The 56192-nt window shown below is 70.7% G+C and carries 51 protein-coding genes and 1 pseudogene; 32 read left to right on the top strand and 20 right to left on the bottom strand.

Annotated features, from left to right (window positions below):
- The first annotated feature begins 3 nt into the window (after nucleotides 1-3).
- The 10 genes from BLW82_RS13695 to BLW82_RS13650 all read left to right on the top strand — a co-directional run bounded on the left by BLW82_RS13695 (nucleotide 4) and on the right by BLW82_RS13650 (nucleotide 8390).
- Nucleotides 4-435, top strand: a complete 432-nt coding sequence (locus BLW82_RS13695; RefSeq protein ID WP_093499062.1) for a Cg1360 family ATP-synthase-associated protein — start codon at nucleotides 4-6, stop codon at nucleotides 433-435.
- A 210-nt stretch (nucleotides 436-645) separates the two neighbouring features.
- On the top strand, nucleotides 646-1482 hold the full coding sequence (gene atpB, locus BLW82_RS13690) for a F0F1 ATP synthase subunit A (RefSeq protein WP_093499061.1): 837 nt from the start codon (nucleotides 646-648) through the stop codon (nucleotides 1480-1482).
- A 71-nt stretch (nucleotides 1483-1553) separates the two neighbouring features.
- On the top strand, nucleotides 1554-1805 hold the full coding sequence (gene atpE / locus BLW82_RS13685; RefSeq protein WP_093499060.1) for an ATP synthase F0 subunit C: 252 nt from the start codon (nucleotides 1554-1556) through the stop codon (nucleotides 1803-1805).
- 37 nt (nucleotides 1806-1842) lie between these two features.
- The gene (locus BLW82_RS13680; protein ID WP_093499059.1) at nucleotides 1843-2388 is read left to right on the top strand and encodes a F0F1 ATP synthase subunit B; all 546 of its coding nucleotides are present in this window, start codon (nucleotides 1843-1845) and stop codon (nucleotides 2386-2388) included.
- Nucleotides 2385-3200 (top strand): F0F1 ATP synthase subunit delta, encoded by an 816-nt coding sequence (locus BLW82_RS13675; RefSeq protein ID WP_093499058.1) that lies wholly within the window; start codon nucleotides 2385-2387, stop codon nucleotides 3198-3200. The genes BLW82_RS13680 and BLW82_RS13675 overlap by 4 nt, the downstream gene beginning before the upstream one ends.
- 133 nt (nucleotides 3201-3333) lie before the next feature.
- Complete coding sequence (gene atpA, locus BLW82_RS13670; RefSeq protein WP_093499057.1) at nucleotides 3334-4926, top strand: F0F1 ATP synthase subunit alpha; 1593 nt, start codon at nucleotides 3334-3336, stop codon at nucleotides 4924-4926.
- Between the two features lie 21 nt (nucleotides 4927-4947).
- On the top strand, nucleotides 4948-5868 hold the full coding sequence (locus tag BLW82_RS13665; RefSeq protein WP_093499056.1) for a F0F1 ATP synthase subunit gamma: 921 nt from the start codon (nucleotides 4948-4950) through the stop codon (nucleotides 5866-5868).
- Nucleotides 5868-7304, top strand: a complete 1437-nt coding sequence (gene atpD, locus BLW82_RS13660; RefSeq protein ID WP_093499055.1) for a F0F1 ATP synthase subunit beta — start codon at nucleotides 5868-5870, stop codon at nucleotides 7302-7304. The genes BLW82_RS13665 and atpD overlap by 1 nt, the downstream gene beginning before the upstream one ends.
- A gap of 134 nt (nucleotides 7305-7438) precedes the next feature.
- A complete protein-coding gene (locus BLW82_RS13655; RefSeq protein WP_093499054.1) occupies nucleotides 7439-7813 on the top strand; it encodes a F0F1 ATP synthase subunit epsilon in 375 nt (124 codons plus the stop codon).
- 130 nt (nucleotides 7814-7943) lie between these two features.
- A complete protein-coding gene (locus BLW82_RS13650; protein WP_093499053.1) occupies nucleotides 7944-8390 on the top strand; it encodes a DUF2550 domain-containing protein in 447 nt (148 codons plus the stop codon).
- A 73-nt stretch (nucleotides 8391-8463) separates the two neighbouring features.
- Here BLW82_RS13650 and BLW82_RS13645 read toward each other — a convergent pair whose 3' ends face one another.
- Both BLW82_RS13645 and BLW82_RS13640 read right to left on the bottom strand, forming a co-directional pair.
- Nucleotides 8464-10290, bottom strand: coding sequence for a glycoside hydrolase family 18 chitinase (locus tag BLW82_RS13645; protein ID WP_093499052.1), 1827 nt, complete (start codon nucleotides 10288-10290; stop codon nucleotides 8464-8466).
- Between the two features lie 359 nt (nucleotides 10291-10649).
- Complete coding sequence (locus tag BLW82_RS13640; protein ID WP_093499051.1) at nucleotides 10650-11222, bottom strand: cob(I)yrinic acid a,c-diamide adenosyltransferase; 573 nt, start codon at nucleotides 11220-11222, stop codon at nucleotides 10650-10652.
- A 209-nt stretch (nucleotides 11223-11431) separates the two neighbouring features.
- Here BLW82_RS13640 and BLW82_RS13635 point away from each other — a divergent pair, with 209 nt between their 5' ends.
- The 3 genes from BLW82_RS13635 to BLW82_RS13625 all read left to right on the top strand — a co-directional run bounded on the left by BLW82_RS13635 (nucleotide 11432) and on the right by BLW82_RS13625 (nucleotide 15748).
- Nucleotides 11432-12280: a 3-hydroxyacyl-CoA dehydrogenase family protein gene (locus BLW82_RS13635; protein ID WP_093499050.1), complete on the top strand. Its 849-nt coding sequence runs from the start codon at nucleotides 11432-11434 to the stop codon at nucleotides 12278-12280.
- Nucleotides 12281-12465: 185 nt separating this feature from the next.
- Complete coding sequence (locus BLW82_RS13630; protein WP_093499049.1) at nucleotides 12466-12789, top strand: STAS domain-containing protein; 324 nt, start codon at nucleotides 12466-12468, stop codon at nucleotides 12787-12789.
- Between the two features lie 412 nt (nucleotides 12790-13201).
- Complete coding sequence (locus BLW82_RS13625; RefSeq protein ID WP_093499048.1) at nucleotides 13202-15748, top strand: ATP-binding protein; 2547 nt, start codon at nucleotides 13202-13204, stop codon at nucleotides 15746-15748.
- 530 nt (nucleotides 15749-16278) lie between these two features.
- Here the strand turns inward: BLW82_RS13625 and nucS are convergent.
- The gene (gene nucS, locus BLW82_RS13620; protein WP_093499047.1) at nucleotides 16279-16950 is read right to left on the bottom strand and encodes an endonuclease NucS; all 672 of its coding nucleotides are present in this window, start codon (nucleotides 16948-16950) and stop codon (nucleotides 16279-16281) included.
- Nucleotides 16951-17276: 326 nt separating this feature from the next.
- On the opposite strand from nucS, the gene BLW82_RS13615 reads away from it, so the two are divergent.
- Complete coding sequence (locus BLW82_RS13615; RefSeq protein WP_093499046.1) at nucleotides 17277-17669, top strand: SCO5389 family protein; 393 nt, start codon at nucleotides 17277-17279, stop codon at nucleotides 17667-17669.
- A gap of 103 nt (nucleotides 17670-17772) precedes the next feature.
- Here BLW82_RS13615 and BLW82_RS13610 read toward each other — a convergent pair whose 3' ends face one another.
- Nucleotides 17773-18801 (bottom strand): LLM class flavin-dependent oxidoreductase, encoded by a 1029-nt coding sequence (locus BLW82_RS13610; RefSeq protein WP_093499045.1) that lies wholly within the window; start codon nucleotides 18799-18801, stop codon nucleotides 17773-17775.
- A 223-nt stretch (nucleotides 18802-19024) separates the two neighbouring features.
- Between BLW82_RS13610 and BLW82_RS13605 the strand changes: the two genes are divergently transcribed.
- Nucleotides 19025-19366, top strand: a complete 342-nt coding sequence (locus BLW82_RS13605; protein ID WP_093499044.1) for an ATP/GTP-binding protein — start codon at nucleotides 19025-19027, stop codon at nucleotides 19364-19366.
- Nucleotides 19367-19373: 7 nt separating this feature from the next.
- On the opposite strand, the gene BLW82_RS13600 is transcribed toward BLW82_RS13605, so the two are convergent.
- From BLW82_RS13600 to mce, 7 genes are all read right to left on the bottom strand, one after another.
- On the bottom strand, nucleotides 19374-20255 hold the full coding sequence (locus tag BLW82_RS13600; protein WP_093499043.1) for an ABC transporter permease: 882 nt from the start codon (nucleotides 20253-20255) through the stop codon (nucleotides 19374-19376).
- The gene (locus BLW82_RS13595; protein ID WP_093499042.1) at nucleotides 20252-21511 is read right to left on the bottom strand and encodes an ABC transporter ATP-binding protein; all 1260 of its coding nucleotides are present in this window, start codon (nucleotides 21509-21511) and stop codon (nucleotides 20252-20254) included. Before BLW82_RS13595 ends, BLW82_RS13600 begins: the two co-directional genes overlap by 4 nt.
- A 122-nt stretch (nucleotides 21512-21633) precedes the next feature.
- Entirely contained in the window at nucleotides 21634-22410 is a 777-nt protein-coding gene (locus BLW82_RS13590) for an ABC transporter permease (RefSeq protein ID WP_093499041.1), read from the bottom strand.
- A gap of 1 nt (nucleotide 22411) precedes the next feature.
- Nucleotides 22412-23368 (bottom strand): ABC transporter ATP-binding protein, encoded by a 957-nt coding sequence (locus tag BLW82_RS13585; protein WP_093499040.1) that lies wholly within the window; start codon nucleotides 23366-23368, stop codon nucleotides 22412-22414.
- Nucleotides 23369-23646: 278 nt separating this feature from the next.
- A complete protein-coding gene (locus BLW82_RS13580; protein WP_093499039.1) occupies nucleotides 23647-24582 on the bottom strand; it encodes a coiled-coil domain-containing protein in 936 nt (311 codons plus the stop codon).
- 195 nt (nucleotides 24583-24777) lie between these two features.
- Nucleotides 24778-28626 carry a polarized growth protein Scy gene (gene scy / locus BLW82_RS13575; RefSeq protein WP_093499038.1) on the bottom strand — a complete coding sequence of 1283 codons (3849 nt, stop codon included), beginning with the start codon at nucleotides 28624-28626 and terminating at the stop codon, nucleotides 24778-24780.
- A 222-nt stretch (nucleotides 28627-28848) separates the two neighbouring features.
- On the bottom strand, nucleotides 28849-29289 hold the full coding sequence (gene mce, locus BLW82_RS13570; RefSeq protein WP_093499037.1) for a methylmalonyl-CoA epimerase: 441 nt from the start codon (nucleotides 29287-29289) through the stop codon (nucleotides 28849-28851).
- A gap of 149 nt (nucleotides 29290-29438) precedes the next feature.
- Between mce and BLW82_RS13565 the strand changes: the two genes are divergently transcribed.
- From BLW82_RS13565 to BLW82_RS13555, 3 genes are all read left to right on the top strand, one after another.
- Complete coding sequence (locus BLW82_RS13565; protein WP_093499036.1) at nucleotides 29439-30644, top strand: acetyl-CoA C-acetyltransferase; 1206 nt, start codon at nucleotides 29439-29441, stop codon at nucleotides 30642-30644.
- Between the two features lie 58 nt (nucleotides 30645-30702).
- Nucleotides 30703-31659 carry a methylmalonyl Co-A mutase-associated GTPase MeaB gene (gene meaB / locus BLW82_RS13560; protein WP_093499035.1) on the top strand — a complete coding sequence of 319 codons (957 nt, stop codon included), beginning with the start codon at nucleotides 30703-30705 and terminating at the stop codon, nucleotides 31657-31659.
- 406 nt (nucleotides 31660-32065) lie between these two features.
- Entirely contained in the window at nucleotides 32066-33307 is a 1242-nt protein-coding gene (locus BLW82_RS13555) for an MFS transporter (RefSeq protein WP_093499034.1), read from the top strand.
- An 89-nt stretch (nucleotides 33308-33396) separates the two neighbouring features.
- Here the strand turns inward: BLW82_RS13555 and BLW82_RS13550 are convergent, their stop codons facing one another.
- From BLW82_RS13550 to BLW82_RS13535, 4 genes are all read right to left on the bottom strand, one after another.
- Nucleotides 33397-33873, bottom strand: a complete 477-nt coding sequence (locus BLW82_RS13550) for a MarR family winged helix-turn-helix transcriptional regulator (protein ID WP_093499033.1) — start codon at nucleotides 33871-33873, stop codon at nucleotides 33397-33399.
- Nucleotides 33874-33965: 92 nt separating this feature from the next.
- Nucleotides 33966-34772, bottom strand: coding sequence for an AIM24 family protein (locus tag BLW82_RS13545; protein WP_093499032.1), 807 nt, complete (start codon nucleotides 34770-34772; stop codon nucleotides 33966-33968).
- Nucleotides 34769-35419 (bottom strand): AIM24 family protein, encoded by a 651-nt coding sequence (locus tag BLW82_RS13540; protein ID WP_093499031.1) that lies wholly within the window; start codon nucleotides 35417-35419, stop codon nucleotides 34769-34771. Before BLW82_RS13540 ends, BLW82_RS13545 begins: the two co-directional genes overlap by 4 nt.
- Before the next feature lies 1 nt (nucleotide 35420).
- Nucleotides 35421-36053 (bottom strand): AIM24 family protein, encoded by a 633-nt coding sequence (locus tag BLW82_RS13535; protein ID WP_093499030.1) that lies wholly within the window; start codon nucleotides 36051-36053, stop codon nucleotides 35421-35423.
- A gap of 206 nt (nucleotides 36054-36259) precedes the next feature.
- Between BLW82_RS13535 and BLW82_RS13530 the strand changes: the two genes are divergently transcribed.
- The 5 genes from BLW82_RS13530 (at nucleotide 36260) to BLW82_RS13510 (ending at nucleotide 39163) form a co-directional block, all read left to right on the top strand.
- A complete protein-coding gene (locus BLW82_RS13530) occupies nucleotides 36260-36604 on the top strand; it encodes a DUF3817 domain-containing protein (RefSeq protein ID WP_093499029.1) in 345 nt (114 codons plus the stop codon).
- Nucleotides 36601-36894 (top strand): MTH1187 family thiamine-binding protein, encoded by a 294-nt coding sequence (locus BLW82_RS13525; RefSeq protein WP_093499028.1) that lies wholly within the window; start codon nucleotides 36601-36603, stop codon nucleotides 36892-36894. Before BLW82_RS13530 ends, BLW82_RS13525 begins: the two co-directional genes overlap by 4 nt.
- A 201-nt stretch (nucleotides 36895-37095) precedes the next feature.
- Nucleotides 37096-37839 carry a hypothetical protein gene (locus tag BLW82_RS13520; RefSeq protein WP_093499027.1) on the top strand — a complete coding sequence of 248 codons (744 nt, stop codon included), beginning with the start codon at nucleotides 37096-37098 and terminating at the stop codon, nucleotides 37837-37839.
- On the top strand, nucleotides 37836-38516 hold the full coding sequence (locus BLW82_RS13515; protein ID WP_093499026.1) for a DUF4166 domain-containing protein: 681 nt from the start codon (nucleotides 37836-37838) through the stop codon (nucleotides 38514-38516). The genes BLW82_RS13520 and BLW82_RS13515 overlap by 4 nt, the downstream gene beginning before the upstream one ends.
- Nucleotides 38513-39163: a TetR/AcrR family transcriptional regulator gene (locus BLW82_RS13510; RefSeq protein ID WP_093499025.1), complete on the top strand. Its 651-nt coding sequence runs from the start codon at nucleotides 38513-38515 to the stop codon at nucleotides 39161-39163. The genes BLW82_RS13515 and BLW82_RS13510 overlap by 4 nt, the downstream gene beginning before the upstream one ends.
- A gap of 152 nt (nucleotides 39164-39315) precedes the next feature.
- Here BLW82_RS13510 and BLW82_RS13505 read toward each other — a convergent pair whose 3' ends face one another.
- Nucleotides 39316-40308, bottom strand: coding sequence for an ArsR/SmtB family transcription factor (locus BLW82_RS13505; protein WP_093499024.1), 993 nt, complete (start codon nucleotides 40306-40308; stop codon nucleotides 39316-39318).
- Nucleotides 40309-40404: 96 nt separating this feature from the next.
- Here BLW82_RS13505 and BLW82_RS13500 point away from each other — a divergent pair, with 96 nt between their 5' ends.
- The 4 genes from BLW82_RS13500 (at nucleotide 40405) to BLW82_RS13485 (ending at nucleotide 44394) form a co-directional block, all read left to right on the top strand.
- Nucleotides 40405-41628, top strand: a complete 1224-nt coding sequence (locus BLW82_RS13500) for an MFS transporter (protein WP_093508029.1) — start codon at nucleotides 40405-40407, stop codon at nucleotides 41626-41628.
- Between the two features lie 54 nt (nucleotides 41629-41682).
- A complete protein-coding gene (locus tag BLW82_RS13495) occupies nucleotides 41683-42192 on the top strand; it encodes a MarR family winged helix-turn-helix transcriptional regulator (protein ID WP_093499023.1) in 510 nt (169 codons plus the stop codon).
- A gap of 66 nt (nucleotides 42193-42258) precedes the next feature.
- Complete coding sequence (locus BLW82_RS13490) at nucleotides 42259-42603, top strand: DUF3817 domain-containing protein (protein WP_093499022.1); 345 nt, start codon at nucleotides 42259-42261, stop codon at nucleotides 42601-42603.
- Between the two features lie 90 nt (nucleotides 42604-42693).
- Entirely contained in the window at nucleotides 42694-44394 is a 1701-nt protein-coding gene (locus BLW82_RS13485; RefSeq protein WP_093499021.1) for a coenzyme B12-dependent isobutyryl-CoA mutase large subunit, read from the top strand.
- A gap of 259 nt (nucleotides 44395-44653) precedes the next feature.
- Here BLW82_RS13485 and BLW82_RS13480 read toward each other — a convergent pair.
- Nucleotides 44654-45286 (bottom strand): annotated as a pseudogene (locus BLW82_RS13480) (TetR/AcrR family transcriptional regulator); the annotation flags it as partial.
- 232 nt (nucleotides 45287-45518) lie between these two features.
- On the opposite strand from BLW82_RS13480, the gene BLW82_RS13475 reads away from it, so the two are divergent.
- From BLW82_RS13475 to BLW82_RS13455, 4 genes are all read left to right on the top strand, one after another.
- Complete coding sequence (locus BLW82_RS13475; RefSeq protein WP_093499020.1) at nucleotides 45519-46490, top strand: tetratricopeptide repeat protein; 972 nt, start codon at nucleotides 45519-45521, stop codon at nucleotides 46488-46490.
- A gap of 644 nt (nucleotides 46491-47134) precedes the next feature.
- Nucleotides 47135-47782 carry a DUF6230 family protein gene (locus BLW82_RS13465; protein WP_093499019.1) on the top strand — a complete coding sequence of 216 codons (648 nt, stop codon included), beginning with the start codon at nucleotides 47135-47137 and terminating at the stop codon, nucleotides 47780-47782.
- A gap of 141 nt (nucleotides 47783-47923) precedes the next feature.
- The gene (locus BLW82_RS13460; protein WP_093499018.1) at nucleotides 47924-48508 is read left to right on the top strand and encodes a DUF6114 domain-containing protein; all 585 of its coding nucleotides are present in this window, start codon (nucleotides 47924-47926) and stop codon (nucleotides 48506-48508) included.
- Nucleotides 48498-49853: a hypothetical protein gene (locus BLW82_RS13455; RefSeq protein ID WP_177232936.1), complete on the top strand. Its 1356-nt coding sequence runs from the start codon at nucleotides 48498-48500 to the stop codon at nucleotides 49851-49853. Before BLW82_RS13460 ends, BLW82_RS13455 begins: the two co-directional genes overlap by 11 nt.
- 212 nt (nucleotides 49854-50065) lie before the next feature.
- Here the strand turns inward: BLW82_RS13455 and pyk are convergent, their stop codons facing one another.
- From pyk to pta, 3 genes are all read right to left on the bottom strand, one after another.
- A complete protein-coding gene (gene pyk, locus BLW82_RS13450) occupies nucleotides 50066-51493 on the bottom strand; it encodes a pyruvate kinase (RefSeq protein WP_093499016.1) in 1428 nt (475 codons plus the stop codon).
- 74 nt (nucleotides 51494-51567) lie between these two features.
- On the bottom strand, nucleotides 51568-52803 hold the full coding sequence (locus tag BLW82_RS13445) for an acetate kinase (RefSeq protein WP_093499015.1): 1236 nt from the start codon (nucleotides 52801-52803) through the stop codon (nucleotides 51568-51570).
- The gene (pta, locus tag BLW82_RS13440) at nucleotides 52800-54935 is read right to left on the bottom strand and encodes a phosphate acetyltransferase (protein ID WP_093499014.1); all 2136 of its coding nucleotides are present in this window, start codon (nucleotides 54933-54935) and stop codon (nucleotides 52800-52802) included. The genes BLW82_RS13445 and pta overlap by 4 nt, the downstream gene beginning before the upstream one ends.
- A gap of 186 nt (nucleotides 54936-55121) precedes the next feature.
- Here pta and BLW82_RS13435 point away from each other — a divergent pair, with 186 nt between their 5' ends.
- Nucleotides 55122-56147, top strand: coding sequence for an ATP-dependent 6-phosphofructokinase (locus BLW82_RS13435; protein ID WP_093499013.1), 1026 nt, complete (start codon nucleotides 55122-55124; stop codon nucleotides 56145-56147).
- The last annotated feature ends 45 nt before the right edge of the window (nucleotides 56148-56192 follow it).

Genomic DNA, 56192 nt, shown 5'->3' with positions numbered 1-56192 from the left:
GCCATGCCGTCCAATGACGCCCGGAACCTGGCCCAGGCCGCCGTACCCACGGCCGCCGTCGGCGTACTCGCCGCCGTCGTCAGTGGGGTGGTCGCGGGCGGCAAGGGGGCGATCGGGGCGCTCGTCGCGACGGTGATCGTGATCCTCTTCATGGGGATCGGTCTCTACGTCCTGCAGCGCACCGCGAAGTCGTACCCCCAGCTGTTCCAGATGATGGGCCTGATGCTCTACGCGGCCCAGCTGCTGCTGCTGATCATCTTCATGGCCGTGTTCAAGAACACGACGCTGTTCAATCCCCGGGCCTTCGCCATCGTGCTGGTGGTCGCCACGCTCACGTGGATCACCGCACAGACCCGTGCCCACATGAAGGCCAAGATCCTCTACGTCGAACCCGAGAAGTCTGAAAAGTCTGAGAAGACCGGACAGTCGTCGTGAGAGGTAGGGCCGGGATAAAGGCGCACGAGAGATGCTGCTATCGTCCGGTGCCAACTGCGGCATCGCGGGCGCGGGCATCTGAGCTGACGCCTGCTCAATCGCGAGGCGAGATGCCCCCCAGCCGCCCCCACATCCGTAACACCAGTCCCGTGCCGAACCGCGGCCCTGCGCCGCGCCGACACAACGAGGTTGCCGTACCCATGCGCCACGATGAAGGAGCCCGCGGTGAGTGCTGACCCGACGCAGACGCTCGCTTTCGACACGAGCTGTCACCTGTTCGACGGGTGTGGCTTCCCGGCTCCGGGCCTCCACTCGTTCCTGTTCAAGCCGCTCTTCGGCGACGCGGACAGCAACCTGTACTTCAACAAGACGATGCTGCTGGCGCTGCTCGGGTCGATCGTCATCGTGGGCTTCTTCTGGGCCGCCTTCGCCAAGCCGAAGGTCGTCCCGGGCAAGCTCCAGATGATTGCCGAGACCGGCTACGACTTCGTCCGGCGCGGAGTGGTCTACGAGACCATCGGCAAGAAGGAGGGCGAGAAGTACGTTCCGTTCGTCGTCTCGCTGTTCTTCTTCATCTGGATGATGAACCTCTGGTCGATCATCCCGGTCGCCCAGTTCCCGGTCACCGCGATCATCTCGTACCCCGCGGCACTGGCCGGCATCGTGTACATCACGTGGGTCGCGCTCACCTTCAAGCGCCAGGGCTTCGTCGGCTTCTTCAAGAACGTCACCGGCTACGACAAGACGCTCGGCGCGGTGCTGCCGCTGTCCATGACGATCGAGTTCTTCTCGAACCTCATCGTCCGGCCGTTCACCCACGCCGTCCGACTCTTCGCGAACATGTTCGCCGGGCACACCCTGCTGCTGCTCTTCACGATCGCCAGCTGGTACATGCTGAACGGCATCGGCATCGCCTACTCCGGTGTCTCGTTCGTCATGGTCCTCGTGATGACCGCCTTCGAGCTCTTCATCCAGGCTGTCCAGGCGTACGTCTTCGTACTGCTGACCTGCAGCTACATCCAGGGCGCGCTCGCCGAGCACCACTGAGCCGTCCCACCACCACCCCGTCATCCGGTGGCCAACCCCCACCGGTCCTTGAAAGAGAAGGAAGAACCGGCATGTCCGCTCTTGCGCAGGCCACCCTCGCCGCCACCCAGATCAAGGGCAACCTCGGCTCGATCGGTTACGGCCTCGCCGCGATCGGCCCGGGCGTCGGCATCGGCATCATCTTCGGCAACGGCACGCAGGCGCTCGCCCGTCAGCCCGAGGCTGCCGGCCTGATCCGCGCCAACCAGATCCTCGGCTTCGCCTTCTGTGAGGCGCTCGCCCTGATCGGTCTGGTCATGCCGTTCGTCTACCCGACCTCCTGACCCGACCGTCGCGCACCATTAGACGAAAGGCACTGATATGAGCCTCTTGGTTCAGCTGGCGGCGGAGAAGCCCGAAAACCCTCTCATCCCGCCGGTCCCAGAGCTCGTCATCGGCCTCATCGCCTTCGTCATCGTCTTCGGCTTCCTCGCCAAGAAGCTCCTTCCGAACATCAACAAGGTTCTGGAGCAGCGCCGCGAGGCGATCGAGGGCGGTATCGAGAAGGCCGAGGCCGCGCAGACCGAGGCCCAGAGCGTCCTTGAGCAGTACAAGGCGCAGCTGGCCGAGGCCCGGCACGAGGCCGCGCGCCTGCGCCAGGAGGCTCAGGAACAGGGCGCCGCGCTCATCGCCGAGATGCGCGCCGAGGGCCAGCGGCAGCGCGAGGAGATCGTCGCCGCCGGTCACGCGCAGATCGAGGCCGACCGCAAGTCCGCCGCGCAGGCGCTCCGTCAGGACGTCGGCCACCTGGCCACCGACCTGGCCGGCAAGCTCGTCGGCGAGTCCCTGGAGGACTACGCCCGGCAGAGCCGCGTGATCGACCGCTTCCTCGACGAGCTTGAGGAGAAGGCCGAGGCCGCGCGATGAACGGAGCGAGCCGCGATGCCCTGGCAGCCGCACGTGAGCGTCTCGACGCGCTGACGGACTCCACGTCCGTGGACGCGACGCAGCTCGCCGACGAGCTGGCGGCCGTCACCGCGCTGCTCGACCGCGAGGGCGGCCTGCGCCGGGTCCTCACCGACCCGGCACAGGCCGGCGAGGCCAAGGCCGAGCTGGTCCGGCGCCTGATCGGCGGCCAGGTCTCCGAGGCCACCGCCGACCTGGTGTCCGGCATGGTCCGGTCCCGCTGGTCGCAGCCCCGCGACCTGGTGGACGCGCTGGAGGAGCTGGCGAACATCGCCGACCTCACGGCCGCGGAGAAGTCCGGCACGCTGGACGACGCCGAGGACGAGCTGTTCCGGTTCGCCCGGATCATCTCCTCCAACACCGAGCTGCGCGCCGCGCTCACCGACCGCAAGGCCGGCGCCGCCGCGAAGACCGAGCTGCTGCACCGGCTGCTCGGCGGCCGCGCCAAGCCGGTCACCGAGCGTCTGGTCGCGCGTCTTGTGACCGCGCCGCGGGGACGTAGCCTGGAAGCGGGCCTGGAGGCCCTGTCGAAGCTGGCCGCGGAGCGCCGTAACCGCGTCGTCGCCGTCGTCACCTCGGCGGTTCCGCTGAGCGAGCCGCAGAAGCAGCGCCTGGGCGCCGCCCTCGCGAAGCTCTACGGCCGCACGATGCACCTCAACCTCGACGTCGACCCCACGGTCGTCGGCGGGATCCGGGTGCAGGTCGGTGACGAGGTCATCAACGGTTCCATCGCGGACCGGCTGGAGGACGCGGCCCGCCGCATGGCGAGCTAGCACCCGGTAGTCGAGAACAAGCAGTACGTACTCACGACGGCCCTGGTTGGGCCGTACAAGAAGAATCCCTGGGGGTCGCCCCCAGACCCCCCAAGTGAAACTTCGGGCCCAACAAGGAGAGCAGGGAACCCAGATGGCGGAGCTCACGATCCGGCCGGAGGAGATCCGGGACGCGCTGGAGAACTTCGTCCAGTCGTACAAGCCGGACGCGGCCTCGCGCGAGGAGGTCGGTACGGTCACCCTTGCCGGCGACGGCATCGCGAAGGTCGAGGGTCTTCCCTCGGCCATGGCCAACGAACTGCTGAAGTTCGAGGACGGCACCCTCGGCCTCGCGCTGAACCTGGAAGAGCGCGAGATCGGCGCCATCGTCCTCGGTGAGTTCAGCGGCATCGAGGAGGGTCAGCCGGTGCAGCGCACCGGTGAGGTCCTCTCCGTCGCGGTCGGCGAGGGCTACCTCGGCCGCGTCGTCGACCCGCTCGGCAACCCGATCGACGGCCTCGGCGAGATCGAGACCGACGGCCGCCGCGCCCTCGAGCTGCAGGCCCCCACGGTCATGCAGCGCAAGTCGGTGCACGAGCCGATGGAGACCGGCTACAAGGCCGTCGACGCCATGACCCCGGTCGGCCGCGGCCAGCGTCAGCTGATCATCGGCGACCGCCAGACCGGCAAGACCGCCCTGGCCGTCGACACCATCATCAACCAGCGCGACAACTGGCGCTCGGGTGACCCGAAGAAGCAGGTCCGCTGCATCTACGTCGCCATCGGCCAGAAGGGCTCCACCATCGCGTCGGTCCGCCGCGCGCTGGAGGAGAACGGCGCGCTGGAGTACACGACCATCGTCGCCGCCCCGGCGTCCGACCCGGCCGGCTTCAAGTACCTGGCGCCCTACACCGGTTCGGCCATCGGCCAGCACTGGATGTACGCCGGCAAGCACGTCCTGATCATCTTCGACGACCTGTCGAAGCAGGCCGACGCCTACCGCGCCGTGTCGCTGCTGCTGCGCCGCCCGCCGGGCCGTGAGGCCTACCCGGGTGACGTCTTCTACCTGCACTCCCGTCTGCTGGAGCGCTGCGCGAAGCTCTCCGACGACATGGGTGCCGGCTCGATGACCGGTCTGCCGATCGTCGAGACCAAGGCCAACGACGTCTCGGCGTTCATCCCGACCAACGTCATCTCCATCACCGACGGCCAGTGCTTCCTGGAGTCGGACCTCTTCAACGCCGGTCAGCGCCCCGCGCTGAACGTCGGTATCTCCGTCTCCCGAGTCGGTGGTTCCGCGCAGCACAAGGCGATGAAGCAGGTCTCCGGCCGCCTCCGCGTCGACCTCGCCCAGTTCCGTGAGCTGGAGGCGTTCGCCGCCTTCGGTTCCGACCTGGACGCCGCGTCGAAGTCGCAGCTGGAGCGCGGCAGCCGCATGGTCGAGCTGCTCAAGCAGGACCAGTACCAGCCGATGGCCACCGAGGACCAGGTCGTCTCCGTCTGGGCCGGCACCACCGGCAAGATGGACGACGTTCCGGTCGCCGACATCCGCCGCTTCGAGCGCGAGCTCCTCGACTACCTGCACCGCAAGGAGTCGGGCCTGCTGGCCTCCATCCGCGAGGGCGGCAAGATGTCCGACGACACCCTCACGGCCGTCGCGGACGCGATCGCGGAGTTCAAGAAGCAGTTCGAGACGAGCGACGGCAAGCTGCTCGGCGAGGACACTCCGGCCGCAGCCGCCAAGTGACGTAAGGAAGGGACCTGACTCATGGGAGCCCAGCTCCGGGTCTACAAGCGTCGCATCCGATCCGTCAGCGCGACCAAGAAGATCACCAAGGCGATGGAGATGATCGCCGCCTCGCGCGTCGTCAAGGCGCAGCGCAAGGTGGCGGCCTCCACGCCGTACGCGACCGAGCTCACCCGCGCGGTCACGGCGGTCGGTACCGGGTCGAACACCAAGCACCCGCTCACCACGGAGGCGGAGAACCCGGTCCGTGCCGCGGTCCTGCTCCTCACGAGCGACCGCGGTCTGGCCGGTGCCTTCAACTCCAACGCCATCAAGGCGGCGGAGCAGCTGACCGAGCGCCTGGAGCGCGAGGGCAGGCAGGTCGACACGTACATCGTCGGCCGCCGTGGTGTCGCTCACTACAACTTCCGTGAGCGCAGGATCGCGGAGTCGTTCACGGGCTTCACCGACGAGCCGTCGTACGCGGACGCCAAGAAGGTCGCGGCGCCGCTGATCGAGGCCATCGAGACGCCGACCGAGGACGGCGGTGTGGACGAGCTCCACATCGTCTACACCGAGTTCGTGTCGATGATGACCCAGACCGCGCTCGGCGACCGGCTGCTGCCGCTGAGCCTCGAAGAGGTCGCGGAGGAGAGCGCCCGCAAGGGCGACGAGATCCTCCCGCTGTACGACTTCGAGCCCTCGGCGGAGGACGTCCTCGACGCCCTGCTGCCGCGCTACGTGGAGAGCCGCATCTACAACGCGCTGCTCCAGTCGGCCGCTTCGAAGCACGCCGCCACGCGGCGCGCGATGAAGTCGGCCACCGACAACGCGGGCGAGCTGATCAACACGCTCTCCCGTCTTGCCAACGCGGCCCGCCAGGCCGAAATCACCCAGGAAATCAGCGAGATCGTCGGTGGCGCCAGCGCCCTGGCCGACGCGACCGCGGGGAGTGACCGATAATGACCACCACTGTTGAGACCGCGACGGCTACGGGCCGCGTCGCCCGGGTCATCGGCCCGGTCGTCGACGTGGAGTTCCCCGTCGACGCGATGCCGGAGATCTACAACGCCCTTCACGTCGAGGTGGCCGACCCGGCCAACGCCGGCGAGAAGAAGACGCTGACCCTGGAGGTCGCCCAGCACCTGGGTGACGGCCTGGTCCGCACCATCTCCATGCAGCCGACCGACGGCCTGGTCCGCCAGGCCCCGGTCACCGACACCGGCGACGCCATCACGGTGCCGGTCGGCGACTTCACCAAGGGCAAGGTGTTCAACACCCTCGGTGAGGTCCTGAACGTCGACGAGACCTACGACGGCGAGCGCTGGGGCATCCACCGCAAGGCCCCGAACTTCGACGAGCTCGAGTCGAAGACCGAGATGTTCGAGACCGGCGTCAAGGTCATCGACCTGCTGACCCCGTACGTCAAGGGCGGCAAGATCGGCCTGTTCGGCGGCGCCGGCGTCGGCAAGACGGTGCTCATCCAGGAGATGATCTACCGTGTCGCCAACAACCACGACGGTGTCTCCGTGTTCGCCGGTGTCGGCGAGCGCACCCGTGAGGGCAACGACCTCATCGAGGAGATGACCGACTCGGGCGTCATCGACAAGACCGCCCTTGTCTTCGGCCAGATGGACGAGCCCCCGGGCACGCGTCTGCGCGTCGCGCTGGCCGGCCTCACCATGGCCGAGTACTTCCGTGACGTCCAGAAGCAGGACGTGCTGTTCTTCATCGACAACATCTTCCGCTTCACGCAGGCCGGTTCCGAGGTCTCGACCCTGCTCGGCCGCATGCCCTCCGCGGTGGGCTACCAGCCGAACCTGGCCGACGAGATGGGTCTCCTCCAGGAGCGCATCACCTCGACCCGTGGTCACTCGATCACCTCGATGCAGGCGATCTACGTCCCCGCGGACGACCTGACCGACCCGGCCCCGGCCACCACCTTCGCCCACCTCGACGCGACGACGGTGCTCTCCCGTCCGATCTCCGAGAAGGGCATCTACCCGGCCGTGGACCCGCTGGACTCCACGTCCCGGATCCTGGACCCCCGCTACATCGCGGCGGACCACTACAACGCGGCCATGCGCGTGAAGACGATCCTGCAGAAGTACAAGGACCTGCAGGACATCATCGCGATCCTCGGTATCGACGAGCTCGGCGAGGAGGACAAGCTCGTCGTCCACCGTGCCCGTCGCGTGGAGCGCTTCCTGTCCCAGAACACCCACGTCGCCAAGCAGTTCACCGGCGTCGACGGGTCGGACGTCCCGCTTGAGGAGTCGATCGCGGCCTTCAACGCGATCTGCGACGGCGAGTACGACCACTTCCCGGAGCAGGCGTTCTTCATGTGCGGTGGCCTGGAGGACCTCAAGGCCAACGCCAAGGAGCTGGGCGTCTCCTGAACACCCTGAGTTCCCCGGAACTCCTCGTGTTCTTCGTGTGAGGGGGCGGGCGCGTCCCGCCCCCTCACGCACGCCTACTAGAATTGACCCCAACACCCGGCACCCCTGCCGGGTGGTGACCCGAGGAGCCACCCTTGGCTGCTGAGCTGCACGTCGAGCTCGTCGCCGCGGACCGCCAGGTCTGGTCCGGCGAGGCCACCCTGGTCGTCGCGCGCACCACGTCCGGCGACATCGGCGTCATGCCCGGTCACCAGCCGCTGCTCGGTGTGCTGGAGTCGGGCCCGGTGACCATCCGTACGAGTGATGGTGGAACGGTCGTCGCCGCGGTGCACGGCGGTTTCATCTCGTTCGCGGACAACAAGCTCTCGCTGCTGGCCGAGACCGCCGAGCTGTCGGACGAGATCGACGTCCAGCGCGAGGAGCGCGAGCTGGAGCGGGCGAAGGCGGCAGGTGACGCCACCGCCGAGCGACGCGCCGACGTCCGTCTGCGGGCGGCGACCGGGCGCTGACAGACTGCGTTCATGCGTTGACGTAACTCAGCCGCGGCTGGGACCGGAGGCATTCCGGTCCCAGCCGCGGCTGAGGTAGATCTGGGTCTTTTTACGTTCCATTACCTAGGAGACGGGGAGGTCGGTGCCGATGGTCCTCGCTCTGACTGTGGCCGGAATCGTGGTCGTGCTGGTGGTGGTGGGACTCTTCCTGTTCGGCCTGCGCCGCAGACTGATCCAGCGCTCCGGCGGCACCTTCGACTGTTCCCTGCGCTGGGACGTCCCCGAGAAGACGGACACCAGCGGCAAGGGCTGGAGCTACGGCGTCGCCCGCTACAACGGCGACAGCGTCGAGTGGTACCGCGTCTTCTCCTACGCCTACCGCCCCCGCCGGGTCCTGGAGCGCGACCGGATCGAGGTGGCCGGCCGCCGCCTCCCCGAGGGCGAGGAGGAACTGGCCCTGCTCTCCGACGCCGTCATCCTCGCCTGTACCCACCGCGGCACCCGTCTCGAACTCGCGATGAGCGAAGACGCGTTGACCGGTTTCCTCGCGTGGCTGGAGGCAGCCCCGCCCGGTCAGCGAGTGAATGTGGCGTAGCCACATTCACTCGCTGGGTGGGGGTCCCCCGGACGAAGTCTGGGGGAGCGTCAACGTCGCCCAGCCGTCCCTTTTACGACAGTCCGGAGCTGATGGCGCTCACCAGCTCACCGTTGCTGGTGTCGCCGCTGAACTCCCAGAAGAAGGCGCCGCCGAGGCCCTGGGACTTGGCCCAGCTCATCTTGCCCGCGATCGTCGACGGGGTGTCGTAGGACCACCAGTTGCTGCCGCAGTGGGCGTACGCGGTGCCCGCGACGGTGCCGGTGACCGGGCAGGACGTCTTGAGGACCTTGTAGTCCTCGATGCCCGCTTCGTAGGTCCCGGTCGCCGCGCCCGTGGCCGTGCCGCCCGGCGCGTCCTGGGTGACGCCGGTCCAGCCTCTGCCGTAGAAGCCGATGCCGATGAGCAGCTTGCTCGCCGGTACGCCCTGCGCCTTGAACTTGGCCATCGCGTCGGCCGTGTCGAAGCCGGCGGTCGGGATGCCCGAGTACGAGGTGAGCGGGGAGTGCGGGGCGGTCGGGCCGGTGGTCGCCCAGGCGCCGAAGAAGTCGTACGACATCACGTTGTACCAGTTCACGTACTGGGAGGCGCCCGCGTAGTCGGTGGCGTCGATCTTGCCGCCGGCGGAACCGTCGGCCGTGGTGGCCGCGGTGACCAGGGCGGAGGAGCCGAACTTGGCGCGCAGCGCGGCCATCAGGTTCTTGAAGGCCGCCGAGCCGCTGGTGTCGCAGGTCAGCCCGCAGGCGTTCGGGTACTCCCAGTCGATGTCGATGCCGTCGAAGACATCGGCCCAGCGCGGGTCCTCGACCAGGTTGTAGCAGGAGTTCGCGAACGCGGTCGGGTTGGCCGCCGCCTGGGCGAAGCCGCCGGACCAGGTCCAGCCGCCGAAGGACCACAGGATCTTGATGTTCGGGTACTTCGCCTTCAGCTCGCGCAGCTGGTTGAAGTTGCCGGCGAGCGGCTGGTCCCAGGTGTCGGCGACGCCGCTGACCGACTGGTCGGCGGTGTAGGTCTTCTGGTAGTCCGCGTAGGCGTCGCCGATCGCGCACTGGCCGTTGGTCACGTTGCCGAAGGCGTAGTTGATGTGCGTGATCTTCGCCGCGGACCCGGACGTCACCAGGTTCTTGACCTGGTAGTTGCGGCCGTAGATGCCCCACTCGGTGAAGTAGCCGAGCTTGACCTTGGAACCGGTGGTCGGGGGAGTGGTCGTACCGCCGGTGGTGTGGACGGCGACCGCGCCGCTGACCGGTCCGGTCTGGTTCGCGGTGTCGCGGGCCTGGACCGTGTACGAGTAGTCGGTGCCGGCCGTGAGGCCCGAGTCGGTGTACGACGTGGAGGTCACCGTGGAGACCACCTTGCCGTCACGCAGCACGTCGTAGTTCTTGACGCCCTTGTCATCGGTGGCGGCGGACCAGTTCAGGGTCACCGAGGTGTCGGTGACGCCGGACGCGGTCGGGGTGCCGGGCGCGGACGGCGCCGCGTCACCGGGGACGGTGGTGCCGCCGTCGCAACTGGCGCCGTTGAGCAGACAGTTGCTCGGCGATCCCGAACCCGCTCCGTTGAAGCCGAAGGAGACGGAGGCGCCGGGGGCGATGGAGCCGTTGTAGGACTTGTTCTTGGCGGTCCAGTGGGTGCCGGAGGAGGTGACGTCCGCGTCCCACGCGGAGGTGACCGAGGTTCCGGAGGGGTAGTCCCACTCGACGGTCCACGAACTGATGGCCGTGGTGCCGGTGTTCTTGACGGTCCACTGGCCGCCGAAGCCGGTACCCCAGTCCTGGGTCTTGGTGTAGGTGGCGGTGGCGGACGTCGCGGCCTGGGCGGGGCTCGCGATGCCGACCAGACCGGCCAGGGGGAGCACCAGCGTCGCAAGCCCTGCCGCGACCCTGTGTCTGAAGCGCATGTTGCGCCTCCCTCTTGATCGGGGGTGACGTGGGCATGACTGAGCCTTCATGCCCATGGTGCGGCGAGAATAGAAAGGTCTGGACCACCGGTCAATAGGTCTGGACCACTTTGCGCGCAGTTCTGTATACGGCCCGTCAGATTCCCAACTCCCGCGTCGGCACGCCCGCTTGCACCCGGCTGCGCAGCTCCGGTTGCGCCGGCAACCGGCCGCCACGCCCTCCGGCGCACCTTCCGGCTACCCGGAGACGCAGCAGAAGACGGACGCGGCCGAGCCTGCGCGAGCGCCGGCGGACCAGGACCCGGCCCAGGGCGACACGGGCCGCCGAGACGGGGGAGCGGGCGGGGGTGCCGGGCGGGTCAGCGCTCTCCGCCCGGCACCCACAGCACGTCCCCGACCTCCTTGTTGGCCGTCCGGGCCAGGATGAACAGCAGGTCCGACAGCCGGTTGAGGTAGGTCGCCGTCAGCGGGTTCATCACCTCGCCGTGCACCTCGAGCGCCGCCCACGTCGACCGCTCGGCCCGCCGGACCACCGTGCAGGCCTGGTGGAGCAGGGCCGCGCCCGGGGTGCCGCCCGGCAGGATGAAGGAGCGGAGCTTCTCCAGCCGCTCGTTGAAGCGGTCGCAGTCCGCCTCCAGCTTGTCGACGTAGAACTGCTCGACGCGCAGGGGCGGGAACTCGGGGTTCTCCGCCACGGGGGTCGACAGGTCCGCGCCGACGTCGAAGAGGTCGTTCTGCACCCGGGTGAGCACCTTGACGACCTCCTCCGGCAGGCCGCCCAGCGCGATCGCCGTCCCGATCACCGCGTTCGCCTCGTTGGCGTCGGCGTAGGCGGAGATCCGCAGATCGGTCTTGGCGACCCGGCTCATGTCCCCGAGCGCGGTGGTGCCCTGGTCGCCGGTCCTGGTGTAGATGCGCGTCAGATTGACCATGCGGCCAGCGTAAGGGTGTCCCCGCCGGCGGTTGACCGCGCCGTACCTGGCGCGAAACGGATGCCGCCGCCGGGACCGCCTGACGGGACGTGACGGTTGTCTCACGTCCTGAGACCGTGACACGCATTACTTACCGGGTTTCCCGGCCCCCGACGAGCGCTAGGGTCCCGCCCAAGAGGCATACCTCAACAGCGTGTAAGGGGAGCGGAGTGGCACGGAAGCTTGCCGTCATCGGGGCCGGCCTGATGGGTTCGGGCATCGCCCAGGTCGCCGCGCAGGCCGGCTGGGACGTGGTCCTGCGAGACGTCACCGACGAGGCACTGGACCGTGCCGTGGGCGGGATCCGGACCTCATACGGCAAGTTCGTCAGCAAGGGGAAGCTGGAGGCGCACGACGCCGACGCGGCCCTGGCCCGCATCACCACGACCACCGACCTGGAGGCGGTCGCCGACGCGGACCTCGTGGTCGAGGCCGTCTTCGAGAACCTGGAGGTCAAGCACGAGATCTTCCGCGCCCTCGACAAGATCGTGCGCCCGGACGCCGTGCTCGCCTCCAACACCTCCGCCATCCCGATCACCAAGATCGCGGCCGCCACCGAGCACCCGGAACGGGTCGTCGGCGTCCACTTCTTCTCGCCGGTGCCGATGATGCAGCTCGTCGAGCTGGTCCGCGGCTACAAGACCAGCGACGCAGCCCTCGCCACCGCGCGGGAGTTCGCCGAGTCCACCGGCAAGACCTGCATCGTCGTCAACCGGGACGTCGCCGGCTTCGTGACCACCCGGCTGATCTCGGCGCTCGTCGTCGAGGCCGCCAAGCTGTACGAGTCGGGCGTCGCCACCGCCGAGGACATCGACCTGGCCTGCAAGCTGGGCTTCGGTCACGCCATGGGCCCGCTGGCCACGGCCGACCTCACCGGCGTCGACATCCTGCTGCACGCCACCAGCAACATCTACACCGAGTCGCAGGACGAGAAGTTCGCCCCGCCGGAGCTGATGCGCCGGATGGTTGACGCCGGTGACATCGGGCGCAAGAGCGGGCAGGGCTTCTACACGTACTGAAACATCAGTACGTAGACCCTCTGACCGCCTGTCAAAACGCACAAACCCCGGAGGTTTCACCCTCTGGGGTGAATTCGGTATCGGTTCGCTTACAGATGGCAACCTCTGACCGGCGAACGCAGTCAGACGTTGCAATACCGGACAACACTTTCACGGAGTAGGACACGCACTCGCGGGGAGCGCATATGTACATCAGGGGCGACCACGCCGAGCTGGTCGTCGGGGGCCGCCTCGACGTCCGCAGCGCGGCGGACGCCCGTACGGTCCTGCACTCGGCCGTCGACGACGGAGTCGGCGATCTGGTGCTGGACCTGTCCGAGCTGGACTCCTGGGACGCCACCGGACTCGGGGTGATCATGGGGGCCCACCGGCGGGCCGGCCGCTGCGGCCGCCGTCTGGTGCTGCGCGGTGTGCCGCCGCAGATGCAGCGCCTGCTGGTGGCCACCAGGCTGCACCGGATCCTGGCGATCGAGGGGGGCATCGGAGCGGAGTCGCTGCCGCGGGTGTGACACCGGGACCGGCGGCCGGCCGTCGTGCCACGGTGACCGGGGGGCCGCTGTGCCACGGTGACCGGCGGGCGGCTGACCCACGTTGACCGGCGGGCCACTGTGCCAGGCCGGTCGGCTGTGCGGTGGCGAAGCGTCGGGACACCGCGATCCGGTGTGAACCGGGCGACGGGGGTGACCCGGTCGGACGGCGCGCATGCGCACGTCAGACGCAATCCTCACGAGACCGTGATGTCTCGGACGGCACGGTACCCCGGACTGTCGTAGATACTGTGCGAAGGTTTAAGGTTCGGTCGCCCGCCGCCCTTGCCACCCTTCGAGCGCGGGCCCGGACCAGAAGCGACAGCGCGGTGTGCAACAGGCCGGGAGGGGCCGGTATTCACGGCACACGACGCTTTTGGGGGGCTAGGAACCTATGGACCCGATCAACCCGGGACCCGAGGGGTACGGCCAGGACGGCGACGGCAGCACGCCGCGCCAGCGCCCGCCCAGGGATTCCCTCACCACCGACTTCGGTCAGAGCACGCCGGCCACGGCCCGCACCACGCGGCTGGTCACCGGCGACTTCCTGCTGACCGTCAATCCCGTCGACGGCAGCGAGATAGAACCCTGCCCGCCGGCCGAGCGCCCCGCGCGGCCGGAGAAGCGCACCGCCGCCGAGCGCGCCGAGCACGAGCGCGCCGTCCGGCCGCCGGTTCCGCCCGGCCCCACCCGGCCCGATCTGCCGCTCCTGGAACGCCAGGACGACCGCGAGCGGCTCGTCCGGCTCCTCGCCCGCGGCCGCTCGGTGCGCCTCACCGGCCCCGCGGGCTCCGGCCGCACCGCCCTGCTCGACCTGGTCGCCGACGACTGCTCCGACCTCGCCCCCGACGGCGTGGTCCACCTCAACGGCTTCCACCGCTCGCACGAGGACCTGCTCCACGACCTCTTCCACGCCGTCTACAAGGCGCCCGAACACCGCCCCGACCACGACGAGCTCCTCGAACTGGTCCGGGACATCGGCGCGGTCGTCGTCCTCGACGACATCGAGTTCGGCGGCACCGGGCTCGACGAGCTGATCGACGCCACCCCCGAGTGCGCCTTCCTGATCGGCGCCACCCCGGAGGTGCCGGCGCCCTCCGCCGACTCCGCCGTCGAGGAGGTCTTCCTCGACGGCCTGGACCGGGCCGGCGGCGTCGACATCCTGGAACGCGCGGTCGGCCGCGTCCTCACCGAGGAGGAGGCCAACTGGGCCGGCGACCTCTGGTTCGAGTCCGAGGGCCTGCCGCTGCGGTTCGTCCAGGCGGGCGCGCTGCTGCGCCAGCGCGACCAGGTGCGGGCCAGCACCGGCGCCGTGGACGAGTACGGCGTCTTCGCGTCCGACCTGCCCGAGCTGTCCGACATCGCCGCGCTCTCCGACCATCCGGCCGAGGCGTCCTTCGACCCCGAGGCGAGCGACGAGGTCCCGCTCCCGTCCCTCGGCGAGGCCGCCGCGCCCGCCCCGCTGCTCGCCTCCCGGCTCAGCGCGTCCGCCCGGGCCACCCTGCGCTTCGCGGTCGCCCTCGGCGGCGAGGTGCCGCACCAGGCGCACCTGCCGGCCCTCGTCGGCGACACCCACGCGGACGCGGCCCTCGGTGAGCTGGCGGCCTGCGGACTGGTCTCCCCGGTGGGCTCCCGCTACCGGCTCGCCGCGGGCGTCCTGCAGCAGCTGGAGGCCGCCGGATACGCCGACGACGCGGTCACCCAGGCACTCACCGCCGCCCAGCACTACGGCTGGTGGGCCGGGCACCCCTCGGTCACCCCGGAGCGGGTCTGCGCCGAGTCCGACGCGATCCTCGCCGCCCTGGCGGTGGTCGTCCCCGAGACGGTGCCGCCGGCGGAGGACGAGGAGAGCACACCGGTACGACTGGCCCGCACGGCCGCGCCCGCGTTCGCGGCGGGTCTGCACTGGAGCGCCTGGGAACGCGCCCTGCGGGCCGGCGCGGAGGCCTCCCGCCTCGCCGGTGAGGTCGGCGAACAGGCCTACTTCCACCACGAGCTCGGCATATTCGCGCTGTGCGGCGGCTGGCTGGACCGGGCGCGGGCCGAGCTGGAGGCGTCGATCGGGCTGCGCGGGGCGCTCTCGGACAAGCGGGGTACGACGGCCGGCCGACGGGCCCTCGCCCTGGTGGCCGACCGCTCGGGCGAGGTGATCCCGGTCGCCGCGATGGCGGGCGACGAGGTTCCCGACGCCCGCCACGAGGAGTCCATATCCCCGGCCGGCGGCGTCACCACGCCCTTCCCCGCGGTGCACTCGCCGGTCTCCGACACGGTGGTGACCCACAGGGTCCCGGGGCAGCAGACGGCGTCCCAGGACGGCGGGGGCGGCCTGGTCCGCATGGCCCGCCGCAACCTGGTCGCGGTGGGCGCGGGCGTGCTCCTGACGGCCGTCCTGGGCACCGTGGTCACCCTCGGCATGACCTCCAACAACAACGCCGACAACCCGTCGAACAACGTGAGCGTCAACCCCTCGGCGAGCGAGGACACCGGCGACGGCAGCCTGGGCGCCGACCCCGGCCAGAGCCCGGGCACGGGCAACAACGCCTCGAGGACGCCCAAGCCGACCGACCCGGGCCCCGACGGCACCCTGGGCACGTCCGACGACCCGAAACCCCCGTCCGACACGCAGACGCCTTCGGCATCGGCCTCGGGAACGAGGGGGTCTTCCGGGGGCGGTACGACGACCAAGCCGACGAAGCCGACGACGAGCAAGCCGCCGACCTCCCCGTCGTCCTCGGGAGCATCGCCGAGCCAGCCGACCGGAGGGTCTTCATCGCCCGCTCCGACCGGGAGTTCGTCGTCCTCCAGCGGACCCTCGGACTCTGCCACGCCGTCCGACGCGACGAACTCGGCCAGCGGCCCCGCGTCCGACTCTCCGAGCGTCACGACATCAGGCGCATCGGAGAGCGGCAGCACCGGAACATCGACCGGCACGCTGATCTGATCCCCTGGGCGTCCCACGCGCCGCGCCCAGGACGCCCAGGACCCCTTCCCACCCCGCCGCGACGGCGCTCAGCCACGACGACACGACCCGGCGCTGCCGAGCCTGCCTCAGGCGGGTTCCGCACCGCCGGTGACCGCCGTGTTGGTTGAGCGCCGTTGCGGCGGTTTTGGGAGTCGGGCGGCGCTATTGAGGGTTTTGCCGCGTAAGGGAGATGGTGCGGCGCCTGTGGGGTGCTGCGGAGGCCATGGGGGGTGCGGCGCATGTGGGGTTGTGCGGCGCATGTGGGGTGGTGCGGTGCCATGAGGGGTGATGCAAATTTGTCGGGGCCGTGATGCCGTCGCTCCCTCGTCCCCGCCGCGACGGCGCTCGGCCACGACGACGCGATCCGGCGGTGCCGAGCCTGCCTCAGGCGGGTTCGGCACCGCCGGTGACCGTCGTGTCGGTTGAGCGCCGTTGCGGCGGTTTTGGGGGGTGGGGCGGCGCGGAGTTGTCGGGGGCGGGTGGACAGGCCTGGTGTGTCGGCCTCGGGATCAGAACAGGCGGAGTTTGTCGTCCTCGATGCCGCGGAGGGCGTCGTAGTCGAGGATGGTGCAGCCGATGCCGCGGTCGGTGGCGAGGACCTTGGCCTGGGGCTTGATCTCCTGGGCGGCGAAGATGCCGCGGACGGGGGCGAGATGGGGGTCGCGGTTCAGGAGTTCCAGGTAGCGGGTGAGCTGTTCGACGCCGTCGATCTCGCCACGCCGCTTGATCTCGATCGCCACGGTCTGGCCCTCGGCGTCGCGGCACAGGATGTCCACCGGCCCGATCGCCGTCATGTACTCGCGCCGGATGAGCGTGTAGCCGTCGCCGAGCGTCTCGATCCGGTCGGCCAGCAACTCCTGCAGGTGCGCTTCCACGCCGTCCTTGATCAGGCCCGGGTCGACGCCCAGTTCGTGCGAGGAGTCGTGCAGGACTTCCTCCATCGTGATGATGAGCTTCTCGCCCGCCTTGTTGATGACGGTCCAGACGCCGGTCTCGTCACCCGTCCCCTCCTTGAGGGTGCACGGCGGCGACATCCAGTTGAGGGGCTTGTAGGCCCGGTCGTCCGCGTGGATCGAGACACTGCCGTCCGCCTTGACGAGGATCAGACGGGGAGCGGAGGGAAGGTGGGCGGTGAGCCGGCCGGCGTAGTCGACGGAGCACCGGGCGATGACGAGACGCATGGTCGGCAACGCTACTCGACGCGCCGCCCTCCACGCGATTCGCCCGGATCCGAGCGGCATCCGGGCGGCATGCGGGCCGCATCAGAGCGGCCTCGGAGCCGCCCCGCGACCGGTCCTGGAGAGTCGTCTGCACACGCCTGTTCAAACCTGGCCGATTGTGCGCCTAAAGGGACCGTCGCATATACGCATTCTCCTGGTGAGGTCACCGCCCGTTGCCTAACGTAGTAAACGGGAGGTCGCGGATTGTGTACTCAGCGTGTTCGGTATCGCGAACTCCCTTACCTGTCCGCCAACCCCTGCTGTCCGGGGGTGCGAGAGGAGTACCCATGTCGCTCGACGTCTCACCGGCCCTACTCGAACAGGCCGAGCGAGGCGAGGTCGACGAAGCAGATTTCGTCGACTGCGTCCGGACCTCCCTGCCTTACGCATGGGAGATGATCAGCTCCCTGGTGGCCCAGCTGAAGGTGGACGGCGGAGAGTTCGCCGACAACCAGACGCCCCCGCCGGACGAGCAGGCACGCGGTCAGCTGCTGCGTGCGCTCGCGAGTGACGCCATACGCGGCGCCCTGCAGCGGCACTTCGGTGTGCGGCTGGCCTTCCAGAACTGCCACCGTGTGGCGGTGTTCCCGCTGGACGCCTCGGTCGACGAGACGCTGGCCCGCTTCACCTCTGTGCGCAACCAGCTGTTGAACCAGTCCCCGGAACTACGGGACTGCTGACGCCGTGCGTCGGTCCTGCTGACGCAGTGAGCCGCTTGCTTGCCGCTCCACACGCGGGAGGTGCATCAGTCACTGGGGCGGCAAGCTCCCCGCGGCGGTGAGGTCACCGGAGGTGCGGCAGTACCTCGGCACCCAGCCGTCGTACGTTCTCCTCCGTGGCCGCCAGATCTCCCGAGCCCTCGGTCAGCAGGGCGAAACGGGAGATGCCGGTCCGCTCGGAGGTAGCGGCGAGCCGGTCGGCGCACAGCCGCGGGGTACCCACCGGGTGGAGTCCACAGAGCAGTTCGGTGTACGCGAGCGGATCCCGCATGGAGCGGAACCGGCCGTCCACCGTCACGTGCGCCTCCAGGCCCTGTTTCAGCCAGCCCGGCATCGCCTTGGTCAGGGTCTCCGCGGCGTCGGCGCGGCTGTCCGCGATCTGGCAGACGCCGGCCGAGACGTGGGCCGCCCCGGCGATCTCGTCGCCGGGCCGCCCGGCCGCCCGCGCGTGCTGCCGCCACAACGCGACCATCTCGGCCTTCTCCTCGTCGCCGACGTGCATCCCGAGCAGCATCGGCAGCCCCCGCTCGGCGGCCAGCCGGATGCTCGCCGCGGAGGTGCAGGCGACCACCACCTCCGGCCCCGGTGCCTCCGTCAGTGCCTCCGACGGGCGTGGTACGACGGGGACTTCACGGAACGAGAAGCGCGGCCCGGAGGCCGACACGGCCGGCTCGCGCAGCCAGCGCATCAGCAGATCGAGTGATTCGGGGAAGCCCTGCTCGTACGCCTCCAGGCCCGATCCGAAGACCTCCAGATCCACCCAGGGGCCGCCCCGCCCCACGCCGAGCGTGAAGCGGCCGCCGCTCGTCACGTGCAGCAGCGCGGCCTGCTCGCCGAGGGCGACGGGGTGGACGGTCGGCAGTACGCTCACCGCCGTACCGACCCGCAGCCGCCGGGTGCGGCCCAGCAGTAGAGCGGCCAGCGTGACCGCCGACGGGCAGGTGCCGTACGGCACGAAGTGGTGCTCGGCCAGCCAGACCGCGTCCAGACCGGACTCCTCGGCCACCTCCGCCGTGCGCACCGCCCGGTGCAGGGCTTCCCCCTGCCCCTGGCCCGGGAACTGGGCGGCCAGCACAAAACTACCTACGCGCATCGTTTCTTCCTGCTTTCCTGGCTCCGACCCGGAGCTCCCCCACCGGGCATAACCGTCTGACACGTGCCGAGGACACGGCCTGGCGAAGAGATTTGCGGATTGTCTGGAGAATAGGTCGCCCTGGAGGGGGACTTGTGCGGGTTCGTGCCCTACGCGTACCCCCGTGCGCGCGTCGTAGGCTGGACACAGCCCGTGCTTCCTGTATAGCCCCGAGAGGTGTCCCGTGTCCCCGCGTCGCAACCGACCCAAGGGCCCGAACGGAGCGGCCTCGTCCGGCCGGAGCGCCGAGGACGACCGCGCGGACCGCTACGGCGGCTGGCAGTCCACCGAGAGCTGGCTGGGCGAGGAGTGGAGCGTGCGGCACGTGGCCGGCGCCAGCGCGGTCGGCAAGACGTACCGCTGCCCGGGCTGCGACCAGGTGATCCCCTCTGGCGTCCCGCACGTGGTGGCCTGGCCGGAGCACTCGGGCGTGGACGAGCGCCGGCACTGGCACAAGGCCTGCTGGAACGCGAAGGACCGCCGCACCACGCGGGTGCAGCGGTCCAGGAACGCGCCGAGGTTCTAGAGCGGGCTCAGACGTCCCGCTTCTCCAGCAGGAAGTACGCGCCCGCGAACGCGACGGCCGTCACACCCAGGATGATCCACAGCGGGTCCCAGCCCGTGGGGCCGGAATCGCTGAGGGAGTTGGAGTAGAAGATGCTCAGCTGGTTCGGGATCGAGTACTCGAACAAGGCCGTGCGGACCTTCTCCAGCGACGACGAGAACATGAACAGCGCGATCACCAGCGGGGCGAGCACCGCGCCGATCATGATGGTGATGGCACCCGCCGAGTGCCGGATGATCGAGCCGATGATCAGCGAGAGCAGCCCGAGCAGCGCGATGTAGAGGCTGACGCCGACGGTTCCCTTCAGCCATTCCCCGCCGGTCGGCGTCCGGGCGACGTCGCTCAGCATCGACACCTGCGTCATGGCCACGAACGCGCTGGCCGCGAGGGTGATCACGAACGCGACCGCGAAGAAGACGATCGCCTTCGCCGCGAGCACGCGGGCGCGCGAGGGGCAGGCCACCATCGTCGTACGGATCATGCCCGTGCCGTACTCCGAGGCGGTCGTCAGCACGCCGAGCGTGATGATGCACATGCTGCCGAGCAGCAGCCCGAAGAAGCCGAGCGACAGCGCGTTGTTGCCGGTGAGGTCGTCGGACGAGGAGGAGTTGCTGACCACCGCGCCGGCCAGCAGGCCGATGCCGACCACCAGCAGGACGAAGACGCCGAGCGTCCAGATCGTCGAACGCACCGACCTGATCTTCGTCCACTCGGAGGCGATCGCGTGCCCGAGGCGGGTGCGCACCACCGGGATCGGCGAGACGTAGCCGGGGTACGGACCGCCGGGCGCGGGCTGCCGGTCGGGCGCGGACGGGGCGGCCTGCGGCAGCGGAGGCTGGTGGGTGCTCATCGGGCGTCCTCGGGCTTGGTCAGGTCGGCGGGGGCGGCGGTCGGGGCGGGGGCAGGCGGGGCGGCAGGGGCCGGGGCGGGCGGAGCGGCCGCCGAAGCCGGCGTCGGCTGCGCGTAGGGGTTCGGAGCGGCCTGCGGAGGCCCGTAGGGGCCCTGCGGGGCGCCGTACCCGCTCCCGGGCGCGGCGGGCGCCCCCGGCGCTCCGAACGGCCCCGCGAACGGCCGGCCGCCCTGCTGGGGCGGCGGCGGTGCGTACCAGCCCGGCTGGCCCTGCCCGGGCACCGGCATCGGCGGCTGGGCGCCCGGCGGCAACGGCTGCTGGAAACCCTCCCTCTGGTCGACCGAGGACCGGTAGTCGACGGCGCCCTGCGTCATCCGCATGTACGCCTCCTCCAACGACGCCTGGTGCGGGGAGAGCTCCCACAGCCGTACGTCCGCCTCGTGCGCGAGGTCGCTGATCCGGGGCAGCGGCAGCCCGGTCACCCGGAGCGCCCCGTCCTGCTCCGGCAGCACGTGCCCGCCGGCCTCGGTCAGCGCCGAGCTGAGCTTTTCGCGCAGTTGCGGCTCGGTGTCCGGGGTGCGGACCCGCGCGAAGTCGGCGGAGTTGGCCGAAATGAAGTCCGTCACACTCATGTCGGCGAGCAGCTGGCCCCGGCCGATGACGATGAGGTGGTCGGCGGTCAGCGCCATCTCGCTCATCAGGTGCGAGGAGACGAAGACCGTACGGCCCTCGGCGGCGAGGGACTTCATCAGGTTCCGCACCCACAGGATGCCCTCGGGGTCGAGGCCGTTGACCGGCTCGTCGAAGAGCAGTACCTGGGGGTCGCCGAGCAGGGCGGCGGCGATGCCGAGCCGCTGGCCCATGCCGAGAGAGAAGCCCTTGGAGCGCTTTCCGGCCACGTCCTGGAGGCCCACCACGCCGAGCACCTCGTCCACCCGGCGGGCCGGGATGGCGGACAACTGGGCCAGCGAGAGCAGGTGGTTGCGGGCGGACCGGCCGCCGTGCACCGCCTTGGCGTCGAGCAGCGCGCCGACCTGGCGGGCGGCGTTCGGAAGCTTGCGGTAGGGGAAGCCGCCGATCGTCACCGAGCCGGCGGTCGGGTTGTCCAGGCCCAGGATCATCCGCATGGTCGTCGACTTGCCCGAGCCGTTCGGCCCGAGGAAGCCGGTGACGGCTCCGGGTCGTACCTGGAAGGAAAGGTTGTACACGGCGGTCTTGTCGCCGTAGCGCTTGGTCAGGCCTACAGCCTCGATCATGCTCCGCACCCATCGAAAGGATCAGGACAGCGGGGCAGACGCCCCCCGTAAGGGTTAGGAGGATATCGGGGAGCTGACGGTTCCGCCCAAGAGCGTGCAAAGACTTCCGGTGACAGGGCCGGTCACTGGGCGTCGCGCCGCTTCAGCAGGACGTACCCGCCGACCAGCGCCGCGATCACCCACAGCCCCATGATCCCGAGCCCGCCCCAGGGCCCGTACGGGGCGTCGTCGCCGGCCCTCGGCACCACCCGCATGATATGGCTGCCCGCCTGGTCCGGCAGGAACCGGCCGATCTTCTTGGTCGCGTCGACGTTGCCGAGGATGTTGGAGATCAGGAAGAAGAACGGCATCAGGATGCCCAGCGACAGCATCGGCGAGCGCAGCATCGCGGCCACGCCCATGGAGAACATCGCGATCAGCGTCATGTAGAGCCCGCCGCCGACGACCGCGCGCAGCACACCGGGGTCGCCGAGCTGGGCCCGGTGCGAGCCGAGCATGGCCTGCCCCAGGAAGAAGGCGGCGAAGCTGGTCACCATGCCGACCACCAGCACCAGGCCGGCCGCCACCGCGATCTTGCTGAACAGGAAGGTGGCCCGCTGCGGGACCGCGGCCAGCGAGACCCTGATCATCCCGGTGCTGTACTCGTTCGACACGACGAGCACCCCGAACACGATCATCGCCAGCTGACCGAGGGTCATCCCGGCGAAGCTGATGTTCGTCGGGTCGAAGGAGAGCCGTTCACGGGCGGGCATCTTGGAGAACTGGCTGTTCGCGAGCGCGGACAGCAGCATCCCGAGGGCCACGGTGACCACCACGGCCAGCGACAGCGTCCACACCGTCGAGGCGACGGAGCGGATCTTGGTCCACTCGGACCGTACGACCTGGGTGACGACGGCCATCTCACGCTCCCTTGTCCCAGCCGGTGCCCCAGGCCTCTGGCACCGGGGGCGAGTCGGCGTGCGCGTGGTACTCCACGGACTCCGCCGTCAGTTGCATGAACGCCTCCTCCAGGGAGGCCTGCTGGATGCTCAGCTCGTGCAGCACGATCCCGTTCTGCGCGGCCAGCTCCCCGATCGGCTCGGCCTTCCCGCCCTCCACCTCCAGGGCTCCGGTCCCCGTCTCGACGACGGTGATCCCGGCCCCGTGCAGCACGTCGAGCAGCCGCTCGCGCTGCGGGGAGCGGACCCGGACGTACGACCGCGAGTTCGCCCGGATGAAGTCGGCCATGGAGGTGTCGGCGAGCAGCCGCCCCTGGCCGATGACGACCAGATGGTCGGCGGTCAGCGCCATCTCGCTCATCAGGTGCGAGGAGACGAACACGGTCCGGCCCTGGGCGGCCAGCGTCTTCATCAGGTTCCGGATCCAGTGGATGCCCTCGGGGTCCAGCCCGTTGACCGGTTCGTCGAACATCAGGATCCGCGGGTCGCCGAGCAGCGCCCCCGCGATCCCGAGCCGCTGCCCCATCCCGAGCGAGAACCCCTTGGCCTTCTTCCTCGCCACCGCCGTCAGCCCGACGGTGTCGAGGACCTCGGCCACCCGCGCCCGCGGGATCCCGTTGCTCTGCGCGAGGCAGAGCAGGTGGTTGAAGGCGCTGCGCCCGCCGTGCACGGCCTTCGCGTCGAGCAGCGCCCCGACGTACGTCAGCGGGTCCTTGAGCTGCTCGTACCGCTTGCCGTCGATCCGCACCCGGCCGGCCGTGGGACGGTCGAGCCCGAGGATCATCCGCATGGTGGTGGACTTCCCGGCACCGTTGGGTCCCAGGAACCCGGTCACGCTGCCGGGTCTGACGGTGAACGTGAGGTCGTCGACCGCCGTCTTGTCGCCGTAGCGCTTGGTCAGTCCCACCAACTCGATCATGCGGCCACGCTAAGACCGGGGTTCGGGGGCTGCCACTTGAGTGCGGTGGCCGGGTGCGGGGCGGTGGGGGCCGCCCGCGCAGTTCCCCGCGCCCCTGAGGGGCCGCCAGCCACAGTGTCCTTCTTTCGGGGGCGCGGGGGAACTGCGCGAGCAACCACGCACGGCCCGCACCCGTACGACGAAGGCCCGCACCTCCGGGGAAGACGAAGGCCCGCACCTCCGGGGAAGACGAAGGCCCGCACCCCCGGGGAAAGGGAGTGCGGGCCTTGCGGTGTCGCTTACCGGGACTGCTGCGCCGGGACCCCGCGGGAGATCGGCTCGTCCTCGGCCGGCGAGCTGGCGGCAGCCACCGCCGCACCCGTCAGCGTCGCCAGCATCTCGCGGACGTTGGTCAGCTGGGCGTTGATGCTGTCGCGGCGGTTGGTCAGCGCGGCCAGCTCGCGCTCGGATTCCGAGCGGATCCGGTCGGCCTTGGCGTTCGCGTCCGCAACGATGTCCTCGGCCTGGCGCTGCGCCGTCTCGACGGTCTGGCGGGCACGGCGCTCGGCGTCGGTGCGCAGCTTCTCGGCCTCCAGGCGCAGCTGCTCCGCGCGGTGCTCGATCTCCGCGAGACGCTTCTCGGCCTTCTGCTGGCGGGACGCCAGGTCACGCTCGGACTGCTCGCGGCGCTTGGCGAGGTTCGTCTCGAAGTCGGCGGCGGCCTGAGCGGCCTTCGCGCGGGTCTCCTCGAAGAGGGCGTCCGCCTCCTCGCGCTTGGACTGCGCGTCCTTCTGGGCCTCGGCGCGCAGCTGCGAGGCGTCACTCTTGGCCTTCTCGACGATCCGGACGCCCTCGTCCTCGGCCTTGGACTTGCGCTCCGCAGCGAACGATTCTGCGTCGTTGCGCACCTGCTGGGCCGCCGACTCGGCGAGCTCGCGGTGCTGCTCGGCCGCGCGCCGGGCCTCCTCGCGCAGGTCCTTCGCCTCCTCCTCGGCGAGGCGGAGGATCTTCTCGACACGCGCGCCGAGGCCGGCGTACGACGGCTCCGCGTCGGTTACCTGAGCCTGGGCGTTCTGCGTCTCGAGGTGGAGCTCCTCGATGCGCTTTTCCAGAGCGGTGATGCGGGCGAGAGCGCTGTCACGGTCGGAGACGAGCTTGGAGATCCGTTCGTCCACCTGAGCGCGGTCGTACCCACGCCGCACTAGCTCGAAGCCGTAGGGGGAAGTGTCGCTCATGGGGTTCCTGTCGAAAGAGACCGGTGAGGTGATAGGGGGAATCCTAGGGGCCGAAGCGGTGTGTCATCGAGCGGATACGTGTTTGATCTGGAGAATGACACCCCTTTTGGGTGGCTCGCTGTGAGATCGCTTGCCAAAGCCTCTGCCGCAGATTTAATCAAAAGCCCCAGAACGCTACAGAACCGACCCCGGTCTCTAGCCTTCTGACGCCTTGCCACCCGATCGGGGCGCACCCACCGTACTGCCCGCCTTGACCCCGCCGTCCTTGCCGGCCGACGGAGCCTCGAAGGACTCCAACGCCTCCAGGACGTCCTGGACACGCGAGATCTCGCCGTTGATGTTCTCCCGCCGGCGCTCCAGGATCTCCAGTTCGCGCTTTCCCTCCTCGACCGTGCGGCGGGCCTCGCGGACCGCCTCGGCCTTGAGCTCCTCGGCCTCCCGGACCAGCGTGGCCTTCTTCTGCTCGGCCTCCTTGAGCAGTCCCTCGGCCTTCTTGACGGCGGCGATCCGGACCTTGCCGGCCTCCGAGTTGGCCTCCGAGACCAGGTCCTTCGCCTTGGCCTGGGCCTTGGCGAGCTGCTCCTCGGCGGCCTTGATGAGCGCGTCGCAGCGGTCGCCGGTCGACTTCATGGTCTCGGCGGCCTCGCGGCGGGCCCGCTCGTGCAGCTCCTCGATCTCGGCGGTGATGCGCTCGCGCAGCTCCTCCGCCCGCTCCCGGATGGCGGTGGCGTCCCGGCGGGCGCCGACCAGCAGCTCGTCCGCGTCCGTGCGGGCCTTCTCCACCCGCGTGTTGCCCTCGATCGTGGCCTCGGACACCAGCCGGTCGGCCTCCTTGCGGGCCGCGCCCACCATGGTGTCGGCCTGAGACTCGGCGTCCGCGGTGGTCTTCATCGCCTGCTGCTGCGCCTCGGTGAGCAGCTTGTCGGCCTCGGCGGTCGTCTCGTTGATGAGCGTGTCGACCTGCTCGGCCACGTCCTGACGGCGCTTGTTGGCGTCCTTGCGGGCCTCGTCGAGGGTGCGGTCGGCCTCCTCGCGGGCGGCGTTCAGCATCCGCTCGGCCTCGGCCTCCGCGTCCGCCTTGAGCCGCTCGGCGTCGGCCCGGGTCCGGTCGGCGTGCAGCTGGGCGGAGCCGACCGTCTCGGCGGCCTCGGCCCGCAGCCGCTCCGCGTCGCCGGTGGCGTCCGAGATCAGCTTCTCCGCCTTGGCGATGGCGTCGGCGCGGACCCGGTCGGCCTCGGCGATGGTCTCGCTCTGGAGCCGCTCGGCCTCGTTGCGCGCCTCGGTGATGAGGGTGTCGGCCTGGGTCGCCGCGTCCGAACGCATCCGGTTGGCGTCCTCGCGCGCCTCGGCACGCGTGCGCGCGGCGTCCTGGTCCGCCTGGGCGATGCTGTCGGAGACCTCGGTGCGCACCTGCTGGGCGTGCGCCGCCGCCTCGGACCGCAGCCGCTCCGACTCGGTCATCGCGTCGGCGACGGTCCGCTCGGCGAGCGCCTTCGCCGCCTCGGACGCCTCGTTGGCCTCGCGCCGGATCCGGGTCGCGTCCTCGCTGGCCCGCTCCCGCTCGGCATAGGCGTCGGCGCGGACCCGGTCGGCCTCCTCCTCGGCCTCCCGCCGGGTACGGTCCGCGGCGTGCTCGGCCGCCGAGCGCAGCCCGGTGATCTCCTCCTGCGCCTGCTCGTGCAGCCCGGCGACCGAATCCCGCACCTGCTGCGCGTGGAGTTCGGCGGCCGACACCATCTCGGTGGCCCGCCGGTCCGCCTCCTCGACCAGCCGCACGGCCTCGGCCTGCGCCTCCTCGACCCGGTTGCGGGCCTGGGCCAGCAGGTCCTCGCTCTGCTCGCGGGCCCGCTCACGCTCCTGGTCGGCCTCCTGGCGGGCCGAACCGAGGAGCTCCTCGGCCTCCCGGCGGCGCCGGGCGGCCTCCTCCTGGGCGGCGGCCAGCGTCTCGGACGCCTCGGTGGACAGCCGCTCGGCGGCCGCCTGCGCCTCGGTCCGGACCCGGTCGGCGGTGTCCTGGGCCTCCTGCTTGAGCCGCTCCGCCTCGGCCGCGGCCTCGGACCGCAGCCGTACGGCGACGGACTCGCCCTCCGCACGGGACGCCGACGCGTCGGCGGCGGCCTCGTCGCGCAGCCGCTCCGCCTCCGTCTCGGCCTGCTGCTGGAGCGTACGGATCCGCTCGGCGGCCTCGCCGCGCAGCCGGTCGGTCTCCTCGGCGGCCTCCCGGCGGATCCGGCCGGCCTCCTCGCGCGCCTCGGTCAGTGCCCGGTCGGCGGCCGTGAGCCGGTCCTCGGCCTCGGTGTGCAGGCGGGTCAGCTCGTCGGCGGCCTCCGCGCGTCGGGCCTCGACGCCCCGCTCGGCCTCCTCGCGCAGCTCGGCCGCGGCCCGCTCGGCGTCGGCCTGCAGCGTCTCGGCCTGCTCCTGGGCCTCCGCACGGAGCCGTTCGGCCTCCTGACGGGTGCGCTCCAGGGTCTCCTCGGCCTGCCGGCGCAGCGTGGTGGCGCGCTCGATGGCCTCGGTGCGGACCTTCTCGCTGTCGGTGGTCGCGGTCTGCCGCAGCTCGTCGGCGTCCGCCTTGGCCTTGGCGAGCAGCTCCTCGGCGGACTTCGCCGCCTCCTCGATCTGCTGCACGGCCTCGCGCCGGGCCTCGGCGCGGATCGACTCGCCCTCGGCGACCGCGTCGGACCGCAGCTGTTCGGCCTCGCCGCGCAGCCGGCGGGCCTCCTCCTGCAGCTCGACGGTCTTGGCGCGGTACTCCTTGGTGTCGTCCTTCGCCGTGCCCTTGAGCTGCTCGGCGATGTCGTGCGCCTCGGCGCGCAGCCGGTCCGCCTCGGTCTCCGCCTCGGTGCGGATCCGCTCGGCCTCCTCGGCGGCGGCCTTCGTGGTCCGCTTGGCCTCCTCGGACGCCTTGTTCAGGACGTCCTCGGCGGTCTTGGCGGCCTTCGCCAGCTGGGAGGCGCTCTCCTCGGCGGTGAGACTGCGGGCCTTCTCGGAGGCCTCGGCGATGATCTTCTCGGCCTCGGCCCTGGCGTCCGCGACGACCTGCTCCGCGCTCGCCTTGGTGGCCTCGGCGTCCTTGGTGGCCTCGCTGACCAGCCGGGCGACCTGCTCCTTGGCGGTACGGGTGCGCTGCTCGTTGGTGGCCTCGGCGCTGGACAGGGCCTTCGCGGCGTTCGCCTCGGCCTCGGTGACCAGCTTCTCGGCCTCGGACTGCGCCTTGCGCAGCGCCTCCTCGGCCTCCGCCATCCGCTGCTCGGCGGCCCGGCTCAGCTCGCTCGCCTGCCGGCGCGCGGTGTCCGCCTCCGTCGCGGTCGAGCTGCGCAGCTGCTCCGCGTGGTCGGTGGCCTCCTGGGCCTGCGTGGACGCGGCGTTCAGCAGCCGCTCGGCGTCCCGGCGGGCGCGCAGCAGCAGCTGCTCGGCCTCCCCGCGGGCCGCCTCGGCGTCGGCCTGCACCCGCTGCCGCGCCTCGGTCGCCAGCCGCTCGGCCTCTGCGCGGGCTGCCGTCATCGCCTGCTCGGCCTCGGCCCGCGACTCGTCCAGCAGCCGCCTGGCCTGCGACTCCGTACGGGCGCGCAGCTGCTCGGCCCAGGCCACGTTCTCGTTGACGTGCGACTCGACGGTCTGCCGGCGCTCCGCCAGCTCCTGGTCCAGCTGCTGGCGGCGGGTCACCGCCTCCTGGTGCAGCTCGGCCTGGAGCCGCGCGGCCTGCTCGGCGTGTTCCTGGAGGATGCGCTGGGTCTGCGCCCGGGCCTCCGCGGCCACCCGCTCCGCCTCCTGGCGGATCTGGTCGGCCTGTACCTGGGCGTTCCGCAGCAGCTGCTCGGCGTGGTAGCCGATGTCACCGCCGTCGAACGCGGGCCGGGACATGATGGTGCGCCGCGCCTCGTGCAGCTTGGCGCGCAGCACCTCGACCTGGTAGCCGAGGTCCTCGGCATGCTGGATCGCCTTTTCCCGCTCGGTCTTCAGCCGTTTCATCTCGGCCTCGAACCGAGAGAGGTGGTCGACGTCAGCCGCCGGCTCTCGCTCCTGGCTCTCGTAGCCCCGCACTGCGCGGTCCCATCCGTCCCCTGGTCGCAACCTTCTCCGAACGAGCTCCGTCCATCCGCCGAACGGGGCCCCCGGGGAATGGTGTCAGATCAACGGCGGAGCACGGGCTGCTGCCCCGACGCTCGTCCCCCGAAACCCGGACCCCGGCATGCGGCCGCCCCAGCCCTGCGAACGTGCGAAGGGACGACCGCCCCCAACCCTACCGGCCCATATGTACGAGGGTCAGTGCTCAGGTGACTCAACAGCCGCCGAAGTGACCAGTTCTGTCAGTACGCCGTGGCAGTCCTTCGGATGCAGGAAGGTGATCCGCGACCCCATGGAGCCGATCCGTGGCTCCTCGTACAGAACGCGTACGCCCTTGGACCGGATGTCCGCCGCGTCCCCGTCCACATCCGCCGTACCGAAGGCGATGTGATGGACCCCCTCGCCGTTCTTCGCGAGCCACTTGCCGACCGCCGAGTCCTCCCGGGTCGGTTCGAGAAGCTGCAGGTAGGAGGCGCCGCCGTCGGACGTCTCGTTGATCTTGAGCATGGCCTCGCGCACGCCCTGCTCCTCGTTGACCTCGGTGTGGAACACCTCGAAGCCGTACGTGGCCCGGTAGAACTCGACGGTCGCGTCGAGGTCGTGGCAGGCGATCCCGATGTGGTCGATTCGCGTCAGCATGGATTCAGTCCACCGGCACGGCGATGGTTACGCAACGTGCCAGCGATCACACTGACGGCCCGATGACGGCACGGAGTGCCACGCAATACATTCGAAGTAAACCCTCGTTCACTCCTCGGCAGTGCAGCCGGTAAGGGGATTCGCAGCTCATGACCTCTGGAACCTCTGGAACCACCTCGGTGATCGTCGCGGGCGCGCGGACGCCCATGGGACGACTGCTGGGCTCGCTGAAGTCCTTCTCCGGAGCCGACCTCGGCGGCTTCGCGATCAAAGCCGCCCTCGACCGTGCGGGGATCGGTGGCGACCAGGTGCAGTACGTGATCATGGGGCAGGTGCTCCAGGCCGGCGCCGGCCAGATCCCGGCCCGCCAGGCCGCCGTGAAGGCAGGCATCCCGATGAGCGTCCCGGCGCTCACGATCAACAAGGTGTGCCTCTCCGGCCTCGACGCCATCGCGCTGGCCGACCAGCTGATCCGCGCCGGCGAGTTCGACATCGTGGTCGCGGGCGGCCAGGAGTCCATGACCAACGCCCCGCACCTGCTCCCGAAGTCCCGCGAGGGCTTCAAGTACGGCTCGATCGAGATGCTCGACGCGATGGCCTACGACGGCCTGACCGACGCCTGGGAGAACATCCCGATGGGCGAGTCGACGGAGAAGCACAACACCCGTCTCGGCCTCGGCCGTGAGGAGCAGGACGCGGTGGCCGCGCTGTCCCACCAGCGGGCCGCCGCCGCCCAGAAGAACGGGATCTTCGAGGCCGAGATCACCCCGGTCGAGATCCCGCAGCGCAAGGGCGAGCCGGTCGTCTTCAGCAAGGACGAGGGCATCCGCGGCGACACCACGGCCGAGTCGCTGGGCAGGCTCCGCCCGGCGTTCACGAAGGACGGCACGATCACCGCCGGCAGCTCCTCGCAGATCTCCGACGGCGCGGCGGCCGTGGTCGTGATGAGCAGGGCCAAGGCCGAGGAGCTGGGCCTGGAGTGGCTCGCCGAGATCGGCGCCCACGGCAACGTGGCCGGACCGGACAACTCCCTCCAGTCACAGCCGTCGAACGCCATCAACCACGCCCTCAAGAAGGAGGGCCTGGAGGTCGGCGACCTGGACCTCATCGAGATCAACGAGGCCTTCGCCGCGGTCGCCGTCCAGTCAATGAAGGACCTCGGGGTGTCCACCGAAAAGGTGAACGTGAACGGTGGCGCCATCGCCCTGGGCCACCCCATCGGCATGTCCGGTGCCCGGCTCGTCCTGCACCTGGCCCTGGAGCTCAAGCGCCGGGGCGGCGGGGTCGGCGCGGCCGCGCTGTGCGGTGGCGGCGGTCAGGGTGACGCGCTGATCGTGCGGGTACCGAAGGCCTGAGTACGTTTCGCTGAACCGACAGCAGCGAACGACAGCGAACGGAGCGAACGGAGCTGTGATGCAGGACGTCTCCTCACTGGTGGCCCAGGCCAGGGAGGGCCGACCGCGAGCGGTGGCCCGTCTGATCTCCCTGGTGGAGGGGGCGTCCCCGCAGCTCAGGGAGGTCATGGCGGCGCTCGCGCCGCTCACCGGCAACGCCTACGTGGTGGGCCTGACCGGCTCCCCGGGCGTCGGCAAGTCGACCTCGACCTCGGCGCTCGTGACCGCCTATCGCAAACAGGGCAAACGGGTCGGCGTACTGGCCGTCGACCCGTCCTCCCCCTTCTCCGGTGGCGCCCTGCTCGGCGACCGGGTCCGCATGTCCGACCACGCGTCCGACCCCGGCGTCTACATCCGCTCGATGGCGACCCGGGGCCACCTGGGCGGCCTTGCCTGGGCGGCGCCCCAGGCCATCCGTGTCCTGGACGCGGCGGGCTGCGAGGTGATCCTGGTGGAGACGGTCGGCGTGGGTCAGTCAGAGGTCGAGATCGCCTCCCAGGCGGACACCAGCGTGGTGCTCCTCGCCCCCGGCATGGGCGACGGCATCCAGGCCGCCAAGGCCGGCATCCTCGAGATCGGGGACGTGTACGTCGTCAACAAGGCCGACCGGGACGGCGCGGACGCCACGGCCCGCGAACTGAACCACATGCTGGGCCTCGGCGAGTCCCGCGGCCCCGGCGACTGGCGGCCGCCGATCGTCAAGACGGTCGCCGCACGGGCGGAGGGCATCGACGAGCTGGTGGAGGCCCTGGAGAAGCACCGTGCCTGGATGGAGGAGCGGGGCGTCCTGGCGGAGCGCCGCCTGGCCCGTGCCGCCCGCGAGGTCGAGACCATCGCGGTGACGGCCCTGCGCGCCCGCATCGGCGACCTCCACGGAGACCGTCACATCGACGCCCTCGCGGACCGCATCGTGGCCGGCGACCTGGACCCGTACCGCGCGGCGGACGAGCTCGTGGCGGGCCTCACAGAGGGCTGACGCGAGTCGGGCCGAGGTCGCGGGGCGCGGGGTGCCGCACGGCCGCGGGCCGCTGGGGGCTGGTCGCGCAGTTCCTCCCCCGGCCTTCGGCCGGGGGACCCCCAGCGCCCCCTACGGGGCGCTGCCAGCCGTGTCCCATCGAGCCACCCAGCTGCGGGCAGGCGTGCCGCAGGGCGGGACGGGTGGGCGCAGCGGCACCCTGCGAACGCCGGTAGGTGTCCTCCCGCCCGCTGACAGCCAACGGCGGGCGGAGGGGACCCGAATCGCCGTCCGCGCTGTTATCTTGACCGGCATGTTCCTCTCTTTGGCGTAAGAGCGCACCCGGCGCCGCCACCGGCACGTGAAGAGCCCGTGCCGTGGCGTGCTCAGGTGTCCCCTCTTCCGCCTCTGCCCGAGGAACTCACTCATGTCCGCGTTGACTTCGTCGCGCCCTTCGCCTGCCCGGCGGCCGTCGTACGCCGCTGTCCTGGGCCTTCCGCACGCCCGCCGCACCTTCTTCGCCGCCCTGGCGGCCCGTCTCTCCTACGGCACGGTCTCGCTGTCCGTCCTGCTGTCGGTCACCCGGGCGACCGGCTCGTACGCCGTGTCCGGGGCGGTGATGGCCCTGTTCGGCGGCGCGACGGTCGTCCTCCTGCCGGTCCGGGCGACCTTGGTCGACCGCTTCGGCCCGCGGCGTGCCCTGCCCCCGATGGCGGCGCTCTACAGCGTCCTGCTCTGCGTCCTGGCCGCCCTGGCCTGGCGCCCCGGCGCCCCTGCGGCGGCGCTGGCGGCGACCGCCGCGCTCACGGGCTGCTGCGCCCCGCCCCTGGGCCCGACCATGCGGGCGGTGTGGGGCCGCCTGGCCGACGACCCGGCGCTGCTGCGGCGGGCCTACAGCCTGGACGGGGTCGCCGAGGAACTGCTGTTCGTGTCGGGTCCTGTGCTCGTGGGCCTGCTGCTCCGGTTCGGCCCGCCGTCGGCGGGGGTGCTGCTGAGCGCGGTGCTGATGCTGGGCGGCACCTGGGTGTTCGTGGCATCGCCCGCGGTGCGGGGTGTGGTGCCGCCGAAGCGGGAGCCGGGCCGGCGGCCCGGCCGTTTCCCGGCGGCCCCGGTGATCGCGGCCGTCGGTCTCGGCCTCGCGCTGAGCGCGGCCGATCTGCTGGTGATGGCGTTCGCCGCGCGACGGTCCCACGGTGAGGCGGCGGTCCCCTGGGTGCTGGCCGCGCTCTCCGCGGGCAGTGCGGTGGGCGGGCTGCTGAACGGGGCGGTGGAGTGGCGCCGCCCGGCCGGGCAGCGGCTGGCGTGGCTGGCGGCGGGGCTGGGCACGGTCCTCGCCGCGGCGGGCCTGGCGCCGGGCGTCCGGACGCTGGCGGCGGCCATGGCGGTGGCCGGGCTGTTCGTGGCCCCGACCCTGACGACGGCGTATCTGCTGGCCGACGAGACGGCGGCGGAGGGGGAGCGGACGCGGGCCGGGGCATGGGTGAACGCTGCCGTCAACGCGGGCAGCTCCGCGGGGTCCGTGGCGGCGGGAGTGCTGGCGGGGCGGGTCCCGGTGACGGTCTGCTTCGCGCTGGCGGGAGGTGTCGCCGTCGTGTCCGCCGTAGGGGTGCGGGCCGTCGTCCGGCCGCGGGCGGGCGGAGGCCGGTCCGGCAGTTACCCGTCCTCCTGACGGGCTCCGCGGGCCGACAAGCGTCATGATGCAGCGAGCGGCGGACGGGACCTGAACCCCCGTCCGCCGCTTTCAGGTGCTGTCTGTCGTCACGGACGCCCGCGCTGCCCCCGCAGGTGTTCCGCGATGGGCTTCAGGCCCTTCTCCAGCTCTATGAGTGCCTCCGGCGGCAGCAGGTCGATGAAGTGCCGTCGCACGGAGGCCACATGATGTGGCGCCACCTTGTTCATCGTCTCCATGCCGTGCTCGGTGAGGACGGCGAACAGGCCGCGGCGGTCGGACTCGCAGTTCTCGCGGCGGACCAGGTTCGCGTTCTCCATGCGGGTGATCTGGTGGGACAGCCGGCTCTTGGACTGGAGGGTGGCGGAGGCGAGGTCGCTCATCCGCATCCGGTAGTCCTCCGACTCGGACAGGTTCACCAGGATCTCGTAGTCGTTCATTGTCAGGCCGAACGGCTGCAGATCCTTTTCGAGCTGGTACGTCAACAGCCTGTTGACCTCCAGGTGGGTGCGCCAGGCGCACTGCTCCGCATCGGTCAGCCAGCGCGTGGCCGTCTCGGTCTCCATGAATGAAGTCTACCTAAAATGTTGAAAGGCGAACTAGTGAGGGTGGTGTGACTGTGCGCACGCGTTCGATGTCACACTCCGCAGACTACCGCTCACAGCCCGAAGCGACGCTGGAGGTCCCCCAGCTGTCCGGGAAGGCGCGGTGCCCCCGGTTGTTGTGGACGACCTGTGGAGGGGGCGCCTCCGCCGGGCACTCCGGGCTCGTGCGGAACCGCTCCCGTGGCCTGCTCGGCCATCAGGGTCTCGGTGGACTGGAGCAGGACCGTGCCGGCCCCTACGAACTCGAACTGATGCTCCTCTCCGGAGGCCCCGCCGAGGCCCGTCAGTGCACGTAGACCGCCCAGTACGCCGGTCATGTACCCATGGTCGTAGTGGTGACACGGGGACGGGCAGTCGGCCCACCCCACCAGTGCCTGCGGGTCCACCCGGATGGGGGGTTCCATGAACACCACCGGACCGTTGGACGCCGCCACAAACTTTCCGGTTCCGATAAGGGTCAGAAAACCGGGAACGATTGATTGTTTCAGCGCGAGACTTGGCTGAAAAGCGAGCAGGTTGCCGGAGCGAATGGTCAGGTTGCCGTCTTCAAGGTCGTACGAGTTCACATCGAACGCCCGGTCGGCGAGGAGCATCTTGCCCGAGCCCTCCGCCACCACCCAGTCGCTCGCGTGCAGAGGCGAATGGAAAGACGTGCGGACAAGTCGGTCCAAACGGCCGTGCCCGACGCCGTTGAAGTCGATCGAGCCGTAGTAGGCGATCATCTTGCCCTTCTGCAGGAACCACTGACCGCTCTTGAGCTCCACGCAGAAGGTGTACTTGTTGACGTTGTCGTCGACGGGGAGGGTCATGGGGTCGTAGACGACCGGTCCGGCCGGCCCGGGCGCTCCGTATGCGCTCACAGCTTCTCCTCCGACGCCTGCACGTACACCATGCCGTTGCCGCTGAGCTCCAGCTGGAAGGCCTCGCCGGAGCCGCGGCCCACCATCTCCCGCCAGCCGAGGGCGGCCGACAGCTTGTTGCGCACGTCGCCGTGGTGGGCGACGTAGGCCTGGGGGTCGACGTGGACCGGGCGCTGCGGGGTGACCGGGATCTCGAAGACCCCGCCGTGGGCCATCACGGCGACCGCGCCGTGGCCCTTTAGGGTGGTGGTGAACAGGCCCTGGCCGGTGACCTGGCCGCGGACCATGCCCATCACGCCGCCCTGGGAACCCATGAACATCGTCCCCTGCTGCAGGGTGCCCTCGAAGGCGAGCAGCCGGTCCGCCTCGACGTAGAGGGTGTCGCCGGTGAGGGTGATGACGTGGACGTGGTGGCCGCCGTGCCCGAAGAAGACCGTACCGCTGCCCTCGACGGTCATGAGGGGGGTCGCCTCGCCGGCGACCCGGCGGCCGAGCATCGACATCAGTCCGCCCTGGCCGCCCTGGATGTTGGGCGTGAAGGACACCTCGCCCTTGTAGGCGAGCATCGCGCCGCGCTGGCTGAACAGCCGCTGCCCGGGCACCACGGTCGCCTCGACCATCTTCGAGTTCACCTCGCGCAGGGCCATCTCAGACGTCCCCCGCGATCGTGTTGCGCTCGCTCGGCTGCACGTACACCAGGCCGTCCCCCTCGAACCGGATCTGGAAGGCCTCCCCGCCGCCCTCTCCGAGGAACGTGCGGAAGGTCACACCCGACTGGAAGGACTGGCGGAGGTTGCCCTGATGGGCGATGTAGGCACCCGGGTCGACGGTCAGCGGGTACTGCGGGCTGACCCTGAGCACCACCGCCGGGCCGTCCGACATGATCGCCGCCTGGCCGTGGCCCTCGACCGTCGTGGTGAACAGGCCGTTGCCCTGGGAGGCGCCGCGCAGGCCGGTGAACGTCGTGCCGGTGCGCAGGCCCGCGTCGGTCGCGAGCAGGTTGCTGGACTCGACGTACAGCTTGTCGCCCTGCAGGCCGACCAGGTTGATCTCGGACGCCCGGTCCGCGAACCAGCACGTCCCGTGCCCCTTCACCTCCATCACCGTCATCTGCTCGCCGGTGAGCCGCCGGGTCACCATCCCGCGCAGCCCCTCGCCGCCGCCGCTCAGCTTCTTGAACGCCATCTGCCCGTCGTACGCGACCATCGAGCCGTTCTTCGCCTTCACGGCGTCCCCGGTCATCTCGACGGCGAGCACCTTGCTGCCCTGGAGTCGGAACATCGCCACGCTGCGAAGGTAGCCGCAGGCAGGCGGCGGCGACAGGTCCCGTGGGTGGACATCACCCCCGATCCGCCCCTTAGGGGTGCGGCTGCCAGCGGTGCCGTCGCCACCCCCGCGCCGGGTCCGCGCCGCCCCTTTGCCACAATGGCAGGACGTTTGTGCTCGCGTTCACAAAGAGTGGACGTCTCTCCCACCGAAGGTGACCCGTGGACATCAAGACCGCCACCGCCATCCGCCGCCTCCGCCTGGTCTCCGCCCCGGAGGCCGTTTCCTTCCTGATCCTCCTCGTCTGCTCGGTGCTCAAGCGGACCACGGACTTCAACGCGGTGCCCGTGATGGGCGCGGTCCACGGTGTCCTGTTCATCCTCTACGTGATCTTCTGGGCCGACGCCTGGAACCGCACCAAGTGGCCCCTGAAGACCGGCCTCTTCTACTTCGTCCTCTCCGTCCTGCCGACCGGCGGCTTCTTCGCCGAGCGCAGGCTCAAGCGCGCCGCCGAGGACGAGGTCATCGCGGCCCGCGCCCGCAAGGAAGGGGTCGTGAACGCATGATCGTCGCCTTCTCCGTCACGCCGCTCGGTGTCGGCGAGGACGTCGGGGAGTACGTCGCCGACGCCGTCCGGGTGGTCCGCGAGTCCGGGCTGCCCCACCGCACCGACGCCATGTTCACCTCGATCGAAGGTGAGTGGGACGAGGTCATGGACGTCGTCAGGCGGGCCGTCGCCGCCGTCGAGGCGCGCGCCCCGCGGGTCTCCCTGGTCCTCAAGGCGGACATCCGCCCCGGCGTCGCCGACGGACTCACCAGCAAGGTGGCGACGGTCGAGCGGTACCTCGCCCAGTAGCCGCAGCAGCGGAAGCGAACCGGCGGAAGCGAACCCGGCGGAAGCGAACCCGGCGGAAAGAAACCCCGGCCCCGCGCGGCCGGGGTTTTCTCGTGGCCGACGATTGAGCGGTCGCTCAAAACCCGGTACCGTCATCGCCGAAGGGTTTGAGCGCTCGCTCAAAAAACCCTCGAAGGACCAGGTGACGGGGGTACACCACCAATGGGTCTCTACATAGAGGCGCACATCCGAGCCGACCTCGACGAACTGTGGGCCCGCACCCAGGACCCGGCCCGGCACCAACGCTGGGACCTGAGGTTCACCGAGATCGACCACCTGCCGCGTGCGGCGGGCGAGCCGCAGCGCTTCCGCTACGCCACCCGCGTGCTCCCGTTCCTGACGATCTCCGGCACCGGTGTCTCGGCGGGGGAGAAGGAGCGCCCCGACGGCACCCGCACCTCGGCCCTGCGCTTCACCTCCCCGCACCCGCTCTCGCTGCTCGCCGAGGGCAGCGGCTACTGGCGCTACATCCCGGTCGGCGACGGCGTCCGCTTCCTCACCGGTTACGACTACCGGCCCCGCTGGGGTGCCTTCGGGGCGCTCGCCGACCGGCTGGTGCTGCGCCCGCTGATGGGCTGGGCCACCGCCTGGTCCTTCGACCGGCTGCGGCTGTGGCTGGAACGCGGGATCACCCCGGAACGGGCCCGGCGGAACTGGCTGGCCGAACTGGCGGCCCGCGCGCTGACGATCGCCGGCTGCGCCGCGGGCCTGCGCCGGGGCCCGCTCCTCGGCGCGCTCTCGCCCACCGTCGCCTTCCTGGTCCCGCTCCTCCTCGTGGTCGCTCTCTCGCTGGCCCTCCTCGTCGCCCCGCTCGCGACCACCCCCGCCGCCCGCCGATGCCTGCGCGCCCCGTCGGCGAAGGTCACCGCCCCGCGTGTCCTGCACACCCTGGAGAAGCAGGCGTGACCTCGATGTTCCGCAAGGTCATGGGTCCGGACTTCGACCGGCTGCACCCGCAGCTCCGACGGCGCTTCTCGGTCGGCCTGGAGAGCGGCGAGGCCTGCACCGGCCGCGGCGTGATGGAGCGCATCTGGCACGGGCCGGCGTTCGTGAAGCCGTTCCTGGCGCTGGGCGCCACCCGCAACATCCTGGTCCCGAAGGCCGCCCGGAACGTCCCCTTCAAGATCGAGAATGTGCCCTACACGGACACCTACGGCCGTGAGACGGTGACCTTCGTGCGCACCTTCGACCTGCCCGGCCGCCCCCGCCGCTTCGACGCCCAGATGGTGCTCAGCCCCAAGGGCGACCGGATCCTCGACTACCTCGGCACCCATCAGCACCTCGCCAGCGAGCTGCACCTCCGTGCCGAGGCCGACGGCTCCCTGCTGATCCGCTCCGGCGAACACCGGTTCAGGGAGGGCCCGGTGGACGTCCGGGTCCCTGCACTCGTCGGTGCCACCGCCGAGGTGCGCGAGTCCTACGACGACCGGGCCGGCCGGTTCCGGGTCCGGGTGCGGGTCGTGAACCGGCACTTCGGGCCGCTCTTCGGCTACCAGGGCTCCTTCGAGGCGTCGTACACCGACATCCGCGGCTGCGGGGTGCGACCCGGGCTGCGGCCGGTCCGTGAGGAGCCGCGCGGGTGAGCCCGGAGACCGCCAAGTCCCTGGAGACCAAGAACAAGCTCCTGGAGGGCGCGCTGCGGACGCTCACCGAGCAGGGGATCGCCAAGACCTCGGCCCGTACGGTGGCGGCGGCGGCCGGGGTCAACCAGGCGCTGGTCTTCTACCACTTCGGATCCGTGGACGAACTCCTCTCCGCCGCCTGCCGGTACGGCGCCGAGCAGGCCGTCGCCCGCTTCCGCCCCCGCCTCGCCGCGGTCGGCTCGCTCTCCGAACTGCTCACCGTGGGGCGGCAGATCCACGAGGAGGCACGCGCGGGCGGCCATGTCGCGCTGCTCGGCCAGCTGCTGGCCGGCGCCCAGACCCACGAGGCGCTCGGGCCCGCCACTGCGGCCGGGCTCGACCTGTGGATCGCCGAGATGGAGGAGGTGCTCGTCCGGGTCCTCGCGGCCACCCCCTTCGGCGAGTTCGCCGACCCGGCCGGGCTCGCCCGCGCGGTCGCCGCGTCCTTCGTCGGCATCGAGCTGTACGAGGGCGTCGACACGGCCGGCGCCCATGCGGCCCTGGACGCCCTGGAACAACTCGGCGCGATGGTCGCGGCGCTGGAGGAGCTTGGTCCGGTGGCCCAGCGAGCCGTCCGGCACCATCTGCGGCGGGCCGGCCGGAACTAGGCGCGCCACTGGAAGCGGGGCGGTGTGCCGTCTGTCGTCTGCGGCGTCGTCGTGGCTGGTCGCGCAGTTCCCCGCGCCCCTTCGGGGCGCTGCCCCCTCGGGGCGCTGGCGAACCGCAGCAGGCTGTGACGGGAGCCGTCGACGGGGGCCCGCTACTCGCGTCGCGGTCCCGAGGCCAGTGCGATGCCCAGGGGGGTCCGTTCGTACAGCACCTGGTGGCCGTAGCGGCGTGCGGTCAGCAGGCCCGCGTCGCGCAGGGCCGTCAGGTGGGCGGAGACCGAGGAGGGGGCGAGGCGCAGTCGGTGGGCGAGGGCGGTGGTGGTGGCCGGTTCGGCGAGGGCGGCCAGCACGGTGGCGCGGCCCCGGCCCAGCAGCCGTACCAGGACGTCGGGCGTGGCCGCGGCCGGGTCGGTCCACAGGCCGCCGATGCCCCGGGCCGGGTAGACCACCGTGGGCCGGGCCGGCGGCTCGAACGTGCTGACCACGTCCGGCCAGGTGAAGACGCTCGGCATCAGCACCAGGCCCTGCCCGCCCAGCCGTCGCTCGTACGCGCCGCCGGGCGAGGCCACGGTCAGCGTGCCGGACCGCCAGCCGAACCGGTGGTGGATCTCCGGCAGCAGCCCGCCCAGGCCGACCTCCGCGAGCCGCCGGGAGTGGAAGGCGATGTCCGCCTCCAGCAGGGCGCGCAGCCGGGGCCAGTCCGGGGCCACCAGGACCTGCCAGGCCTCCTCCAGCGCGTCCGTCACCTCCCGGACCAGGCGCGGCGGATCGGCCAGCCAGGCCCGCCCGGTCGCCGATTCCAGCGCGCCCGGCGTGTCCGCGAGGGAGCGCGCGGTGTCCGCCCGGGCCGTATCCGGGTCCACCGCCCGCAGGGCCGCCAGCTCCTCCTCGACGGAGGCGGCCGGGCCCGTCGGGGGTGCCACCAGCCAGTCGGGCGAGTGGCCGCGCCGGGGCATCAGCAGCCACAGCGGGGTCAGGTCGAGACTGGCCGCCACCGCCCTGATCCGCCGCAGCCAGGGCGCGTGATAGCCGTGCCGGTCCGGCCGCCGCAGCGTGCGCACCGCCTCCTGCGTCTCCCACAGCGGCGACACCGCGAACCGGCAGCGCAGGAAGTCGTCCTCGTCGAAATGGAGGTGGGAGGGCATGGCGGGACCGTTCCGGGGCGAAGGGGTGAAGGAACGAAGATTCGGGTGGTGCCGAAACTCTAAGCGGTGGGCCTGGGCACGGGCACGCTGCCGTTCATGTCCGCGCCTGCCCTTCAGAGAACCGCCGGCTACGGCCGGGTCCTCGCCGTGCCCGAGTTCCGTGCCGTCTTCGCCGCCCACGTGCTGTCCATGCTCGGCGTGATCGTCAGCGAGATCGCGCTGTCCGTGCTGGTGTACGACCTCACCGGATCACCCCTGCTCAGCGCCCTGACCTTCGCGCTGGGCTTCCTGCCCTACCTGGTCGGCGGCACGCTGCTGGCCCCGGTCGCCGACCGGTTCCCGGCCCGCCGGGTGCTGGTGGTGTGCGACCTGGTGTGCGCGGGGTGCGTCGTCGTGATGGCGGTCCCCGGAACCGGCATCGGGGTGCTGCTCGGGCTGCGCTGCGCCCTCGCCGTCGTCTCGCCGGTGTTCGCCGGTACCCGGATGGCGACCCTCTCCGACATCCTCGGCGGCGGCGACCTGTTCGTGCTCGGCCGCTCCCTGCTGCGGATCGTCGCGCAGAGCGCCCTGCTGGTCGGCTACGGCCTCGGCGGGCTGCTCCTGGCCGTCCTCACCCCGCGGCACGCCCTGCTGATCACCGTCGGCACCTTCCTCGCCTCGGCCGTCCTGCTGCGCCTCGGCACCCGGCGCCGCCCCGCCCGCGCGCAGGCCCGGGAGCGCGGCGGCACCCGGCAGCTGCTCGCCGACCGCCGCATCCGCCTGCTGCTCCTCCTCTTCTGGGTCCCGGCGATGTTCGCCGTCGTCCCCGAGGCCCTTGCCGCCCCCTACGCCGACGCGCTCGGCTCCGGGTCCCCGGGGCTCGGCCTGCTGATGTGCGCGCTGCCGGTCGGTACCGTCGCCGGGGAGCTGTACGCCGGCGCCCGGCTCGGCCCCGCCGCCCGGGAGCGGATCGCCCTCCCGCTGGTCTGCCTCACCCTGCTGCCGTACCTGGGGTACGCCCTGCACCCGTCCCTCGCGTTCTCGCTGCTGCTCCTGCTGGCGTCGGGGGCCGGGTCGGCGTACACGCTGGGCCTTGACCAGTGGTTCGTGCGGGCCGTGCCCGAGGAACTGCGCGGCCGGGCCATGACCGTGCTCAGCGCCGGGCTGATGACCCTGCAGGGGGTCGGCATGACGCTGGCGGGGCTGGCGGCGGAGGCCGTGGGGGTGCGGTCGGCCGTGGCGGGCGCCGGGGTGGTGGGGACGGTGTGCTGCTGCGGCCTGGCGGCGGCGGCCCGGCGGTCCCCGGCCCGCCCCGCCGGAGGCGACCGGGCCGGGAGGTGACCGAAAGCCGAGACAGGGCTGACCGCTATATGACCGGCCGGTAGGGTCGGTCACGTGCCCAAGCCTCTCAGTCTCCCCTTCGACCCCATCGCCCGTGCCGACGACCTCTGGAAGCAGCGCTGGGGAAACGTCCCGTCGATGGCCGCGATCACGTCGATCATGCGGGCCCAGCAGATCCTGCTGGCCGAGGTCGACGCGGTGGTCAAGCCGTACGGGCTGACGTTCGCGCGCTACGAGGCGCTGGTGCTGCTCACCTTCTCCAAGGCCGGCGAGCTGCCGATGTCGAAGATCGGCGAGCGGCTGATGGTGCACCCGACCTCGGTGACGAACACCGTCGACCGGTTGGTGAGGTCCGGTCTGGTCGACAAGCGGCCCAACCCCAACGACGGGCGCGGCACGCTCGCCACGATCACCGAGAAGGGCCGCGAGGTCGTCGAGGCGGCCACCCGCGACCTGATGGCGATGGACTTCGGGCTCGGGGTGTACGACGCCGAGGAGTGCGGGGAGATCTTCGCGATGCTGCGGCCGCTGCGGGTCGCCGCGAACGACTTCGAGGAGGACTGAACGCACCCCGCGCACAGGAGTGACCCGGGGCAAGATCTCCCGGAACGGGTGGTTACGCTCGTCCCCATGAAAAAGAGCGTGCTGACCCGCTACCGCGTCCTGGCCTACGTCACCGGTGTGCTGCTGGTGCTGCTGTGCCTGAGCATGATCGCCAAGTACGGGCTGGACATCGACGGTGCGGCCGACGTCACGCGCGTCGTCGCCATCGCGCACGGCTGGCTCTACGTCGTCTACCTGGTCTTCGCCTTCGACCTGGGTTCCAAGGCGAAGTGGCCGGTCGGCAAGCAGCTGTGGGTGCTGCTGGCGGGCACCATCCCGACCGCCGCCTTCTTCGTGGAGCGCAAGGTCACCCGCGAGCTGGACGCCAAGGTCACCGAGGGTTCTCCGGTGGCCGCGAAGGTCCAGGCCTAGGCCACAGCCCCCCGGGCCGTACCGCCGTGCGGACACCCGTACGGCGGTTCCCCATCGACTTTTACTAGGACGTCCTAGTAAATTCGAAGCATGGACGCTGACGCCATCGAGGAGGGCCGCCGACGCTGGCAGGCCCGTTACGACGCGGCCCGCAAGCGGGACGCCGACTTCACCACGCTCTCCGGGGACCCCGTGGAGCCGGTGTACGGGCCCCGACCAGGGGACACTTACGAGGGATTCGAGCGGATCGGCTGGCCGGGGGAGTACCCCTTCACGCGCGGCCTGTATCCGACCGGCTACCGCGGGCGGACCTGGACGATCCGCCAGTTCGCCGGGTTCGGCAACGCCGAGCAGACCAACGAGCGCTACAAGATGATCCTCGCCAACGGCGGCGGCGGTCTCTCCGTCGCCTTCGACATGCCGACCCTCATGGGCCGGGACTCGGACGACGGGCGCTCGCTCGGCGAGGTCGGGCACTGCGGGGTCGCCATCGACTCCGCCGCCGACATGGAGGTCCTCTTCAAGGACATCCCCCTCGGCGACGTCACGACGTCCATGACGATCAGCGGGCCCGCCGTGCCCGTCTTCTGCATGTACCTGGTCGCCGCCGAACGGCAGGGCGTCGACCCGTCGGTCCTCAACGGCACGCTCCAGACCGACATCTTCAAGGAGTACATCGCCCAGAAGGAGTGGCTGTTCCAGCCCGAACCCCATCTGCGGCTGATCGGCGACCTGATGGAGTACTGCGCCACCGGCATCCCCGCGTACAAGCCGCTCTCCGTCTCCGGCTACCACATCCGCGAGGCGGGCTCGACGGCCGCGCAGGAACTGGCCTACACGCTCGCGGACGGCTTCGGGTACGTCGAGCTGGGGCTCTCCCGCGGCCTCGACGTGGACGTCTTCGCCCCCGGCCTCTCCTTCTTCTTCGACGCGCACGTCGACTTCTTCGAGGAGATCGCCAAGTTCCGGGCCGCGCGCCGGATCTGGGCGCGGTGGATGCGGGACGTCTACGGCTCCCGGTCGGAGAAGGCGCAGTGGCTGCGCTTCCACACCCAGACCGCCGGTGTCTCGCTGACCGCGCAGCAGCCGTACAACAACGTGGTGCGGACCGCCGTGGAGGCACTGGCCGCCGTGCTCGGCGGGACCAACTCGCTGCACACCAACGCCCTGGACGAGACCCTCGCCCTGCCGAGCGAGCAGGCCGCCGAGATCGCGCTGCGCACCCAGCAGGTGCTCATGGAGGAGACCGGGGTCGCCAACGTGGCGGACCCGCTGGGCGGTTCCTGGTACGTCGAGCAGCTCACCGACCGGATCGAGGCCGACGCCGAGAAGATCTTCGACCAGATCAAGGAGCGGGGGCTGCGCGCCCATCCGGACGGGCGGCACCCGATCGGGCCCATCACGTCGGGCATCCTGCGGGGGATCGAGGACGGCTGGTTCACCGGCGAGATCGCCGAGTCCGCCTTCCAGTACCAGCAGGCGCTGGAGAAGGGCGACAAGCGGGTCGTCGGCGTCAACGTGCACACCGGGTCGGTCACCGGCGACCTGGAGATCCTCCGCGTCTCGCACGAGGTCGAGCGGGAGCAGGTACGGGTGCTGGGCGCACGCCGCGCGGCGCGGGACGAGGGCGCGGTGCGTGCCGCCCTGGACGCGATGCTGGCAGCCGCCCGGGGCGGGGCCAACATGATCGAGCCGATGCTGGAGGCGGTACGGGCCGAGGCGACCCTGGGCGAGATCTGCGGGGTGCTGCGGGACGAGTGGGGGGTGTACACGGAGCCGGCCGGGTTCTAGCCGCGTACCGCCGCGTACCAGGGGGCTCCGCCCCCTGGACCCCCATGACCTACGCCCACCCACCACCCGACTCGGTCGGCCGAGAAGCGGGCGCCCCCGTCGACTCGGTCGGCTGAGAAGCGGGCGCCCCGGTCGGCTCGGTCGGTCGGGGAGTGGGTGTCCCGGTCGGCTCGGTCGGTCGGGGAGTGGGGGCCCCGGTCGGCTCGGTCGGTCGGGAAGTGGGTGCCCCGGGCGGCTCGGTGGGTTGAGAGGTGGCCGCTCCGGTCGGTTCGGCCGTCGGCTCGGCGGCGAGGCCCAGGAGCAGGACGCGGGTGAAGTCGCGCACCCATTCCTCGTCCGCCGGCTTGCCGCTCATCAGGGTGCGGTGGACGACCGCGCCCGCCACCATGTCGAAGATCAGGTCCACCGTGCGGGCGGCCTCCTCCGGGTCCGGCTCGGTGGGGAGTTCGCCCCGGCACTGCGCACGGGCCCGGCCCTCCAGGACCAGCCGCTTCTGGCGGTCCACGATGGACGCGCGGATACGTTCCCGCAGTGCGTCGTCGCGGGTCGACTCGGCGACCGCCGCCATCAGGCCGCTGCGGGCCTCCGGGCGGTCCAGGATCGCCGCGAACTGCAGCACGACGCCCTCGATGTCGTTCGCCAGGCTGCCGCGGTCGGGGAGTTCGAGTTCGTCGAAGAGTTCCGCCACCGCGTCGACGACGAGTTCGTTCTTGCCGGCCCAGCGGCGGTAGAGAGTCGTTTTTGCAACCCCGGCCCGCGTGGCCACGTCTCCCAGGGTGAGCTTGGACCAGCCCAGATCGACCAGCGCCTGCCGCGTCGCCTCCAGGATCGCGGCGTCCGCGGCGGCGCTGCGCGGGCGGCCGGTACGTCCGGCGGGGGTGCGGCTCTGCATCCCACGACCATAACCGGGGTTTCCCGTGATGCCGTGAGGGAGATCACCGGAAAGTGGTGTCGCGCGGGTGCCGGATGGCATTACGCTACGGGTCGTAGCGAAAGCTCGTGGCCGACCGCACGGGCGACGACCATGGCGTGGGGTGGGGACCCGGCGCCGCTGAAGCACAGATGTTCGGCCCGGCTTTCACAACGTTTTTCACACACGCGCGGGATCGGGGGAGGATAGACGCATGCAGCCACGGAACATGTCCATGAGCGGCGTCGTCGACCTCGCCGCGGTCAAGGCGGCCCAAGAGGCCAAGGCCAAGGCCGAGCAGGCGCGCGCCGAAGCGGCCCGGCAGGGTGGTACCGGCGCCGTCTCCCCGGCCGATCTGGTCATCGACGTCGACGAAGCCGGCTTCGAGCGCGATGTCCTGCAGCGGTCCGCCGAAGTCCCTGTCGTCATCGACTTCTGGGCCGAGTGGTGTCAGCCCTGCAAGCAGCTGAGCCCGGTCCTGGAGCGCCTCGCCGTCGAGTACAACGGCCGCTTCCTGCTGGCGAAGATCGACGTCGACGCCAACCAGATGCTGATGCAGCAGTTCGGGGTCCAGGGGATCCCGGCGGTGTTCGCCGTCGTCGCCGGGCAGGCGCTGCCGCTCTTCCAGGGTGCGGCGGGCGAGGAACAGATCCGCGGGACGCTGGACCAGCTGGTGCAGGTCGCCGAGGAGCGGTTCGGACTGACCGGCCTCGTCGTCGACCCCGACGCGGAGCCGGGCGCCCAGCCGGAGCCCACCGTGTCGGCGGGTCCGTACGACGCGCTTCTCGAAGCCGCCGTCCAGGCGCTGGACGCGGGCGACTTCGGCGGCGCGGTCCAGGCGTACAAGAACGTGCTGAGCGACGATCCGGCCAACAGCGAGGCCAAGCTCGGGCTCGCGCAGGCCGAGTTGCTCCAGCGGGTGCAGGGGATGGACCCGCAGCAGGTGCGCAGGGACGCGGCCGAGAAGCCGGCCGACGCCGGGGCCCAGATCGCGGCCGCCGACCTGGATCTGGTGGGCGGGCATGTCGAGGACGCCTTCGGGCGGCTGATCGAGACCGTGCAGCGGACGGCCGGGGACGACCGGGACGCCGTACGGCGGCGGCTTCTTGAGCTCTTCGAGGTCGTGGGCACCGACGACCCGCGGGTTGTGGGAGCGCGCAGGGCGTTGGCGCGCGCGCTCTTCTAGACAACGATCTGAACACAGGGCTGACCAGTCGCTAAACGTCACGTCCTGTGATGCCCGAGTGAAAGATTCGCCGAGGCGGGGCCGCAGCGGCCGCTCTTTACCAAATCTTGGTAATCGCGGCCGCTGTTACTCGGAGTAAATCAGCGCTGTTGGTCTGTCTGGTTTCGTCCACCGATCAACTGTTTTGCTCCGCCCCCGAATGCCACCCAGAGTCGCTTTCCGAGACCGGTGGGTCCTCCTTCGGTTATCCGGCCGTTACTACCGAGTAACGAAGCCCCTTGTGCGGGCGGCGAGAATGCACCACGATCGGCGACGCTCGGTCCATTCCCGTACCCCGACAGCCGGTCGGGCCGCGGGTTCATCTGGGTCCCCACCGAGCAGAGTCGGCGGCAGTGACGCCGTCTCTTGGGCAGGGGGGTCTTCGCCTCACCGCGAAGCCTGTCCAGCAAGGTTGTGCGTGATGCGTGTCAGGCGCGACCAGTGGTTGTCGCTCGGGGGTGATCGCCGGTGATCGAGGTGCGTTCGTGCCTCCGAGTACGGGCGCTCCCCTTCCGAGGACGTAGCACTTCTCCCATCCCTGCCCGGCTGAGCCGCCGTTGGGGGCGAGACCGGGCCAGGAGATGTACGTCCGAGAAGGAGGAAATATGGAGTCCCAGGTGCGTGGCGGGACCAGATGGAAGCGGTTCGCTGTGGTCATGGTGCCCAGCGTCGCCGCCACGGCGTGTATAGGTGTCGCCCTCGCGCAGGGTGCTCTCGCCGCGTCGTTCAGTGTGTCGGGCCAGCAGTTCAAGGTCACGGCCGACCAGCTCGAGGGCGACGGCTTCGTTCAGTACGGCGCTGTCGACTCGGGTGTCACCCTCGCCGGTGACAAGACGATCCACCCGGTGGCGGTGTCGGCGTTCAACAGCGCGACCATCACCAACCTGTGCCAGTCCGTGGTCACGCCGAACGTCCCGATCTTCGGGAACGTCAGCCTGATCCTGCACGCGGGCGCCGACGCGAAGAAGCCGGTCGAGGCCAGCAAGCTGTACATCGACCTCGACGACCTGAGCGCCGACGCGACGTTCACCAACATCAACATCGGTGTCGCGGCCGGCAGCTCGACCAAGGGTCCGGGCATCAAGTCGGACGAGGTCGCCAACAAGCAGACGAACCCGAACGGGTTCGCGCAGGAGGCGGACCACGCCTCGCTGTCCGGCGTGAAGCAGACGGCGTGGGCCACCACTGCCGGAACCTTCAAGCTGAGCGGCCTGCACATGTCGATCTCGACGAAGGGAGCGGAGTGCTACTAAGCACTCCGTGACGGGCGGGGGCGCCGACGGCACCCCCGCCCTCCCCCTTCATCCCACGGTCTTCACACGCGGTACAAGGAATCACCACCGCACCACACAGCATCACCACCACAGCAACGCCGCACCAGGGAGCTGTTTTCCATGAGCGCCGAGACTCCTGCCGCACCCGGCCAGTTCACCCGCCGGAGGCTGCAGTTCCGCTCCTGGCGGGGCACGCGGCCGTTCTGGGCCGGTCTGTACATCCTGCTCGCCGGTTTCCCGATCATGTACTTCCCCTACGCGCACCTTCATCTCGGCAACCTGACGGTGGCGATGTCGACCACCGCGGGCGCCGGATCCCTGATCATCGGTGTGCTGCTCGTCGTCCTGGGCGTCAGCCTGTGGTTCCAGAAGCACATTCGCACGTTCGCGGGAATCGCCGCGATCCTGCTGGCGCTGGTGTCCCTCCCCGTGTCCAACTTCGGCGGCTTCGTCATGGGCTTCCTGTTCGCCCTCGTGGGTGGAGCGATGGCCGTGGCCTGGTCTCCGGGCGCGCCCCCGAAGCCGCAGCCGGAGGGCGAGATCCCGCCGGCCGGGGACGACGCCCCGGTGGAGGCCGCTCACTACCCGGGGACGGACGGCGCGAGCGATGGGGGTACCTCCCAGGGCCTGGCGCCGCTGGGGGAGAACGACCTGTCAGGAACGAGCCCGGTGAACGGGGCGAACGGGAGGCACAGTGCCGGCTGACGAGGTGACCCACGGGACTGATGTGGACGAGTCCCGTGTGAGAACCGGGCCGCGGCATGCGGCGCCCAGGAAGCCGCTGTTCACCAGGTTCCACATGCCGGCGGGCAAGGCGATCGCCTCCGTGGCGATGCCGACGGCCGTACTCATGGGCTTCGGGTTCACGTCCTCGCTCGCGATCGCCGACACCAACAGCACGTCGTCGGCGTCCTCGAAGAGCCTGGCCGAGGACTACAAGGACTGCGTCTCCGCCCTGGACTCGGCGTCGCCCTCCGCGTCGGCGAGCGACAAGGCCACGGACTCGGCCTCGCCGTCGGCGACCGCGTCGCAAGGCGCCAAGGACTCGACGTCGTCGTCGGACAAGTCGTCTTCGTCGGATTCAGGTTCCGACGACGCGGCCACGCCGACGCCGTCCGCGTCCAAGTCGTCGTCCTCGTCCCATTCGGGCTCGTCGGGGTCCTCCGGTTCGTCGGGCTCCGGCAGCACGGCGACCCCGTCGCCGTCGGCCTCCGCGAGCAGCAGCAGCGGTGGCGGCCTGCTGGGCTCGATCGGCGACGCGATCGGCAGCATCCTGAGCGGCGGCGGCACGACGGGCTCGTCCTCGTCGGACTCCACCACGAGCGCCCCCTCGCCGTCGGCGTCCGCGTCCTCGGACTCGTCCTCCTCGTCGTCCTCGTCGAGCAAGGACAGCGGCTCCGACACCGTGTCCAAGACCGTCAAGAAGGTCACGGACACGGTGAAGGACACCACCGACACGGCGACCAAGGCGGCCGGCGAGGTCACCAAGGACGCCGCCAAGGCGGCCGGGGACGCCACGTCCAGCGCCTTGCCGAGCCCGTCCGCGAGCTCCAGCAAGTCTGCCGACGGCTGCAAGGTCGCCACCGACGACGTGAGCGGTGTCGACAACAAGGTCGCCGTCGCGGACGACCCCTGGTACCTGAGCGCCAGCTCGCTGACCCTGAAGGGCGCCGACTACCAGGGCATCGTCGAGGTGAAGACGGCAGGCGGCGAGACGAAGAAGGTGCTGAAGTACGTCATCTCGGGCGGCACCGACATCGGTGACCTGCACCAGACGGTCAAGGACACAAGGATCGGCAAGACCTACCACGTGCAGGCGGCCGCCGGTTCGAAGTCCACGATCACCGGCGGCGCCACGACGATGTACACGCAGTCCATCTCCGGCAACCTCTTCGGCCTGATTCCGATCACGTTCGACGTGGACAACCCGCCGCCGCTGAACATCCCGCTGATCTACTTCACCAACGTCAAGGTCGTCCAGGCCGCCCAGTTCGGCGGGACCCTGCACGTGCCCGGGATGCACGTCTACACCACCGACGGAACCGGCTGAGCGCCACCACGGACCCCTCCGGGAGCCGCAAGAGGGCTGTGCCCCGCCGAGTACCGACTCGGCGGGGCACAGCCCTGTCCGTCGCCCCGCCGGAGTTCCCCCGGCAGGAGCAGACGGAGAGACGATCGCCTTCTCCTTCGAACCCCGCGCCGAGGGCGCCCCCTGGCCACAGGGAGCGCCCTCGGTGTCGTACAAGGCCCCTTACGGGTGCGTCACTTGTTGATGCCGCCGATGTGGTGGACCCGGAGCATGTTGGTGGTGCCCGGGACGCCGGGGGGCGAGCCGGCCGTGATGATCACGGTGTCGCCCGCGTTGAAGCGGTTGATCTTGGCGAGCTCCTGGTCGACCATGTCTACCATTTCGTCCGTGCTGTTCACGAACGGCACCACGTGCGACTCCACGCCCCAGCTGAGGGTGAGCTGGTTGCGGGTGCTCTCGTCGGTGGTGAAGGCGATGATCGGCTGCTGCGCGCGGTAGCGCGAGAGCCGACGGGCGGTGTCGCCGGACTGGGTGAAGGCGACCAGGCCGCGGCCGCCGAGGAAGTCGGCGATCTCGCAGGCCGCACGGGCTACCGCACCGCCCTGCGTACGCGGCTTCTTGCCCGGCACCAGCGGCTGCAGGCCCTTGCTGAGCAGCTCCTGCTCGGCCGCCTGGACGATCTTCGACATCGTCTTCACGGTCTCGACCGGGTACGCGCCCACGGAGGACTCGGCGGAGAGCATGACCGCGTCGGCGCCGTCCAGGATCGCGTTGGCGACGTCGGAGGCCTCGGCGCGGGTCGGGCGGGAGTTGGTGATCATCGACTCCATCATCTGGGTCGCCACGATCACCGGCTTGGCGTTGCGCCGGCACAGCTCGATCAGGCGCTTCTGCACCATGGGGACCTTCTCGAGCGGGTACTCGACGGCCAGGTCGCCACGGGCCACCATGACGGCGTCGAACGCCATCACGACGCCCTCCATGTTCTCCACCGCCTGCGGCTTCTCCACCTTGGCGATGACGGGGACCCGGCGGCCCTCCTCGTCCATCACCCGGTGCACGTCGTCGACGTCCTTGGCGTCCCGCACGAAGGACAGCGCGACCATGTCGCAGCCCATGCGCAGCGCGAACCGGAGGTCCTCGACGTCCTTCTCGGACAGCGCGGGCACGTTGACGGCCGCGCCGGGCAGGTTGATGCCCTTGTGGTCGGAGACGACACCGCCCTCGATGACGATCGTCTTCACCCGCGGGCCGTCGACGTCCGTGACCTTCAGCTCGACGTTGCCGTCGTTGATGAGGATCTGGTCGCCGCGCGAGACGTCGCCCGGCAGGCCCTTGTAGGTCGTACCGCAGATGGTCTTGTCGCCCGGGACGTCCTCGGTCGTGATGACGAACTCGTCACCGCGCTCCAGCTCCACCGGTCCCTCGGCGAAGGTCTCCAGACGGATCTTCGGGCCCTGCAGGTCGGCGAGGACGCCGATGGCACGGCCGGTCTCCTTGGCGGCGGCCCGGACACGGTCGTACCGCCCCTGGTGCTCGGCGTGGGAGCCGTGGCTGAAATTGAACCGGGCCACGTTCATGCCCGCCTCGATCATGGCGACGAGCTTCTCGTGGGTGTCGACCGCGGGGCCGAGAGTACAGACGATTTTCGAACGGCGCATGGGGGCGATCCTATCGGTTTGTTTCGCTACGGAATATTCCGTCTGGTGGAAGATACAAATGGGCGCTAATGTGCTCAGCTGTTATTTCCGACCGGTGCCGATCCGGTACCGACGAGCGCGTACGTCTGGGTCGCGATCTCCAGCTCCTCGTCCGTCGGCACCACCGCGACGGCGACGCGTGCGCCGGCGGGGGATATCAGCCGCGGCTCGTCCGCCCGTACGGCGTTCAGCTCCGGGTCGACCGCGAGCCCCAGCCCCTCCAGGCCCGCCACCGCGGCCTCCCGCACCGGGGCCGCGTTCTCGCCGACGCCCGCGGTGAAGGCCACCGCGTCGACCCGGCCGAGGACGGCGCAGTAGGCGCCGATGTACTTCTTCAGGCGGTGAATGTAGATGTCGAAGGCGAGTTGGGCCGCTTCGTCGCCCTCGTCGATCCGGCGCCGGATCTCCCGCATGTCGTTGTCACCGCACAGACCGAACAAACCACTCCTCTTGTTGAGAAGAGTGTCGATCTCGTCCATGGACATTCCGCCAACTCGCGCCAAATGGAAAATGACGGCCGGGTCCAGGTCACCGGAACGGGTCCCCATCACCAGCCCCTCCAAAGGCGTCAGGCCCATCGAGGTGTCCACGCACCGGCCGGCCCGGACGGCCGACGCGGACGCCCCGTTGCCGAGGTGCAGCACGATGACGTTCACCTCCTCCGGTGTCCTTCCCAGCAGCCGCGCGGTCGCCCGGGACACGTAGGCGTGCGAGGTACCGTGGAAGCCGTACCGGCGGATCCGGTACCGGTCGGCGAGCTTCGGGTCGATCGCGTACCGCGCCGCGGACTCCGGCATCGTCGTGTGGAACGCCGTGTCGAAGACGGCCACCTGCGGCAGGTCCGGGCGCAGCGCCCGCGCGGTGCGGATGCCGGTCAGGTTGGCCGGGTTGTGCAGCGGGGCGACCGGGATCAGCCGCTCGATCTCGGCGAGCACCGCGTCGTCGATCACCGTCGGCTCGGTGAAGAACAACCCGCCGTGCACCACCCGGTGCCCGACCGCGGCCAGTTCCGGCGAGTCGAGCCCGAGCCCGTCCCGCGTCAGCTCCTCGCCCACGGCCTTCAGGGCGGCCTCGTGGTCGGCGATCGGGGCGACCGTCTCGCGGGTGTCACCGCTGTCCAGGCAGGTGTGCCTCAGCCGTGAGGTCTGCTCGCCGATCCGCTCGACGAGACCGACCGCAAGCCGGCTGCTGTCCCGCATGTCCAGCAACTGGTACTTCACCGACGAGGAACCGGAGTTGAGGACGAGGACACGGGTCGGACTGGGACTCACTGGGCGGTTGCCTTCTCGCTCGGGGACGCGGCCTGGGACCCGGTGGGGGCCTCAGGGGACTCGGCCGGGGTCTGGGCCTGGATCGCCGTGATGGCGACGGTGTTGACGATGTCCTGGACGAGGGCGCCCCGGGACAGGTCGTTGACGGGCTTGCGCAGCCCCTGCAGCACCGGTCCGACGGCGATCGCGCCGGCCGACCGCTGCACGGCCTTGTAGGTGTTGTTGCCGGTGTTGAGGTCCGGGAAGATCAGCACGCTGGCCTGCCCGGCGACCTCCGAACCCGGCAGCTTGGTGGCGGCGACCGACGGTTCCACGGCCGCGTCGTACTGGATCGGCCCCTCGATCTTCAGGTCGGGCCGGCGCGAGCGCGCCAGCTCGGTCGCCGCCCGCACCTTGTCCACGTCCGCCCCCGTACCCGACGTGCCCGTCGAGTACGACAGCATCGCGATCCGCGGCGCCACCCCGAACTGGGCGGCTGTACCCGCCGACTGGACGGCGATGTCGGCGAGTTGCTCGGCGTCCGGGTCCGGGTTCACCGCGCAGTCGCCGTAGACCAGCACCTTGTCGGCCAGGCACATGAAGAAGACGGACGAGACGATCGACGACCCCGGCTTGGTCTTGATGATCTCGAAGGCCGGGCGGATGGTCGCCGCCGTGGAGTGCACGGCCCCGGAGACCATGCCGTCCGCGAGCCCCTCCTGCACCATCAGGGTGCCGAAGTAGTTGACGTCGGCGACCACGTCGTACGCCAGCTCCACCGTCACGCCCTTGTGGGCGCGGAGCAGGGCGTACCGCTCCGCGAACGCGTCGCGCAGTTCGGAGGTGGACGGGTCGATCAGCTGGGCGTCGCCGAGGTCGATGCCGAGGTCGGCGGCGTTCTTGCGGATCTGGTCGACGGGGCCGAGCAGTGATATGTCACATACCCCCCGGCGCAGCAGCACCTCCGCCGCACGCAGCACCCGCGGCTCGGTCCCCTCCGGCAGCACCACCCGCCGCTTGGCGGACCGCGCCTGCTCCAGGAGCTTGTGCTCGAACATCATCGGGGTGAGCCGCCCGGTGCTCGGCGCCGAGACCCGCTTGTCGAGGCCGGCGGTGTCGACGTACCGCTCGAACAGGCCGAGCGCGGTCTCCGCCTTGCGCGGGGTGGCCGCGTTCAGCTTGCCCTCGAGGGAGAACAGCTGGGCGGCGGTCGGGAAGCTGTTGCCGGGCACGGACAGCACCGGGGTGCCGGGGGCGAGCCGGGCGGCGAGGGTGAGGATCTCGTCGGTGGGCCGCTCGCCGAGGGTGAGCAGCACGCCGGCGATCGGCGGGGTGCCGGCGCTGTGCGCGGCCAGCGAGCCGACGACCAGGTCCGCGCGGTCGCCCGGGGTCACCACCAGGCAGCCCGGGGTCAGGGCGGGCAGGAAGCTCGGCAGCATCGCCCCGCCGAAGACGAAGTCCAGGGTGTCCCGGGCCAGCCCCGAGTCGTCCCCGAGCAGCACTTTCGCGTCGAGCGCGTGGGCGATCTGGGCGACCGTGGGCGCGGACAGCGCGGGCTCGTCCGGCAGGACGTACACCGGCACCGGCAGCCGCCCGTCGATCCGCCGGGCTATCTCGTCCCGGTCCTCGCGCGCGACCCGGTTGGCGATCATCGCCAGCACGTCGCAGCCGAGACCGTCGTACGCCCGGAACGCGTTGCGGGTCTCGGCCAGCACCGACTCCGCGTTCTGGTCGCGGCCGCCGACCACCGGGATCACCGAGGCGCCGAACTCGTTGGCGAGCCGGGCGTTGAGGGACAGTTCGTCCGGGAACTGGGTGTCGGCGTAGTCGGTGCCGAGGACGAGGACGACGTCGTAGTCGCGGGCGACCAGGTGGAAGCGGTCGACGAGGGTGGAGACCAGTTCGTCGGCGCCGCGCTCGGCCTGCAGGGCGGAGGCCTCGTGGTAGTCCATGCCGTAGACGGTCGCCGGGTCCTGGGCGAGGCGGTACCGCGCACGCAGCAGCTCGAACAGCCGGTCGGGACCGTCGTGGACGAGCGGGCGGAAGACGCCGACCCGGTCGACCTGCCGGGTCAGCAGCTCCATCACGCCCAGCTCGACGACCTGACGGCCGTCGCCGCGGTCGATCCCGGTCACGTACACGCTGCGCGTCACGTGTGCACTCCGTCTCTGTGTGGTTTGTGTGCGGCCGCATGAAAATCGCCCACCGGGGTGAGCGGAACGCTCTTGACAATACCCCCGGCGCCGGATAAGGCGCCCGCCAGGCCTTCACCGCCCCGTACGGCATGAAACAATCGGATCGGCTCACCGGTAACGACAGCGAGCAGGAGACACACCACCATGCGCATCGGAGTTCTCACCGCAGGCGGCGACTGCCCCGGCCTGAACGCCGTCATCCGATCGGTGGTGCACCGGGCCGTCGCCCAGTACGACGACGAGGTCATCGGTTTCGAGGACGGCTTCCGGGGCCTGCTCGACGGCCACTACCGCACCCTCGACCTGGACGCGGTCGGCGGCATCCTGTCCCTCGGCGGCACCATCCTGGGCTCGTCGCGGCTGGAGCGGGACCGGCTGCGCGAGGCGTGCGACCGGGCCACCGACATGGTCGAGGAGTTCGGGATCGACGCGCTGATCCCGATCGGCGGCGAGGGCACGCTGACCGCGGCGCGCATGCTGTCCGACGCGGGCCTGCCGGTCGTCGGCGTCCCGAAGACCATCGACAACGACATCTCCTCCACCGACCGCACCTTCGGCTTCGACACGGCGGTCGGCGTCGCCACCGAGGCGATGGACCGCCTCAAGACCACCGCCGAGTCCCACCAGCGGGTGATGGTCGTCGAGGTGATGGGCCGGCACGCCGGCTGGATCGCCCTGGAGTCCGGGATGGCGGCCGGCGCCCACGGCATCTGCCTCCCCGAGCGGCCCTTCGACCCCGCCGACCTGGTCAAGATGGTCGAGGAGCGCTTCGCGCGCGGCAAGAAGTTCGCCGTGGTGTGCGTGGCGGAGGGCGCTCACCCCGCCGACGGCACGATGGACTACGGCAAGGGCGAGATCGACCAGTACGGCCACGAGCGCTTCCAGGGCATCGGCACGGCCCTGGCGTACGAGCTGGAGCGGCGGCTCGGCAAGGAGGCCAAGCCGGTCATCCTCGGACACATCCAGCGGGGCGGCACGCCGACGGCCTACGACCGCGTCCTCGCGACGCGGTTCGGGTGGCATGCGGTGGAGGCGGCGCACCGGGGGGACTTCGGGAGGATGACCGCGTTGCGGGGGACCGACATCCGGATGGTGCCGCTCGCGGAGGCGGTGACCGAGCTGAAGACGGTGCCCAAGGATCGGATGGACGAGGCGGAGTCCGTCTTCTAGGGCTGCGGTCTGCTTCCGGCGCGGGCGCGGGGGCTGTCGCGCCCA

The organism is Streptomyces sp. Ag109_O5-10 (assembly GCF_900105755.1).
Taxonomy (GTDB): domain Bacteria; phylum Actinomycetota; class Actinomycetes; order Streptomycetales; family Streptomycetaceae; genus Streptomyces.
This window is presented reverse-complemented; position numbering and strand designations above follow the sequence as displayed.

Bases quoted from the DNA above. Each gene is read 5' to 3' on its own strand.
- atpD (WP_093499055.1), top strand. From the start codon at position 5,868: ATGACCACCACTGTTGAGACCGCGACGGCTACGGGCCGCGTCGCCCGG.
- BLW82_RS13490 (WP_093499022.1), top strand. From the start codon at position 42,259: ATGAAAAAGAGCGTGCTGACCCGCTACCGCGTCCTGGCCTACGTCACC.
- BLW82_RS13525 (WP_093499028.1), top strand. From the start codon at position 36,601: ATGATCGTCGCCTTCTCCGTCACGCCGCTCGGTGTCGGCGAGGACGTC.
- BLW82_RS13645 (WP_093499052.1), bottom strand. From the start codon at position 10,290: ATGCGCTTCAGACACAGGGTCGCGGCAGGGCTTGCGACGCTGGTGCTC.
- BLW82_RS13500 (WP_093508029.1), top strand. From the start codon at position 40,405: ATGTCCGCGCCTGCCCTTCAGAGAACCGCCGGCTACGGCCGGGTCCTC.
- BLW82_RS13505 (WP_093499024.1), bottom strand. From the start codon at position 40,308: ATGCCCTCCCACCTCCATTTCGACGAGGACGACTTCCTGCGCTGCCGG.
- BLW82_RS13630 (WP_093499049.1), top strand. From the start codon at position 12,466: ATGTACATCAGGGGCGACCACGCCGAGCTGGTCGTCGGGGGCCGCCTC.
- BLW82_RS13550 (WP_093499033.1), bottom strand. From the start codon at position 33,873: ATGGAGACCGAGACGGCCACGCGCTGGCTGACCGATGCGGAGCAGTGC.
- BLW82_RS13695 (WP_093499062.1), top strand. From the start codon at position 4: ATGCCGTCCAATGACGCCCGGAACCTGGCCCAGGCCGCCGTACCCACG.
- BLW82_RS13650 (WP_093499053.1), top strand. From the start codon at position 7,944: ATGGTCCTCGCTCTGACTGTGGCCGGAATCGTGGTCGTGCTGGTGGTG.
- pyk (WP_093499016.1), bottom strand. From the start codon at position 51,493: ATGCGCCGTTCGAAAATCGTCTGTACTCTCGGCCCCGCGGTCGACACC.
- BLW82_RS13675 (WP_093499058.1), top strand. From the start codon at position 2,385: ATGAACGGAGCGAGCCGCGATGCCCTGGCAGCCGCACGTGAGCGTCTC.
- BLW82_RS13640 (WP_093499051.1), bottom strand. From the start codon at position 11,222: ATGGTCAATCTGACGCGCATCTACACCAGGACCGGCGACCAGGGCACC.
- BLW82_RS13555 (WP_093499034.1), top strand. From the start codon at position 32,066: ATGTCCGCGTTGACTTCGTCGCGCCCTTCGCCTGCCCGGCGGCCGTCG.
- BLW82_RS13475 (WP_093499020.1), top strand. From the start codon at position 45,519: ATGCAGCCACGGAACATGTCCATGAGCGGCGTCGTCGACCTCGCCGCG.
- BLW82_RS13585 (WP_093499040.1), bottom strand. From the start codon at position 23,368: ATGATCGAGTTGGTGGGACTGACCAAGCGCTACGGCGACAAGACGGCG.
- BLW82_RS13485 (WP_093499021.1), top strand. From the start codon at position 42,694: ATGGACGCTGACGCCATCGAGGAGGGCCGCCGACGCTGGCAGGCCCGT.
- nucS (WP_093499047.1), bottom strand. From the start codon at position 16,950: ATGCGTCTCGTCATCGCCCGGTGCTCCGTCGACTACGCCGGCCGGCTC.
- BLW82_RS13665 (WP_093499056.1), top strand. From the start codon at position 4,948: ATGGGAGCCCAGCTCCGGGTCTACAAGCGTCGCATCCGATCCGTCAGC.
- BLW82_RS13595 (WP_093499042.1), bottom strand. From the start codon at position 21,511: ATGATCGAGGCTGTAGGCCTGACCAAGCGCTACGGCGACAAGACCGCC.
- BLW82_RS13565 (WP_093499036.1), top strand. From the start codon at position 29,439: ATGACCTCTGGAACCTCTGGAACCACCTCGGTGATCGTCGCGGGCGCG.
- BLW82_RS13615 (WP_093499046.1), top strand. From the start codon at position 17,277: ATGTCGCTCGACGTCTCACCGGCCCTACTCGAACAGGCCGAGCGAGGC.
- atpA (WP_093499057.1), top strand. From the start codon at position 3,334: ATGGCGGAGCTCACGATCCGGCCGGAGGAGATCCGGGACGCGCTGGAG.
- BLW82_RS13540 (WP_093499031.1), bottom strand. From the start codon at position 35,419: ATGGCCCTGCGCGAGGTGAACTCGAAGATGGTCGAGGCGACCGTGGTG.
- BLW82_RS13680 (WP_093499059.1), top strand. From the start codon at position 1,843: ATGAGCCTCTTGGTTCAGCTGGCGGCGGAGAAGCCCGAAAACCCTCTC.
- mce (WP_093499037.1), bottom strand. From the start codon at position 29,289: ATGCTGACGCGAATCGACCACATCGGGATCGCCTGCCACGACCTCGAC.
- BLW82_RS13460 (WP_093499018.1), top strand. From the start codon at position 47,924: ATGAGCGCCGAGACTCCTGCCGCACCCGGCCAGTTCACCCGCCGGAGG.
- BLW82_RS13435 (WP_093499013.1), top strand. From the start codon at position 55,122: ATGCGCATCGGAGTTCTCACCGCAGGCGGCGACTGCCCCGGCCTGAAC.
- meaB (WP_093499035.1), top strand. From the start codon at position 30,703: ATGCAGGACGTCTCCTCACTGGTGGCCCAGGCCAGGGAGGGCCGACCG.
- BLW82_RS13535 (WP_093499030.1), bottom strand. From the start codon at position 36,053: ATGTTCCGACTCCAGGGCAGCAAGGTGCTCGCCGTCGAGATGACCGGG.
- BLW82_RS13610 (WP_093499045.1), bottom strand. From the start codon at position 18,801: ATGCGCGTAGGTAGTTTTGTGCTGGCCGCCCAGTTCCCGGGCCAGGGG.
- BLW82_RS13465 (WP_093499019.1), top strand. From the start codon at position 47,135: ATGGAGTCCCAGGTGCGTGGCGGGACCAGATGGAAGCGGTTCGCTGTG.
- atpE (WP_093499060.1), top strand. From the start codon at position 1,554: ATGTCCGCTCTTGCGCAGGCCACCCTCGCCGCCACCCAGATCAAGGGC.
- BLW82_RS13590 (WP_093499041.1), bottom strand. From the start codon at position 22,410: ATGGCCGTCGTCACCCAGGTCGTACGGTCCGAGTGGACCAAGATCCGC.
- BLW82_RS13625 (WP_093499048.1), top strand. From the start codon at position 13,202: ATGGACCCGATCAACCCGGGACCCGAGGGGTACGGCCAGGACGGCGAC.
- BLW82_RS13520 (WP_093499027.1), top strand. From the start codon at position 37,096: ATGGGTCTCTACATAGAGGCGCACATCCGAGCCGACCTCGACGAACTG.
- atpB (WP_093499061.1), top strand. From the start codon at position 646: ATGAAGGAGCCCGCGGTGAGTGCTGACCCGACGCAGACGCTCGCTTTC.
- BLW82_RS13600 (WP_093499043.1), bottom strand. From the start codon at position 20,255: ATGAGCACCCACCAGCCTCCGCTGCCGCAGGCCGCCCCGTCCGCGCCC.
- BLW82_RS13580 (WP_093499039.1), bottom strand. From the start codon at position 24,582: ATGAGCGACACTTCCCCCTACGGCTTCGAGCTAGTGCGGCGTGGGTAC.